29 protein-coding genes are annotated in these 46,196 nt (G+C 68.4%); 20 read left to right on the plus strand and 9 right to left on the minus strand.

What is annotated here, in order from left to right; translation table 11 throughout:
* Window positions 1-146: 146 nt before the first annotated feature.
* From ACFWMR_RS25775 to ACFWMR_RS25815, 9 genes are all read left to right on the plus strand, one after another.
* Window positions 147-1,010 (plus strand): SCO6745 family protein, encoded by an 864-nt coding sequence (locus tag ACFWMR_RS25775; protein ID WP_378380203.1) that lies wholly within the window; start codon window positions 147-149, stop codon window positions 1,008-1,010.
* A 442-nt stretch (window positions 1,011-1,452) separates the two neighbouring features.
* Window positions 1,453-1,719: a hypothetical protein gene (locus tag ACFWMR_RS25780; protein WP_005166545.1), complete on the plus strand. Its 267-nt coding sequence runs from the start codon at window positions 1,453-1,455 to the stop codon at window positions 1,717-1,719.
* Between the two features lie 9 nt (window positions 1,720-1,728).
* Window positions 1,729-2,205, plus strand: a complete 477-nt coding sequence (locus ACFWMR_RS25785; RefSeq protein WP_093938983.1) for a hypothetical protein — start codon at window positions 1,729-1,731, stop codon at window positions 2,203-2,205.
* Window positions 2,206-2,208: 3 nt separating this feature from the next.
* Window positions 2,209-5,166 carry an ATP-binding protein gene (locus ACFWMR_RS25790; RefSeq protein WP_378380204.1) on the plus strand — a complete coding sequence of 986 codons (2,958 nt, stop codon included), beginning with the start codon at window positions 2,209-2,211 and terminating at the stop codon, window positions 5,164-5,166.
* Window positions 5,163-7,328: a magnesium transporter gene (locus ACFWMR_RS25795; RefSeq protein ID WP_378380205.1), complete on the plus strand. Its 2,166-nt coding sequence runs from the start codon at window positions 5,163-5,165 to the stop codon at window positions 7,326-7,328. Before ACFWMR_RS25790 ends, ACFWMR_RS25795 begins: the two co-directional genes overlap by 4 nt.
* Window positions 7,329-7,331: 3 nt before the next feature.
* Window positions 7,332-7,928 (plus strand): hypothetical protein, encoded by a 597-nt coding sequence (locus ACFWMR_RS25800; protein ID WP_378380206.1) that lies wholly within the window; start codon window positions 7,332-7,334, stop codon window positions 7,926-7,928.
* Window positions 7,929-7,932: 4 nt separating this feature from the next.
* Window positions 7,933-8,931 (plus strand): C40 family peptidase, encoded by a 999-nt coding sequence (locus tag ACFWMR_RS25805; protein WP_378380207.1) that lies wholly within the window; start codon window positions 7,933-7,935, stop codon window positions 8,929-8,931.
* A 102-nt stretch (window positions 8,932-9,033) separates the two neighbouring features.
* Window positions 9,034-10,356, plus strand: a complete 1,323-nt coding sequence (locus ACFWMR_RS25810; RefSeq protein ID WP_449224336.1) for a hypothetical protein — start codon at window positions 9,034-9,036, stop codon at window positions 10,354-10,356.
* A gap of 34 nt (window positions 10,357-10,390) precedes the next feature.
* Window positions 10,391-10,588, plus strand: coding sequence for a hypothetical protein (locus ACFWMR_RS25815; RefSeq protein ID WP_093939505.1), 198 nt, complete (start codon window positions 10,391-10,393; stop codon window positions 10,586-10,588).
* A 306-nt stretch (window positions 10,589-10,894) separates the two neighbouring features.
* On the opposite strand, the gene ACFWMR_RS25820 is transcribed toward ACFWMR_RS25815, so the two are convergent.
* Window positions 10,895-11,860 (minus strand): ATP-binding protein, encoded by a 966-nt coding sequence (locus ACFWMR_RS25820; protein ID WP_378380209.1) that lies wholly within the window; start codon window positions 11,858-11,860, stop codon window positions 10,895-10,897.
* Between the two features lie 134 nt (window positions 11,861-11,994).
* Here ACFWMR_RS25820 and ACFWMR_RS25825 point away from each other — a divergent pair, with 134 nt between their 5' ends.
* Window positions 11,995-13,404, plus strand: coding sequence for an RNB domain-containing ribonuclease (locus tag ACFWMR_RS25825; RefSeq protein WP_378380224.1), 1,410 nt, complete (start codon window positions 11,995-11,997; stop codon window positions 13,402-13,404).
* Window positions 13,401-14,162 carry a helical backbone metal receptor gene (locus tag ACFWMR_RS25830; protein WP_378380210.1) on the plus strand — a complete coding sequence of 254 codons (762 nt, stop codon included), beginning with the start codon at window positions 13,401-13,403 and terminating at the stop codon, window positions 14,160-14,162. Before ACFWMR_RS25825 ends, ACFWMR_RS25830 begins: the two co-directional genes overlap by 4 nt.
* 53 nt (window positions 14,163-14,215) lie before the next feature.
* Here ACFWMR_RS25830 and ACFWMR_RS25835 read toward each other — a convergent pair whose 3' ends face one another.
* The gene (locus tag ACFWMR_RS25835; protein WP_378380212.1) at window positions 14,216-15,646 is read right to left on the minus strand and encodes an aldehyde dehydrogenase family protein; all 1,431 of its coding nucleotides are present in this window, start codon (window positions 15,644-15,646) and stop codon (window positions 14,216-14,218) included.
* Entirely contained in the window at window positions 15,643-16,974 is a 1,332-nt protein-coding gene (gene gabT / locus ACFWMR_RS25840) for a 4-aminobutyrate--2-oxoglutarate transaminase (protein ID WP_378274716.1), read from the minus strand. Before gabT ends, ACFWMR_RS25835 begins: the two co-directional genes overlap by 4 nt.
* Before the next feature lie 109 nt (window positions 16,975-17,083).
* Here gabT and ACFWMR_RS25845 point away from each other — a divergent pair, with 109 nt between their 5' ends.
* Window positions 17,084-18,571 (plus strand): PucR family transcriptional regulator, encoded by a 1,488-nt coding sequence (locus ACFWMR_RS25845; protein WP_378380213.1) that lies wholly within the window; start codon window positions 17,084-17,086, stop codon window positions 18,569-18,571.
* Here the strand turns inward: ACFWMR_RS25845 and ACFWMR_RS25850 are convergent.
* Complete coding sequence (locus ACFWMR_RS25850; RefSeq protein WP_378380214.1) at window positions 18,555-19,289, minus strand: cache domain-containing protein; 735 nt, start codon at window positions 19,287-19,289, stop codon at window positions 18,555-18,557. The two genes, ACFWMR_RS25845 and ACFWMR_RS25850, sit on opposite strands and share 17 nt — an antisense overlap.
* A 32-nt stretch (window positions 19,290-19,321) precedes the next feature.
* Window positions 19,322-20,065 (minus strand): FadR/GntR family transcriptional regulator, encoded by a 744-nt coding sequence (locus tag ACFWMR_RS25855; RefSeq protein ID WP_093934518.1) that lies wholly within the window; start codon window positions 20,063-20,065, stop codon window positions 19,322-19,324.
* A 158-nt stretch (window positions 20,066-20,223) separates the two neighbouring features.
* Between ACFWMR_RS25855 and ACFWMR_RS25860 the strand changes: the two genes are divergently transcribed.
* From ACFWMR_RS25860 to ACFWMR_RS25880, 5 genes are all read left to right on the plus strand, one after another.
* Window positions 20,224-21,645 (plus strand): gamma-aminobutyraldehyde dehydrogenase, encoded by a 1,422-nt coding sequence (locus ACFWMR_RS25860; protein WP_378380215.1) that lies wholly within the window; start codon window positions 20,224-20,226, stop codon window positions 21,643-21,645.
* Window positions 21,646-21,665: 20 nt separating this feature from the next.
* Entirely contained in the window at window positions 21,666-22,760 is a 1,095-nt protein-coding gene (locus tag ACFWMR_RS25865) for an ABC transporter ATP-binding protein (RefSeq protein ID WP_378380225.1), read from the plus strand.
* Between the two features lie 29 nt (window positions 22,761-22,789).
* Window positions 22,790-23,995 (plus strand): ABC transporter substrate-binding protein, encoded by a 1,206-nt coding sequence (locus tag ACFWMR_RS25870; protein WP_093934515.1) that lies wholly within the window; start codon window positions 22,790-22,792, stop codon window positions 23,993-23,995.
* 76 nt (window positions 23,996-24,071) lie between these two features.
* On the plus strand, window positions 24,072-24,956 hold the full coding sequence (locus ACFWMR_RS25875; RefSeq protein WP_378380216.1) for an ABC transporter permease: 885 nt from the start codon (window positions 24,072-24,074) through the stop codon (window positions 24,954-24,956).
* Between the two features lie 9 nt (window positions 24,957-24,965).
* A complete protein-coding gene (locus tag ACFWMR_RS25880; protein WP_093934513.1) occupies window positions 24,966-25,772 on the plus strand; it encodes an ABC transporter permease in 807 nt (268 codons plus the stop codon).
* Between the two features lie 46 nt (window positions 25,773-25,818).
* On the opposite strand, the gene ACFWMR_RS25885 is transcribed toward ACFWMR_RS25880, so the two are convergent.
* Window positions 25,819-28,815: a PQQ-dependent sugar dehydrogenase gene (locus ACFWMR_RS25885; protein WP_378380217.1), complete on the minus strand. Its 2,997-nt coding sequence runs from the start codon at window positions 28,813-28,815 to the stop codon at window positions 25,819-25,821.
* 437 nt (window positions 28,816-29,252) lie between these two features.
* Between ACFWMR_RS25885 and ACFWMR_RS25890 the strand changes: the two genes are divergently transcribed.
* Window positions 29,253-38,798 (plus strand): polymorphic toxin-type HINT domain-containing protein, encoded by a 9,546-nt coding sequence (locus ACFWMR_RS25890; RefSeq protein ID WP_378380218.1) that lies wholly within the window; start codon window positions 29,253-29,255, stop codon window positions 38,796-38,798.
* Window positions 38,799-38,809: 11 nt separating this feature from the next.
* Window positions 38,810-39,310 (plus strand): HEAT repeat domain-containing protein, encoded by a 501-nt coding sequence (locus ACFWMR_RS25895; protein WP_378380219.1) that lies wholly within the window; start codon window positions 38,810-38,812, stop codon window positions 39,308-39,310.
* A 48-nt stretch (window positions 39,311-39,358) separates the two neighbouring features.
* Here ACFWMR_RS25895 and pip read toward each other — a convergent pair whose 3' ends face one another.
* From pip to panB, 3 genes are all read right to left on the minus strand, one after another.
* Complete coding sequence (gene pip / locus ACFWMR_RS25900; protein WP_378380220.1) at window positions 39,359-40,312, minus strand: prolyl aminopeptidase; 954 nt, start codon at window positions 40,310-40,312, stop codon at window positions 39,359-39,361.
* Between the two features lie 89 nt (window positions 40,313-40,401).
* A complete protein-coding gene (locus ACFWMR_RS25905) occupies window positions 40,402-41,376 on the minus strand; it encodes a hypothetical protein (protein ID WP_378380221.1) in 975 nt (324 codons plus the stop codon).
* Between the two features lie 338 nt (window positions 41,377-41,714).
* A complete protein-coding gene (gene panB / locus ACFWMR_RS25910) occupies window positions 41,715-42,590 on the minus strand; it encodes a 3-methyl-2-oxobutanoate hydroxymethyltransferase (protein WP_378380222.1) in 876 nt (291 codons plus the stop codon).
* 244 nt (window positions 42,591-42,834) lie between these two features.
* On the opposite strand from panB, the gene lysX reads away from it, so the two are divergent.
* Window positions 42,835-46,152, plus strand: a complete 3,318-nt coding sequence (gene lysX / locus ACFWMR_RS25915; RefSeq protein WP_378380223.1) for a bifunctional lysylphosphatidylglycerol synthetase/lysine--tRNA ligase LysX — start codon at window positions 42,835-42,837, stop codon at window positions 46,150-46,152.
* The last annotated feature ends 44 nt before the right edge of the window (window positions 46,153-46,196 follow it).

Here is a 46,196-nt window from a genome sequence, read left to right on the forward strand (position 1 = left end):
GAATCGCCGCTCACGACCACCCCGACCCATGCCCACCTGCGCCTGGTCCCGGAAAGCGACACCAAAGGTCCCTTGCTCCCGCCGCGCCGGGACCGCGGCCCTTCCGGACGCTGCGCACCTTCGCTACTTGCGGGTAGGGTGCCCCCATGGGCGAAGCGAGTCGGGTCACGGGACGGTTCCGCGGGACGTTCGATGTACTGCATTCCCTTACCTACTTCGCACCCGAGACGGAAGCCGCGCTCACCGGCGCGGGCCTCCGTCCGGGGCGCATGACCTACTTCGCGGGCCGCGCGGCACCCATGGGCGCGGTGAGTCCCGGCGTGGTCGCGGCGACCTTCTACAACTTCAACCCGGACCTGGTCGCCAAGTACATCCCTCGCGCGTGGACGCTGGCCGCGCCCGAAAAGATCGTCGAAGCCCGTTTCGAAGCCGCCGACGCGACGCTGACCAGGCTGCTCGGCAAGGACACGCTCGGCTCCGAGCAGGTCGCCGAGGCGGCCGAGCTCGCCCGCGAGGCGACCGGGGGCTGCCAGGTCGACGGCCGCCCGCTCTACGCCGGGCACGCCGACCTCGCCTGGCCGGCTGAACCGCACCTCGTGCTCTGGCACGCCATCACCCTGTTGCGTGAACACCGGGGTGACGGCCACATCGCCGCGCTGCTCCTCAACGGCCTCGACGGGCTCTCCGCGCTCGTCTCGCACACCGCCACCGGCAAGGGTTTCCTCGCCGCCGCGGCCAAGGCGTCCCGCGGCTGGAGCGACGAGCAGTGGGACGGCGCGGCCGCCAAGCTCCGTGACAAGGGCGTTCTCGACGCCGAAGGCGGCCTGACCGAGGCAGGGAACGATCTCCGCGAGCGGATCGAGGACGCCACGAACGCGGCGTCGACAGGTCCTTGGGAGCACCTGGGCGAGGAGAAGACCAAGCGGCTTCACGAGCTGTGCGGGCCTTTGAGCCGCCAGGCCGTCGAAGCGGGCGCTTTTCCCGCGAATGTGTTCGCTACGGGCCGATAATCACGCTATGTAGCGAAAATGGCGTCGTCGATTTCGCTTTGGGTGACGGAAGTGTGACCTTGGCCCATCGGCACCCATGATTTTTGTTGAATGCGTGCTCACCCAGCGGACTCGCGAGAAGCCACCGAACGAGTCATGTCACACTGGTCGCGGCCGGATTTTCCGCGGTCGACCCGTACTCACAGTGAGCAAGAAGCGTCGCAGTTGGGTGTTTTCGACCGCGCACTGCGAAATACGGGTGTCCGGGGTTAATCCAGACGACCCTTGCAACGATGATGGAGACCGAGGATGGTCGTGGTGCTGTGCCTCGCTCTGTCACCGGTAGACAAATCGATATCTACAGAGCGCGCTTTGACCACTACGCCTCGTGACGCCATGATGTTCGAAGCACCACCGAGCCAGAACCGCGCGAACCCCCTCTCCGCGCACCGGGAGTAATGCGATGATGACCTTGACCACCCTCGACACGCTGGCCGCCGGCGAGCTCGGCACCGGCAACGTCCGCACCTGGCTGATCGACAACATCATCCCCCTGGTGCTGCTGGCCGTCGCACTTCTGCTGTTGTGGCTCGGTGGCGGCAAAGGGGACAACGCCGGTGTCATGCGCCGACTCGCCGGTGTGGTGATCGCGCTGGCGATCATCGGCCTCGCGGTGAGCGGCGCCGGAGTCAACGTGGGCCAGTGGATCGCCGGCCTCTTCACAGGCTGAGGGCTCCCCTTGCGTATCCGGACCGATGACGAGGTTTACCGGGTCGATGCCGTGTGGCTCGGTCCGCCGAAAGCGACTTTTCCCTGGAGAGCCCGCTACGTCGCGTGGCTCGTCGGTATCCCGGTCTTCCTGATCGTGCTCACCGTCGAACGGTGGGCGGGCTGGAGCTTCGGGTTCTTCTCGACCGCCTGGGCCTTCGTCGCCACAATTGTGATCACCAGATTGATCACGGCCAAGATCAGCCACGAGCGTCCGCTGGGCGCCGTGGCCGCGATGGCGGCGAAAGAGCTCAACACACCAAGAGAACGGACCACGGGCACGGGAGGCGCGGCGAGCGCGTCCCGCGTCCGGGTACGGGCGAGCCGCCCGCTACCGAAGCACCGCAGGAGACGGCAGTACCAGCACCACGGCTACGGCGGCGGCGCCGGAGCTCAGGGAACACCACGAGCGCGTCGGAGCCGCCCTGCGGCTCGGGCCGGGAGGTAGTCGTTGTTCGGTCGCGGCGGAAGCCGAGGAAAACGTGATCGAGACCTGCAGCAAGGGGCCTGGAACCCGCCCCAGCAGGTCCGCTCCGCGCAGCCCAAGAAGGCCGGCAAGGGGAGGCGGCTGCCCGGTGAGGCGGCCATACCCACCTATACCCCGTCCATCGCGGCGCGAAGCATCGACGGGCACCTGTTGCGCACCGGTTACGAGGTCTACGCCTGGTACCGGCTCGCGCCGCAGCGCTGGTCGTTCCGGTCGGACTCGCAGCGCCGCGACCTGATCGCGGCCATCGCCGGGCAGTACGCGGAGCTCCAGGGCCGCTGGCTGCACCTGCGCGTGACCAACCGGCCGTACCCGATCCGCATGTGGGCCGAGGCCCACGTGCACAACGCCGTCGGCCGTCCCCAGGACGTCCAGGGCGCGCTGTCCTTCGACGACTACCTCATCGGCGAGCAGCAGCAGCTGATGGGCCGTTCGATGGCCGAAAAAGAGGTCTACCTGGGGGTCCAGGTGCAGACCAGGCGGATGATCGACCGCGCGGTCGAGAGCGCCGCCCCGGTGCTGCGCAAGATCCTCCCGGAGGCCGTCGACGCCGAACTGGCCGCGCTCGACTCCGAGGTCGAGCACCTCGACCAGGTGATCGGCTCGGCCGGGCTCGAAGGGCGCCCGGTGCACGCCGAGGAGATGTCCTGGCTGATGCACCGGTCGTGCTCGCTGGGCCTGCCCGCGCCGCGCAACATGCCCGCGGTCCCCGGCGCGGCTTGGGAGCCCGAGGACCTCGCCAGCTTCACCGACGCGGCGGACTTCCACGCCGAGCCGTACGCGCCGACGGTCACCGTCCGCGGTCGCACCGGGTCGAACGCCGGGGTCTCGCGGCATCTGGCCGTGCTCACCGTCGGTCAGATGCACGGCCTCCAGATCCCCGAGGTCGACGACCCGTGGATCCAGCACGCGGACCGCCTGCCCGCCGCTGTCGAGGTGTCCGCGCGGATCTACGTCCGGCGCCCCGAAGAGGTCGCCGGCGAGCTGCAACGCCAGATGAACAAGGTGCGTTCGCAGGTCAAGCACTACACCGACGAGCACGAGCTGGAGCCGCCGCAGTCGCTGGCCCGCCAGGCGGGCCGGGTGCTGGAGATCGACGACGAGATGACGTCGGGCTTCACCGCGCTGGCCACCCGGGTCCGCTCGTGGTGGCGGCTGGCGGTGTCGGGGCCGACGGAGCGTGACGCGCTGCGCCTGGCCCAGCAGCTCCTCGACCTCTACAAGCCGAAGATCGCCGTCGAGCATCCCGAAGCCCAGTACGCGCTGGCCCGGGAGTTCATCCCCGGCGAGCCCTTGGCCTCGGCGGCGTACATGCGCCGCGGTTCGGTCGTGTGGGCGTCCTCGGCGGTGCCGACGGCGACGGCCGAGGTGGGCGACCGCCGCGGCATCCTGCTCGGCGAGACCGTCACCGCGACCCGGCGCCCGGTGGCGTGGGACCCGTGGATGGCGCAGGAGATCCGCGACGGCTCGGGCCTGACCGCGATGGTCGCCGGGCTCGGTGGCGGCAAGTCGTTCCTCGGCGGCGGCATCGTCTACAAGACGCTCCGCGCGGGCGCGCACTGGACGATCCTCGACCCGTCGGGCCCGCTGTCGCGGCTGTGCGACCTGCCCGAACTGCGGCCGTACGCGCGGCCCATCAACCTGCTCAACGCGCAGCCCGGCATCCTCAACCCGTACCGGGTGGTCGCCGAGCCGCAGATCGAGCACTTCATGGACGAGGACGACCCCGAGCGCTCGTGGCGGCGGGAGAAGGCTCTCGCGGGCGCGACCCGGCGACGTCTCGTGCTCGACGTCCTCACCGGCGTCCTGCCGTACGAGGTCTCGCGGATGGCGCAGACCCGGATCGTGCTGCTGCGCGCGGTCCGCGCGGTCGGCGGCCGGTTCGACGCCGACCCCGGCCAGGTCATCGACGCGCTGCGGCGGGACTCCAGCGAGCACCACGAGCACGCCGTCGTCGTCGCGGACTTCCTCGACGAGATGCGCGAGCGGATGGCGCTGCTCATCCCGGAGACCGACGCGGACCCGTACGCCGAGACCCGCGACGACCGGATGACCGTGCTGACCATGGCGGGGCTGACCCTGCCCAAGGACGGCGTGCCGCGCGAGTACTGGACGGACGCGGAATCCCTCGGCGTGGAGATGCTGAACCTCGCCGCGTGGCTGACGCAGCGATCGGTGTACGAGAAGCCGAAGGAACTGCGCAAGGGCGTCTGGATCGACGAGGCGTTCTTCCTCTCCGAGGTCCCGACCGGTCGCGTGCTGATGAACCGCTTCGCGCGTGACTCGCGAAAGTGGAACGTCCGGGTGCTGCTGTCCTCGCAGATCCCCGCGGACTTCCTGAAGATCCAGGGTTTCGTGGCGCTGCTGGACTCGGTGTTCGTCGGACGGCTCGACGACGACGACGCCCAGGCCGACGCGCTGCGCCTGCTGAAGGTCCCGGTCGGCGTCGGCTACGAACAGGTCGTCGCCGCGCTGGGCAGGCGGCCCGGCTCGCAACGCGACCTCCAGCGCGACGTCGAACCGCGGCAGTTCATCTTCGGCGACGGTGCCGGTGGCGTGGAGCGGATCCGCGTCGACTTCTCCGGCCCGCACCTGGAGCACCTGCGCCGGGTCATGGACACCACGCCGGGTTCGCCCGACGCCAAACCGTCGAAGCCGGGCAACGACCTGGCCGTCCCGGAGGAGAAACAGTACGTCCCGGTGCCGCCGGAGGACGACTTCGAGCTCGAAGAGGATCTCGAGCTCGCGGCCGAACTCGAGGTCGGCCTCACCGACGAACAGATGCTCGGCGCCCCGGACCCGTTGGCGGCCGAAACCGGAGAAGTACAAGGCGCTGTCCAAAACGGACATAACGGGAACGGGAGTCAAGGCGAGCAACACGCGCGCGCCGGCAAGGGTGGCACCGGCAGGGATGCCGCATGAACACGGTGATGACACTGGCGTTCGTGCTCGCGTTCGCCGCCGGCTGGCACGCGCTGCGCCGCCGCCTGAAAGAGGGGCCGCGACCGGGCAAGACCAGACCCAGCCGCCGCGCGACGATGTTCGTCGTCATGCTGATCCTGGGTCTGCAGGCCGTGGCGACCGCTCCGGCGGCGTCCGCCGCCGCCTGTGGTGAGGCGCCGAACCCGGAACGGCCCGGCGCGGGCATGGTCGGCGCGCTCGACCCGCCCGCCACGGCCAAAGGCGAAGGCGGCAGCCCGTACAACGTGTACGGGTACGCCGGGCATGTCTGGGACACGTTCGAAACCGATTGTGGCCCGCTGGCCGGGATCACCTCGCCCAACTCGACGATCGACACCTGGGCGGGCAACCAGCTGTTCAACATCGGCAAGAACCTCGTCGGTGCCACGAACTCGCTGCACTACACCGTCTTGCAGGGCAGCCTGCTCAGCCCGCTGTACAACGCCGTCAAGGCCGGGGCCGAGAAGGTCTACAACAACATCTACGCCCAGCTGTTCGGGCTGGCCGCGCTGATCATGTCGATCATGTTGTTCCGCAACATCTGGCGCGGCGATCTCGCCGCGGTCAGCAAACGGGCGTTGTACGGGCTGGCCGCGGTCTGGCTGGCCGCGTCCTCCCTGGCGCTGCTGCGGTTCCTCGATCCGATCGACAACGCGATCGTGCAGACCACGACCAACATCCAGGCCGGGTTCATCGACGAGGCCAGGACACCTCCGCCGACGACACCGCCGCCGCCCTCGGCGCAGCCGTGCCAGGCGACCCCGGAGGCCGTCGCCGCACGTCAGCCGTGGGACCGCGTCCCGACCGAACTGCACTGCCGGGTCGTCTACGACAACTGGCTGCGCGGAGAGTTCGGCAGCCCGGACTCGCCGCAGGCACTCCAGTACGGTCCGGCCCTCCTGGACGCACGGGCCTTCACCTGGGGCCAGATCCAGCAGGGCGGCGACGCCGACACCGCGCTGGTGGACTCCAAGAAGGCGGCGTTCAAGGACATCTCCACCAAACTCGGCCCGGCGACCGGGTACTTCACCGGTGAGGACGGCAGTCGCGTCGGTGCCGGGTTCCTCTCCCTCGGCCAGGGAATCTTCTACTCGCTGTTCCAGTTGCTTGCCAAGGCCACGGTCTTGCTCGCGCAGGTGCTGATCAGGATCTTCGTCCTGACCGCCCCGCTGATCGGGTTGATCGCGTTGCTTCAGCCGCAGATCATGCAGCGCATCCTCAAGGTGCTCGGCGCGGTCGCCTTCAACCTGATAGTGCTCTCGGTGCTGGCGGGGGTGCACACGCTCCTGCTGGAAGCGATCTTCACGGCGGGCAACTCCTTGTCCCTGCTGACGAAGATGGCGCTGGCGGCCATCATCACCGTGCTGTTGTTCATGGTCGGCCGTCCCGTGCGGCGGCTGTGGCAGATGGTCGAGATGTCCGTCGGCATGGTCGGCGGCGCGATGCCTTCGCCACGCGGCGGGCTCTTCTCCCGTTTCCGCAGGAAGAACAACGAGCCGACCCCGCAGGACGCGTTCTGGCAGAACGTCCGCGACACCGACGACGTCGTCGACGGAGACCTTCGCGGTCCCGTGGGCGCGACGATCGGCGGCGGGCGGTTCCGGCCCGAGGCGACTATCTTCGCCAGCTCCCAGCGGCTCGACAACGGGTCTGGCGCGATCAGGCCCGCGGCGGCCTGGTCCGGAGCGCCATGGCCCGGCGCGGTCGGCGGTGGCGGCGGTCTTCCGGCGCTTCCCGCCGGTGGCGGCGGAGGCGTCCCGGTGTTCGGCCAGTACAACCCGGCCGCCGGCAATCCGGGCGACTCCATGTTCACCTCGGGCGGGCGGAGCCCGATCCAGGTACCGAGCCGCCGGGTCGACACCTCGCCGGTCGCCGACCGGCGCTGGAGCGACGAACCGGAGCCGGTCGTGGTGCCTTCGCGGATGAACTCCACGGGTGGCGGCTACACCACTCCCGACTACTCGGGTGCCGTGCCGGTGCAGGCGGGGCCGTCGACGCCGCGTCCTCGCCGCGTCGACCCCGAAGTCGTCGCGGGCAAGCCGGTCTTCGTGCTGTACCGGCCTTCGCGCGGGCTGGAGGTCCGCGAGGAAGTCCGCGACACAGACCACGCAGTGGGTCGGTGACCCATGCCGATCCGGACCAACCGCGGGCGTACCGCGGTCTACCGCAGACTCTGGGGCTGGCCGCTGCGCTCACCCCGCCATCTCGTCGGCACGCTGGTCGTCCTCGCGGTGGTGCTCACCGCGCTGGGCATCCTGCTGCCCAAGGCCATCGGAAAACCGGGGCAGACGGCGAACGGGCCGGGTGCTTCGGCGACAGCCACCTCGCGTCCCGGCGTCGCCGCGCCGGTCACCGTGACGTCGACGCTGCCGCCGAGGCTGACCACCCAGCCACCGCCGTCTTCCGCGCCACCTGACCAGGACGGTGTCAGGGTCGCCAAGGAGTGGGTGACGGCATGGGCGAACCATCCGGACGGCACGACGACCGAGCAGTGGCTGAACGGACTGCGGCCGTACACCACCGAGGAGTACCTCGCCAGGGAACTGACGACGGTGGATCCCGCGAACATCACCGCGACCAAGGTGACCGGGGAGCCGCAGGTCTCGTCCTCCTTCACCGGATCGATGGACGTCGATGTCCCGACGGACGGGCCCAAGGTCCGGGTCACCGTCATCAAACTGAACTTCGGGTGGCGAGTCACCAAGTTCACGCAAGCGGGCTGACCCGATGAAGATCGGGATCATCGTCGGCGTGCTGATCGCCGCGGTCTTCGCCGCGGTGGTCACCACGAGCACGGTCTCCAAGGTGGTGACCGACCACATGGAGGCACAGGCGGGCAGCGTCGTCAAGACCTCCTGCGACGCGTCGATCGGGCCGACCCTGCCCGGCCAGGCCGACCGCGGTTCTTCGGATATCAACAAACTCGACGAAGAGCAGAAGGGCATCGTCGCGCTGATCATCTCGATCGGCAAACAGCGGACGCTGTCCCCGCGCGCGTGGCAGGTGGCGATCCAGGCCGGGATGACCGAGTCCAAGCTGCGGAACCTGACCTACGGCGACCGCGACTCGCTCGGCATCTTCCAGATGCGGCCGTCGATGGGCTGGGGGTCCGTCGCGGAGGTCACCGACCCGCCGTACCAGGTCAACAAGTTCTACGACGTGCTGCTCGCGGTGCCGGACTGGGAGAACATGCGCCCCGGTGACGCGGCGCAGCGGGTCGAGCGGTCCGGCTTCCCCGACCGGTATCACAACTGGGAGCCGATGGCGGCGCTGCTCGTGCAGAACGAGGGCCAGATCGTCGACGTCGTCGGCTGCGGGTCGAGCGTCGGGAGTGTCGTGCCGCCGAGCCAGGCCGCCGCGCAGGCCATCAAGTTCGCCCTCGGTGAGCAGGGCAAGCCGTACATCTGGGGTGCCACCGGACCGAACAGTTACGACTGCTCGGGGCTGATGCTGCGGGCGTACGAGTCCGCCGGGATCATCCTGCCGCGGGTTTCGCGGGACCAGTACAAGGGCGGCGCGATGCTGCCGGTCCGCCAGGCTCAGCCCGGTGACCTGCTGTTCCTGGCCACCGTGCCGTCGAATCCGGCGACCATCCACCACGTGATGATGTACCTGGGCGAGGGCAAGATCGTCGAGGCGCAGCAGACCGGGGTGCCGGTCCACATCCGCGACTTCTCCTTCGACGAGGCCGAAGTGGTCGCGCAGGCGGTCCGTCCTGGCGTTTAGCATGGTGACAGCGTGGTATCGCGATCGCGAGACCATCGGATTCACCCGAAGTGGCGGCCTGTCCACCGGCAAGCGGCCGCACACTGGCAGAGGATGAAGAGCGTGGCACGGAAATTCGGAAGGCGAGGCAAGCCCGCGGCGGGAGGCGGCCCGGAGGTCGATCCCCGCGATCTTTTCGGTACCGCACAACCCGCGCGGCAAGCGGCCAGGCCGGCGTCGAGCACGCCGCTGGCGGACCAGCTGAACCAGGGCTGGCCGGGAGTCGACCCCGGTTACGTCGTGTTGCCGCGTTCACTGGCCGAGGGGATGTCGCTGCCCTGGCAGCAGCAGATGGCCGCCCTGCTGGCCCAGTTCCACCACGAGAACGCCCGGCTCGCCTGGCCCGTCTACCGCGTCGTCCCGTCGCGCTACGAAAAGCTCGTCGATCTCGACGAGGAGCAGCTGGCGGAGGCCGGCTACCTGGTCGAGATGGACACCGAAGGCGAGATGATCTATCGCGAGCGCAGCGGCCGGAAGGTCGACGACCCGGCGAACACCACGGTGCTCGTCTCCTGCCTCGACCCGATCCCGAAACCCGCGCAGCGCCAAGCGCCTCCACCGCCTTCGCAGGCCGCGCCGCCCGCGCCCGGGCAGCAACCGCAGCCGCAGCAGCAGCCGCCGCGGGCCCCGGCGCCGATGAACATCGGCCCCGCGCCGGTGTGGCGCACGGTCGCCCCCTCGGCGTCTCCTGCTGGGCAGTCTCCTGTCGGGCAGTCGCCCGCCGGACCTTCCGGGCAGCCAACCGCCGCGCAGCCTCCCGCCGGATCGTCCGCGCAGTCTCCCGTCGCGCAGCCGCCTGCCGGACCGTCCGCGCCGCCGTCGGCCGGACCCACTGCGCAGCCGCCCGCCGGACAGCCTCCCGCCGGGCCGTCCGCGTCGCCGTTGCCGGGCAATCACACGGCGCCGCCGGCTTCTCCGCCCGCTGTATCTCAGGCTCCGCCGCCTGCCACGACGCAGGCTCCGCTGCCGCAGCCCAGTCAGTCGAGGCCGCCCACGGCGAACCACACGCCGCCTCCGCCGGTGAGCGCGCCTCCGGCGACGCCCGAGGCGCAGTCCGTCGCGCCGTCTCAAGCCGAGCCCGAGCCACCGGTGAACCCGTCTGTCCCGCCGCCCGCCACGACCCCGCCGTCGTCCGCGATGCCTCCGGTCACCCCGCCGGTGACCGGGCCGCCTTCGGGGCCGTTGCCGCAACCGGTCTCGCCGTCGCGGGGCATCCCCGTCGCGCCGGACCTGCCCACCCCGCCGCGCGGTGTCCCGATGGGCCGGGGCTGGTTCGACGAACTCGCCGAAAGCGTGCCGGAAAGCTCGAAGGTGGACCAGGCCGAAGACGGCGAGTTCGGGCCGACCGGTGATCCCACGGAGATCCCCTACCGCTATCGCAAGTGATGACAGAACGTCCGGGTGATGTCACGCTTGACGTATGTCGAGCGACCCGAACCCGGATCAGGGCTGGTACTACAACACCAAGACGAACCAGGTCGAGCACCTGGAACGCGGCCGGAGCGTCGATCTCCTCGGCCCGTACCCGGACGAGGCGACGGCCCGGCGCGCCCTGGACATCGCCAAGGAACGCACGCGGCAGGCCGACGCCGAAGACGCCAAGTGGAACAACGACTGACCTTCGCCAGGCCGCCGGCCGCAAGTCCGTGAAGGCCTCCTTGAGGGACCCAGGGTCCCTCGAAGTTCCCCTCACACGCCCGGGGCGGCACTGACACCACCGCCGGTCACAACGGCTGTCCGTGAAGGCCTCCTTCCCTACTTTCAAGGTAGGGAAGGAGGCCTTCGCTACGCAGCCGACGCCTCGACGCACGTCACGCGAGCAAAGCTCCCTTCAGCCCTGCCCAAGTACGTGAAGGCCCCCTTCACTGCGCCTAGCGCAATGAAGGGGGCCTTCACGTACTTCGAGAGCACTTCACGCCGGAGGTCAGGCGTCCTGCCGGGCCAGCGCCGGACCGAGCACGAACTCCGGGTCGACCTGAGCCGTGAGATCCTCCCCGGCCCGCCCGCTGCCCCAAGCCCGCGCGTTGCGGAGGTGGAACTCCACACCCTGGCGCTGATACCGCGCCCAGTCACGCCGCTCGCCGTCGACGGTCGCGAGCATCGAGCCGAGCGTCGCGAGGTTGTGCGCTTCGAGTTCGCCGATCGGGCGCGCGCGGCCGCGTTCGGCGGCGCGGACGTGCCGAGAGTTCTCCATCCAGCCCAGCAGTGCTTCGCCGACCTCCTCGCGCAGGAAGTCGATGTCCTCGTCCTCGGTCACCTTGTTGCCCACGACGACCAGCCGCACCCCGAAGTCCCGTGCGTAGTCGGCGTACTGCCGGTACACGCCGACGCTGCGCACGGTCGGCTCGCACACCAGGAACGTCACGTCGAACCGCGTGAAGAGGCCGGACGCGAACGCGTCGGCGCCGGCGGTCATATCCATGACGACGTACTCGCCCGCGTCGTCGATCATGTGGTTCAGCAGCAGCTCCGCCGCGCCGACCTTCGAGTGGTAGCAGGCGACGCCGAGGTCGTCCTCGTCGAACTGACCGGTGACGCCGAGCCGCACGCCGCCGAAGTCGCGGAAGCACGCCTGGAAGATCGGGTTGTCTTCGAACGGCCGGACCAGCCGCGACCCGCGTCCCGGCGGGGTCGTCTTGATCATCGAGGCCACGTCGGCGATCCGCGGGTTGTCGCCGCGCAGGTACTCCTTGATCAGGCCCATGTTGTCGCCCAGCGTCGGCCAAGCGATGGCCTCTTCCTCGCTGGCGCCGAGCGCGACGGCGAGATGCTGGTTGATGTCCGCGTCGATCGCCAGCACCGGTTTCCCGCCACCGGCCAAGTACGCGGTGAACAGCGACGCCAGCGTGGTCTTGCCGCTGCCGCCCTTCCCGACGAACGCGATCTTCACGCCACGGCCCTTCCTGTCGTTTTGAAAAGGGTATCGGTTTTCATTTCGGTCGGTAACGTACACCCGACCGGCCCGCGCCCGAACGGGCGATCAACCTGGCCGAATCGGGATAGGGTTGAGTGGTGCCTCCACTCGTGATCAGGACACACACGGCCGGAGGGGACTTCGGTCGCCTGCGAGCCGAGTTTTCGCTGCCGGAGTCGTTCGGGCCCGACGTGCTCGCCGAGGCGGAGGCGGCGGTCGTTGACCCGCTCGAATCGGCGGGGGGCCGTGAGGACGCCACCGGTCTGCCCTTCGTCACCATCGATCCGCCCGGCGCCAAGGATCTCGACCAGGCTGTGCTGATCGAGCGCGTCGAGGGCGGCGGGTTCCGGGTCCACTACGCCATCGCCGATCTGGCCGCGTTCATCCCGCCGGGTGGCGCCCTCGACAAGGAGGCGCGGCGTCGCGGGCAGACGCTCTACCTGCCCGACGGGAACGTCCCGCTGCACCCGCCGGTGCTGTCCGAGGGCGCGGCGAGCCTGCTGCCGGGGGAGACCCGGCCCGCCGTGCTGTGGACCATCGACGTCGACGCGGGCGGCGAACCGACGGCGACCAACGTCCGCCGCGCACTGGTCCGGTCCACCGAGCAGTTCGACTACGAGACCGTCCAGGCCTCGATCGACGCGGGTGACCCGCATCCGTCGGTCGCCGCGCTGCCGGAGCTGGGCCGCCTGCGCCGCGAACTCGCGATCCGGCGCGGCGCGGTCGAACTCCAGTTGCCGGAACAGGAGATCAGCGGCGACCCCGACGGCGGCTGGGCGCTGATCCAGCGGCCGCGCAACGACGTCGACGCGTGGAACGCCGAGATCTCGCTGCTCACCGGCATGGCCGCGGCCAAGATCATGATCGACGCCAAGATCGGGGTCCTGCGCACGCTTCCCCCGCCCGACGCCGAGGCGGTCGAATGGCTTGGCCGGTCCGCGCAGGCGCTGAACATCGACTGGCCCGAAGGCAAGAGCGTGTCGGAGTTCCTCGCCGCGCTCGACCCGGGGCAACCCGCGTCCATGGCGCTTTTCGCCGACACCACAAGGCTTTTGCGCGGCGCCGGGTACACCGCGTTCGACGGCGAGCTGCCCGCCCTGACCACCCATGCCGGGATCGGCGGCGCGTACGCCCACGTCACCGCGCCGATCCGGCGGCTGGTCGACCGGTTCGCCACCGAGATCTGCCTCGCGGTGAGCGCCGGCCGCGAAGTGCCCGCGTGGGTTCGCGCGGCGCTCGCGGAGGTGCCGGAGCAGATGACCGCGTCCGACACGCTGGCGGCCAAGGTCGAACGCGCCTCCATCGACCAGGTCGAGGTCTGGGTGATGGCCGAGCACATCGGCGGCGAGTTCAGCGCGATCGTGCTGCGCGCGGAGGAGACCAAGGCCGAGATCCTGGTCGAAGATCCGCCGGTGATGTCCAAATGCACCGGCGAGAAACTGCCCGAAGGCGAGCGGATCCGCGTCCGGCTCACCGCGGTGGACGTCGACAAGCGGAAACTGGCGTTCGAGCGGGCATGATCGACGACCTCGGGGAAGTGGTCCCGCTGCGCGCTCCGGCGGCGCGGGTGGTCTCGCTCGTGCCGTCGCTGACCGAGGCCGTCGAGGTCAGCGCGCCGGGGCGGCTCGCGGGCGCCACGGACTACTGCACCCACCCGGTCGATCTGGACGTCCCGAGGGTGGGCGGCTCGAAGTACCCGAACGTGGACAAGGTGCTCGAACTCGCCCCGGATCTGGTGCTGGCCAACTCCGAGGAGAACCGGCCGGAGGACGTGGAACGCCTGCGCGCCAACGGGATTCCGGTCTGGGTGATGGAGGCGTCGGCGACCGTGCCCGGCGCGCTCGCCTCGATCCGACGGATCCTCACGCAGGCTTACGACCTCGCGGAGCCGGATTGGCTGGTCGAGGCCGAAGAGGTGTGGCGGGAAACCCTGCCGGAGCGCTTTCGCGCGGTCGTGCCGGTGTGGCGGAAGCCGTGGATCGTGCTCGGCCGGGACACCTTCGGCGGCGACGTCCTGCATCGCGTCGGGATCGGCAACGCCTACGCGGACGACGAAGAGCGCTACCCGCGTCCGAAGCTCGAAGAACTCCATGCGCGCTTCGCGGACGAAGACGCGAACCTGCTCGTACTGCCCGACGAGCCTTACGAGTTCACCGCGGACGACGGCCCCGAAGCGTTCCCCGGTGCGAAGTACGTTCTGGTCTCAGGGCGTCACCTGACCTGGTACGGCCCTTCGCTCGTCGAGGCCCACTCCCACCTCACGCATTTAGTCCTCTGAATGCGGTAGTTCGACCTACGAACTACCGCATCCAGAGGACGAAATGCGGGTGCTCAGAGAGTCAGGCCGGTCAGGACGGTGACGCGCTCCTCGGTGAAGTCCGCCATCGCCGAAGCCGGGCCCTCGCGGCCGACGCCGGAGTCCTTCACGCCGCCGTAGGGCATCTGGTCGGCCCGGAAGCTCGGCACGTCGCCGACGAGCACGCCGCCGACGCGCAGCTTCGCGGACACGTCGAACGCCGTCGGCAGATCGCGTGTGAACACGCCCGCCTGGAGGCCGAAGCGCGAGTCGTTGATCCGGCGCACTCCGTCCTCCACCGACTCCACCCGTGTGATCGACACGACCGGCCCGAAGACCTCGTCGGCCATCACCGACGCGTCCTCCGGCACGTTCGCGAGCACGGTCGGCTCGACGGTCGCGCCATCGCGCTTGCCGCCGGTCAGCAGTTCGCCACCGGCGTCGACCGCGGCGGTGATCCACGACTCCACCCGGGTGGCGGCGGCCGTGTTGATCAGCGGGCCGACGTCGACGCCGTCCGTGCGCGGGTTGCCGGTCCCGAGCGCGCGCACCTGCTCCAGCACCTTCGCCCGCAGTTCCTCGTAGACGTGGGCGTGCGCGTACACGCGCTGCACCGAGATGCACGACTGCCCGGCTTGGTACATCGCGAAGGTCGCGATCCGCTGCGCCGCGAAGTCCAGATCCGTCCAATCAGGACAGACGAGCACCGCGGCGTTGCCGCCGAGTTCCAGCGCGACGTGCTTGCGCGGCACGCTGTCGCGGATACCCCAGCCCACCGGCACGGAGCCGGTGAACGACACCACCGGCAGTCGCGGATCCGCGACCAGCTTGGCCGATTCCTCGTTGCTCACCGGGAGGATCGACCAGCTTCCGGCGGGAAGGTCGGTCTCGGCGAGGATCTCGCCGAGCAGCAGCGCTGTCAGCGGAGTCGCGGGCGCGGGCTTGAGCACGATCGGCGCGCCGACCGCGATCGCCGGCGCCACCTTGTGCGCCACCAGGTTCAGCGGGAAGTTGAACGGCGTGATGCCCAGCACCGGGCCCTTCGGCACCCGGCGCACCAGCGCGAGCCGTCCGGTGCCGCCCGGGTCGGTGTCGAGCCGCTGCAAGTCGCCGGAGAACCGGCGGGCCTCCTCGGCGGCCCAGCGGAACGTCGACGCCGCCCGCCCGATCTCGCCGCGCGACCACTTCAGCGGCTTGCCGGACTCGGCGGTGATCAGCTGCGCGATCTCTTCGGACCGCTCACCCAGAACTCGGGACACGTGGTCCAACGCGCCCGCCCGGACGTGCGCGGGCAGGGTCGCGTACTCGTCCTGAACGTCGTGCGCGGCCTGGACCGCGGTCTCGATGTCCGAAGTGGACGGAACGTGATGCGAACCCGCCTCACTTCCGTCGAAGGAGTGACGGACGACGACGGTCTCGCCGCTGGTGACCGGTTTTCCGGCTACCCAAAAAGGAAAGGTGCTCACTTGACGGCCTCCGTACGGACAGCGTGCTCCAGGACCGACAGGCCCTCGTCGAGCAGTTCGGCGGACAGGGAAAGCGGCGGCAGCAGGCGGACGACGTTGCCGTAGGTGCCGCAGGTGAGGACGACGACGCCGGCCTGGTGGCAGGCCTGCGCGACCCGTTTGGTCAGGTCGGCGTCGGGTTCGGTGGTGCCCGGCTTCACGAACTCGGCGGCCAGCATCGCGCCGCGGCCGCGGACGTCGCCGATCACGCCGGTCTCCTCGGCCAGCGCGCGCAGCCGCGGCAGCACCGCGTTCTCGATGCGCTTCGCCGACGCCGCGAGGTTCTCCTGGCGCATGGTCTCGATCGAGCCGAGCGCCGCGGCGCACGCGATCGGGTTACCGCCGTAGGTCCCGCCGAGCCCGCCCGGGGGAACGGCGTCGAGCAGTTCCGCGCGGCCGGTGACCGCGGCGAGCGGCAGGCCGCCCGCGATGCCCTTCGCGGTGGCGATCAGATCCGGCACCACCTCTTCGTGCGTGGACGCGAACCACTCGCCGGTGCGGCAGAACCCGGTCTGCACCTCGTCGGCGACGAACACGACACCGTTCTCGGTGCACCAGGCCGAAAGCGCGGGCAGGAAGCCGGGCGCGGGTTCGATGAACCCGCCCTCGCCCTGCACCGGCTCCAGTACGACGGCCGCGACCTGGTCGCCGCCGATCTGCTTCTCGATGCGGTCGATGGCGATCCGCGCCGCTTCGGGACCGGACAGGCCGTCGCGGTACGGGTACGACCCCGGCACCCGGTAGACCTCGGGCGCGAACGGGCCGAAACCGTGCTTGTAGGGGATGGACTTCGCGGTGAGCGCCATCGTCAGGTTGGTGCGGCCGTGATAGGCGTGGTCGAACACGACCACGGCCTGGCGGCCGGTCGCGGCGCGCGCGATCTTCACCGCGTTCTCGACGGCCTCGGCGCCGGAGTTGAACAGCACCGAACGCTTCTCGTGGGTGCCCGGGGTCAGCTTGTCGAGCGCTTCGCACACCTCGACGTAGCCCTCGTACGGCGTGACCATGAAACACGTGTGCGTGAACCGGGCGACCTGTTCGCGGACGCGGTCCACGACGGCGGGGGCGGCGTGGCCGACGTTGGTCACCGCGATGCCGGAACCGAAGTCGATCAGGACGTTGCCGTCGGCGTCGGTGAGCAGGCCGCCTTCGGCCGAGGTGACGTAGACGGGCAGCACCGAGCTCACGCCCGCGGCGACGACGGCCGCGCGTCGTTCCTGCAGGGCGCGCGAGGCGGGGCCGGGGATCTCGGTGCGCAGCCTGCGCTGCGTCTCGGTGGTGACGGTCACGGCCAAACTCCTGCGGACGCGAGGGACGGGGTCGCCCTCCAGGATGAAAGCCGGGCGGCTCGGCGTCAGCTCGACATCCTGTCGATATCGGGGCGTAGAGTTGGACAACATGGCACTGACGCTCGCCGCCCTCGCCGCCGAACCCGCGCTCGGCCTGCGGGTGCGCGCGGCCGAGGCGGGGCTCGACCGGCCGATCGGCTGGGTCCACCCCACCGAACTGACCGATCCGCAGGCCTTCCTCGAAGGCGGCGAACTCCTGCTCACCACCGGTCTCGCTCTCGACGAAACCACCTCGCCCGGATACATCCGGCGGCTCGTCGACGCGGGGGTGGCCGGGCTCGGTTTCGGCGTCGGTCTCAGCCACGAGAGCATCCCGCGGTCCCTTGTGGACACCGCCGAAGAGGTCGGGCTTCCGGTCTTCGAAGTGCCGAGGAAGACACCGTTCATCGCGATCACGCGCGCGGTGTCCCGGGCGGCCGCCGCCGACGAGTACGCCTCGCTCGTGCGCACCGGCAAAGGACAGCAGGAACTGACCAGGACCGCCGTCGGCAAGGGCGGACCCGGCGGCGTCGTCCGCAAACTGGCGAAGCTGGTCGGCGGCTGGGTGCTCCTGCTCGATTCGGCGGGCCGGGTCACCGAAGCGTCACCCGCCTCCGCTCGTGACTTCGTCGACGAGGTGCGAGAAGACCTCGCGCGCCTGCGCGCGGGCACGCTCGTGACGACGGTGGGGGAGCACGAGGTGGTGCTGCAGACACTCGACACCCGGGCGCGTGGCGTGCTCGTGGTCGGGACGGACGGGCCGCTCGACGCCGCGGGGCAGCACATCGTCAACACCGCGGTGTCGTTGCTTTCCCTTGCGCTGGAACAGAATCGCGAACACGTGGCCGCGTTGCGGTACTTGCGCACCGGTTTGCTCGACCTCTTGGTGGGCGGTCAGGACGAGATCGTGCTGAGTGCCCTTTCCACTGTTTGGGGCGATGCGCCGGACGCGCCTTGGCGGGTCCACGCCTTCGCGGGGCCTCCGGCGACGAGGCAGGCGTTTCACGCGCTACTCGAAGCGGAAACCGAGGCGCACGAGGTGTTCTTCGCGCACTCGGGAACCGCTGTGATCGCCATGACGGTCGCGGATCCCCGCGTCTCGGAGCGAGTGGTGCGGCTCGCGGCCCGTGTCGGCGGAATGCACGGCGGCTCCTCCGAGGTCGTCGGCGGCGCCGAATTCGCGTTCGGGGTCCGCCAAGCCGAGCAGGCGGCAGGGGTGGCGAAAGCCAGGGGGGCGGAGTTCGTCCCGTATGACGACCATGCCGGGCGCGGCTTTCTCGGGCTGGTCGATTCCCAGGCGGCGCAAGCGTTTTCGGACAGCCTGCTGGCGCCGTTGCGGCAGCACGACGAAACCGGCCGTGGCGAACTGGTGGCCTCGCTGACCTGCTGGCTCGAACACCACGGTCACTGGGATCTGGCGTCCGCGCGGCTCGGCGTGCACCGGCACACCTTGCGCAACCGCATGCGCAAGGTCGCCGAATTGACCGGTCGCGATCTCGATTCCCCCGGCGTGCGCGCCGAGTTCTGGCTCGCGCTCCAGGTCAGCGCTCGGTCCTGACCAAGGCGATCGGCGAATCCCCGCAGCGGCGCAACCGCGTGCCGCTCTCCGTCGTGACCGGTTCCGCGCCGGAGGACCACCACGACGGCACGTCGACGTCGCGCACCAGCGACCCGGTGGCCTGCCGAGCGTTGTTCGACACGATGACCCGGCCCTGGGCGTTGACCAGCGCCGCGCGGCCGCCGAGCGCACGCAGTTTCGGTTGCAGCAGCCGTTCGACCTCGCGCACGTAGATGTCCGCGCCGACGACGCCCGCGAAAGCCCCTTCACGCCTCACCGGGACAGTGAAGGTCAGGGTGTACTCGTCGGTGCAGAGGTAGTCGACGTACGGGCCGTTGATGTGGCGGCGGCCGGTGTCGCGCGGGACGGTGAACCACGACTGCCGGGTGTAGTCGAGGAAGTTGTCGCTGCCCGGATCGAGACTGATGACCAGTTGCACCGGCTCGGCGTCGCCGGTCTCGGTCCACCACTCGAAGCCGAATTCCTGATCGGCCAGCGCGTTCGGCGCGCTGATGAACCCGGCGCCGACGACAAGGCCACCGAGGACGTCGAAGACCTGCGGCCGTAGCCGGGTCAGGTCTTCGGCTGTGACATCGCCTGACGCGGCCAGAAGCCCCTCGGCGCCGGCCAGTACCGGCTTCAGTCTGCCGAAGACGTCCTCGACCAGGGCGGATACCTGTTCGACGACCTCGGAACCGGCGGACGGTGTGTCGTTCACGATGCTCACCTCGGATGCGCGGATGCCGCAGCTTAAGGGGCCAGAAGGTCTAAATGCACGTCCGCCAGCCGGTCTATCGCGTCGAGGATGTGTTCCTCGGTGAGTTTTCTGGCCAGCTCGCCGTCGCCCTGTGCGATGGCGGCGGTGATCGCGCGGTGTTCGGCGTAGGCGTTTTCCCGGGTGCCGTGCGGTTCGAGCGGCAGCCAGAGCAGTCCGCCCCGCTCACTCTGCAACTGCACCTCTTCCCGGGTCAATCGCGGCGACTGCGCGGCCGCCGCGACTTCGAGGTGGAACTGGCGCTCGGCGCGTGACGCCTCGGTGCCTGTCGCGGTGCGGATGTCCTCGGTCGCCAGTTCGAGCCGCTCGACGTCTTCGGGCGAACTCCGCTCGGCGGCGAGCTTGGCCGCGGCGCCGGCGATGGCGAGGTAGTGATCGCCGACGTCACGAAGCTCTGACAGCGAGACCGTGCGAAGGCGCTCTCGCCACGAAGCGGCCGAAGGGTTGGCAGGTGTCTTCACGAAGCTTCCGCCGCCTCGGCCGCGTCGCGTCTCCACGAGCCCCTGTTGCCTCAAGGCCACGAGCGCTTCGCGAACTGTCACGGTCGAGACGCCGAACTGGGCGGCCAGTTCGGCTTCGCTCGGCAGCTGTTCCGAGTCGGCCAGCAGCCCGAGCGTGATGGCGTCGACCAGCCGCGCGGTGACCGCTTCGGCCCGGCCGATCTGGTCGAGCGGCGCGAACATCGCTGACCGCGCGCTGTGCGACATCCCCTTGCGCATGGTGGCCCTTCGCCCGAACTACTACCCGATGGAACCAATCTTGCCCCATCGTCTTGTCATTTAACATCTGGACTTATATGTTTTAGCTCCCGCGCCGCCCCACAAGGGAGCAAGGGACCTTTGCTATCACCTCACGCCCCCAGGCCCCTGGAGGTCTCGTGCAGCAGTTGAAGCACTTCATCGGCGGGGAGTACGTCGGATCCGCGTCGGGCGCGGTCGCCGACATCGTCGATCCCGCCACCGGCCGCCCGTACTGCACCGCCGCCGTCGCCGGACCGGAGGACGTCGACCGCGCGCTCAAGGTCGCGGCCGCCGCCTTCGAACACTGGCGTGAGACCACGCCCGCGCAGCGCCAGCTCGCGCTGCTGAAGATCGCCGACGCCGTCGAAGCGCGCGCGGACGGCCTCGTGCTCGTCGAATCGGCGAACACCGGCAAGCCGATCGCGCTCACCGCGGCCGAAGAACTGCCGATGATCGTCGACCAGTTGCGGTTCTTCGCGGGGGCCGCGCGTGTCCTCGAAGGACGGTCGTCGGGCGAATACATGGAAGGGCATACCTCTTTCGTGCGCCGAGAACCGATCGGCGTGTGCGCGCAGGTTACGCCGTGGAACTATCCGCTGCTCATGGCGGTCTGGAAGATCGCCCCCGCGCTCGCCGCGGGCAACACCGTGGTGCTCAAACCGGCCGACACGACCCCCGCGTCGACCCTGCTCCTCGCCGAGATCTGCGCCGGATTCCTGCCGCCCGGCGTGCTCAACGTGATCTGCGGCGACCGCGACACCGGGCGGGCGCTCGTCGAGCACGAGATTCCCGCGATGGTGTCCATCACCGGCTCCGTGCGCGCAGGGATCGAAGTCGCCGCTTCGGCCGCGAAGGACGTGAAGCGCGTACACCTCGAGCTCGGCGGTAAAGCGCCCGTAGTGGTCTTCGCCGACGCGGACATCGAAGCGGCCGCTGAAGGCATCGCCGCCGCCGGGTACTTCAACGCGGGTCAGGACTGCACCGCGGCGACGCGTGTCCTGGTCGCCGACGAAGTCCACGACACGTTCGTCGCCGCCCTCACCCGGCAGGCGCAGGCGACGACCACCGGCAAGCCCGACGACACCTCGGTCACCTACGGGCCGCTCAACAACGCGGCCCAGCTCGACCGGGTCGCCGGTTTCGTCGACCGGCTGCCCGCGCACGCGATCGTCCACTGTGGAGGAACGCGGCACGGGGACGAGGGGTACTTCTACGAACCGACGGTGATCTCCGGTGTCCGCCAGGACGACGAAATCAGCCAGACGGAGATCTTCGGCCCGATCATCACCGTGCAGCGCTTCGCCTCCGAAGCCGAGGCGCTCGCCGCGGCCAACGGCGTCGAGTACGCGCTCGCGTCGTCGGTGTGGACCACCGACCACCAGCGGGCGATGCGGCTGGCCGGGAAGCTCGACTTCGGCTGCGTGTGGATCAACACGCACATCCCGCTGGTCGCCGAAATGCCGCACGGCGGCTTCAAGAAGTCCGGCTACGGCAAGGACCTCTCGCTCTACGGCCTCGAGGACTACACCCGCGTCAAGCACGTGATGAGCGCGCTGTGACGACCACCGAAAGGCACGCCATGCCGCATCAAGCGCCTGCCCCCGCCGAGGGGGAGCAAGGGACCTTTGCTATCACTTCCGCAGGTGGAGGCGGGGATCCGGCCATCCGGCTGCGCGGGCTGCGCAAGGAGTTCGGCCAGGTCCACGCGGTCGACGGCGTCGACCTCGACATCCCGCCCGGCGAGTTCTTCTCCATGCTCGGCCCGTCCGGTTCCGGCAAGACGACCGTGCTTCGCATGATCGCCGGGTTCGAACTGCCGACGGCGGGCACGATCGAACTGCACGGCCGCGACGTCAGCCGTCTCGCGCCCTTCGATCGCGACGTCAACACGGTCTTCCAGGACTACGCGCTCTTCCCGCACATGACCGTGCGGCAGAACGTCGAGTACGGCCTCCGGGTGAAACGCGTCCCCCGCGCGGAGCGCCGTCAGCGCGCGAAGGAAGCCCTCGACACGGTCCGGCTCGGCGAGTTCGGCGAGCGCAAACCCGACCAGCTCTCCGGCGGCCAGCGTCAGCGGGTCGCCCTCGCCAGGGCCCTGGTCAACCGGCCGAAGGTGCTCCTGCTCGACGAACCCCTCGGCGCGCTCGACCTGAAACTGCGCCACACCATGCAGACCGAGCTCAAGCAGATCCAGCGCGACGTCGGCATCACCTTCATCTTCGTCACCCACGACCAGGACGAGGCGTTGACGATGAGCGACCGCATCGCGGTGTTCAACGCCGGCCGCATCGAACAGGTCGGTTCCCCGGTCGAGGTCTACGAGCGACCGGCGTCGGCGTTCGTCGCCGGTTTCGTCGGCACCTCGAACCTGCTCAGCGGCGGCGGCGCCGAGAACATCATCGGCAAACCCGGTGTGTTCAGCATCCGCCCCGAAAAGATCCGCGTCGACGCCGATCTCTCGAAACCCGCGGAGGTCGGCGAGACCAGCGCGACCGGCACCGTCACCAACACCGTCTACGCCGGCGCGACCGTGCGCTACGAGGTCACGCTCGACGCCGGCGGCCAGCTCTCCGTGGTCCGGCAGAACACCGCCGAACCCGCGGACTTCGAAGGCGGCCGTGTCCGCCTGAGCTGGCGGCACGAACACAGCTTCCGCGTCCCCGAAGCCGGTTAGCCCTCCCCGTACCGAAAGGTCGTTGTTCAATGAAGAACAGGAAACTCGCGCTCGCCGCGCTGCTCGGCGCCGGCCTGCTCGTGGCCGCCTGCGGAACCTCCGGATCGAGCTCGAACACCGCCGCGCCCGGCGGGCAGGGCTTCACCCCGCCGAAACTCGACGCGCTCGCGCAGCTCGGCCAGCCGGAAGGCCAGGTCAACGTGCTGGCCTGGCCCGGTTACGCGGAGAACGGCTCGAACGATCCGGCCGTCGACTGGGTCACCGGGTTCGAGAAGGAGACCGGCTGCAAGGTCAACGTCAAGGCGTTCGGCACCTCCGACGAGGCCGTGAGCCTGATGAAGACCGGACAGTACGACGTCATCTCCGCCTCCGGTGACGCTTCGCTGCGGCTCATCGCGTCCGGCGACGTCGAACCGGTGAACACCGCCCTCGTGCCGAACTACGCGGACGTCTTCGACTTCCTCAAGAACCGCCCGTGGAACAGCGTGAACAACGTGTCCTACGGCGTGCCGCACGGCTGGGGCGCGAATCTGCTGACCTGGCGCACCGACAAGGTGAACCCGGCGCCGACGTCGTGGTCGGTCATGTTCGACGCGAACAGCCCGCACAAGGGCAAGATCTCCGCCTACGACTCGCCGATCTACATCGCCGACGCCGCGCTGTACCTGCAGACGCACAAGCCGGAACTCGGCATCAAGAATCCGTACGCCCTGGACGACAAGCAGTTCCAGGCCGCCGTCGACCTGCTCAAGCAGCAGCGGCCGATGGTCGGGGAGTACTGGTCGGACTACCTGAAGGAAAGCCAGGCGCTCAAGAGCGGTGACGCCGTCCTCGGCACCGCCTGGCAGGTGACGGTGAACCTGACCAAGAGCGAGGGCGCGCCGGTGGAGTCGGTGCTGCCGTCCGAAGGCGCGACGGGCTGGTCGGACACCTGGATGGTCGGGGCGAAGTCACCGCACAAGACGTGCTCCTACAAGTGGCTGAACCACATCGTCAGCCCGAAGGCCAACGCCCAGGTGGCCGAGTACTTCGGCGAATCGCCCTCGAACCCCAAGGCATGCGCCGAAACCAAGGACAAGAAGCACTGCGACACCTACCACGCCGGTGACGCCGCGTACGCCTCGAAGATCCAGTACTGGACGACGCCGATCACGCAGTGCCTCGACGGCCGCACCGACGTCAAGTGCAAGGACTACGGCGAGTGGACCCGCGCCTGGACCGAGATCAAGGGCTGACCTCCCCGAACTCCGGGAGCGGCCGGTGGGCCCCCCACGCCGGCCGCTCCCGGTCCCATCCCCAGGTGGAGTGAAGATGACGACCACACTCGATTCGCCGAGGCGGAAAGCCTCCGCCTTCCTGTACCGCAAACCCAGGCTGCGGCTGAGCATCCTGCTGTCCGCGCCGATGCTGTGGCTCGGCCTGGCCTACCTCGGCGCGCTGGCCGCGTTGTTCGTGACCGCGTTCTGGACGACCGACGTCTTCACCGGCCAGGTCGTGACCGAATGGTCGATGGACAACTTCGTCACGCTGTTCAGTGACGCGGTGTACCGCACGATCACCCTCCGGACGGTCGGGATCGCCGCGCTGGTCACGGTGGTCACCGCGGTCATCGCCTTCCCGATGGCCTTCTACATGGCCAAATTCGCCTCACCGAGGGCACGGCGGCTCCTGGTGATCGCCGTCATGACGCCGTTGTGGGCGAGCTACCTGGTGAAGGCCTACGCGTGGCGGACCATGTTGTCCGGCAACGGTGTCCTGCACTGGCTGCTCAACCCGTTCGGCCTCGACACCCCCGGCTACGGCGTGCTCGCGACGGTGATCACCCTGTCGTATCTGTGGCTGCCGTACATGATCCTGCCGATCTACGCGGGCCTGGAGCGGCTGCCGAACTCCTTGGTGGACGCGTCGGGTGACCTCGGTGCCCGCCCGTTCCGGACGTTCCGCTCGGTGGTGCTGCCGGTGACGTTCCCGGCCGTCGTCGCGGGCTCGATCTTCACGTTTTCGTTGTCGCTGGGCGACTACATCGCGGTGAAGATCGTCGGGGGCACGTCGCAGATGCTCGGCAACGTGGTCTACGACAACATCGGCGCCGCCAACAACCTGCCGTTCGCGGCGACCGTCGCGACCGTGCCCGTGGTGATCATGCTCGCCTACCTCGCCGCCGTGCGCCGCACGGGTGCGCTGGACAACCTGTAGGAGCGCGCGATGCGGCTTTCCCGCACGACCAAGTACATCCTGCTCGCCGCGCTCGTGCTCGGCCTCGCGGTCATCTACTTCCCACTGCTGGTGGTCCTGCTCAATTCGTTCAACGCGGACACCACCTTCGGCTGGCCGCCGTCGAGCTTCACCCTCGAATGGTGGGGCCGGGCCGCGGAGAACGAGGGCGCGCTGAACGCGCTGGGCACGAGTGTCCAAGCAGGACTCGCGGCGACGGCGATCGCGTTGGTACTCGGCACGATGGCGGCGTTCGCGTTGCAGAAGTACCGCTTCTTCGGCCGCAACCAGGTGTCGCTGCTGATCATCCTGCCGATCGCGCTGCCCGGCATCGTCACCGGTATCGCGCTGAACAACGCCTTCCGCACGATCCTCGGCATCGACCTCGGCCTGTTCACCGCGATCGTCGCGCACGCGACTTTCTGCATCGTGGTGGTGTTCAACAACGTCGTCGCGCGGTTGCGGCGAATGGGCGGCAACCTCGAAGAGGCGTCGATGGACCTCGGCGCAGACGGGCTCACGACGTTTCGGCTGGTGACCTTCCCGATGCTGCGCTCGGCACTGCTGGCCGGCGGCTTGCTGGCCTTCGCGCTGTCGTTCGACGAAATCATCGTCACGACGTTCACCCTCGGGACCGGGCTGGAGACCCTGCCGATCTGGATCCTGAACAACCTGTTCCGGCCGAACCAGGCACCGATCGTCAACGTGGTGGCGGCGGTCCTGATCCTGGCTTCGACGGTGCCGGTCTATCTGGCGCAACGCCTTTCCGGCGACACGACTTCGGGCGGACGGCTGTAGCAGCGAAAACGCCGGTGCGACCCGCGCGGGCCGCACCGGCGTTCACTCAGTACCGACGGTCTTCGATCGCTCCTGTCGTTCCGTTGTAGGTGATGTAGCCGTACTGGAAGTCACTGCGCTTACCGGTCGGCGTGTTGTACTCGCCGCTGATGGGGAAGCCGAGATACGACGTCTCCCACCCGAGGTCCCGCCAGCGCAGCCGGATCGCTCCCTTGACCTCCCAGGCCTCGTTGGTGCCCCAGCGCCAGTAGATCGAGTGATCGAAGCCGCCCTGTCGGAAGTGGTTGTACTTCCCGGTGCCACCCGGCGTCCCCGTCTCGTCGGTGATCGGGTAGCCGAGGCCGTCTTGCCAGCCGAGCGCCTTGTAGCGGTCGCGAATCGACCCGTGGATCTCGAAGGCGTCCGTCGACGGCGACCAGTAGATCGAGCCGTTCGCGCTGAAGTGGTTGTACCGGCCGACCCCGTCCGGTGTCGCCGTCTCGTCGGTGGTCGGGTAGCCGAAGAACGTCTCCCAGCCCAGCGAACCCCACTTCTGCCAGATCCGGCCCATGATGTAGTGCGCGCCGCTCGCCGCGGACCAGTAGATCGAAGCGTTGTTTCTGAAGAAGTGGTTGACGCGGCCGATCCCGTCGGGCGTGCTGAGTTCGTCCGTGGTCGGGAAGCCGAGTGGTCCGGCCTCGGCGTTGGCCTCCAGCCATTTGGCCCGGATGCCACCGTAGATGGCCATGGCCCCGATACTGGAAGTCCAGTAGATCGAGCCGACGCCGGTGGTCGGGCCGCCCGTGAAGTCGTTGTAGCGACCGTTTTCCGCCCGGGCCACCAGCTCGTCCGTGGACGGAGAGCCGAGGAAGGAGTGGGCGCCGAGCGTGACGAACTTGGTCAGGATCTCCCCGGAGACGGCCTTCACGCCGTACAACTGCGTCCAGTAGAGACGGCCTGTCGTGTACAGCTGCCAGTGACCGTCGCCTTCGATGAACTCGATGCCCACCGGAGTGCCCACCAGCGCACGGAGCGGCGCCTCGTCGGCGTACCGCTTCTGGATCGGGGTCTGATAGTCGGCCCGCAGGACGAGACCGCCGCCGGGCATGACGATCTGCCGGGTCCGCTCCGTGCTCTGGTTGTCCGCCCACTTGACGAAGTTCGCCGTGTCGAGCGAGACGGTCGGCGCCGTCATGAGAACCGGGGCCCCGACCGTCACCAGGCGGCCGGCTTCTTCGCGGCTGGATTCCTGGTTGGGGCCGATCCTGAACTGGGCCGGATGGTTCCCGGCGACGACGAGGCGCGCCAGCCGCGGGTTCGCGACGTACTGCTTGCTGGTGCTGACGTTGCGGGTGTTCGTCGCGGTGGCGGTGATCAGGACACGGGTGTCGGTCTCGCTCGGGAAACCCAGGGAGAACGCGGGCCCGCTGCCGGTCCTGAGCTGGTTGATCTCACAAACGGCGTTGCGGGGGCAGTGCATCCGCTCCGCGCGCCAGTTCACGGTGAGCGGTCCGTCGGCCGGATCGTTCGCGTCGGCACCGACCGGGACCGTCTCGGCGGCGGAGAAGACCGTCGACGTCGGCGGAAGGAGATCGATCGTGGGGCTCGCCTCGGCGGGGACGACCGTCTGGCTGGCGTTCGACACCGCGCCGTGCGGGTCGCTCACCGCGAGGCTCACCGTCACGGGGTCTCCCGCCGAGTACGGGTGACTCACGGTCTTCCCGGTTCCGGTGGTGCCGTCACCGAAGGTCCACTGGTAGTCGAGACCTTCGCGATCAGGGTCGTCCGACGTGGTCGCGTCGAACGAAACCGTGCGGGTGGCCGGATCGGTGGTAGCGGTGAACGCCGCGCGGGGTGCCTTGTTGGCGGTTTTGTAGCTCAGCCTGCGCAGCTTCGCGGTGGCCGTGTCGGCCATGACGATGTCACCGTTCGGAGCGGCCAGGACCGATACGGGTTCACCGATCGCGGAGGCCACGGTCGTGAGGGATTGGGTGACGGTGCCCCCCTCGTCGAACCCCAGCGTGGAAAGGGTCTGCGCACCCTTGTTGGCCACGAAATGAATTCCGCGATAAGCCGCGGGATAGGAGATACCGGTGTAGGGAACGCCACCCACGAGGGTATCCGCGGTGCCGTGCACCGTTTCGCCCGCCGGCTTGACGTTCGCGACCTTGGCGCATTCCGGCGTGTCGCGATAGCCCGGCGTCTGGGTCGTCCCCTCCCAGCAGGGCCATTTCAGATTCTGCCCGGGGAAGGCGAGGTCGACCTCGTGGCGGGCGGCCCAGCCGATGTCCGTGACGATCACGCCACCGCGGGGATCGAGCGCGATCCGCGGGTCACGCAGCCCGCTCACGTAGTTGCGGCTTTTCCAGGACTCGGTGGCCGCCGAGTCGTAGAACGGGTTCTCCGGCACCCCGCGGCCGTCGAGGCCGACCCGGAGGATCTTGCCCGTCGGATGGGCCGGGTCCAAGGCCCGCAACGCGAACTTGTCGACGTTGTCCTTCGTGGCGTCGGTGTGGGAGCGGACGGCCGCGTTGTCACCGACGGCGACCCACAGCGAAGTGCCCGACGGGTCCACGGCCACGTCCTGGATGCCCTTGCTGTCGGCGTTGACCGGGATCTCCAGGACCGTGGACTCCGCCGACAACGAGGTGGGGACGTCGCCGCCGTCCGCCTTCCACCTGCTGAGACGGAACACCGCGGTGGAACCGGTCGGCACCGCGCGGGTGGTATAGACCGCGCGGCTGGTGGCGAAGTCCGGCGCGACCGCGATGGCGGTGAGACCGAGCGAACCCGCGCTGTGCACCGGAAGCGAGGCGATCTGGATCGGCTGGCCGCCCGGCGGGGTCACCCGGACGGAGCCGAGCCGTCCCGTGGTCAGCACGCTCCCGTCCGGGAGATAGGCGGCGTCGGTGAGGTCACCGGCTTGCTGGCCGGTGGGGGTGTCGAACAGGGCGAACCCCGCGGGCAGCACCGGCGCGGCGTGTGCCGTGGGCGCTGTCGTGACCACGGTGCCGAGCAGCACCGTGGCGGCCGCGGAGACGACCAGGGATCTTCGAGTCCGCATTGGACCTTCCTTCTCCGAATACGGAGAGTGCCTTGCGCGGAAAGTACTCACGAATGCACAAAACTGCGAGTGCGCGACAGAGTTGCCCATTCTGTAACGCGACGCGACGTTCCGCCCCCAGCGCCCTCGTTTCTGTTTGTGAGCAAGGCGGACGCTAGCGGCTGGCCCACGTGTCGTCATTCGGCCGAAAGCGTGATTTGTTCCGTGCCTGGCGGCGCATTGTGACGAGTCCCACTCTTCTTCGTGCTAATTGAGGTGTCGAACAGAAGTTCGATGCACGTTTGACTGGGTGGCTGTGCCCAATCGGTCACGGCCATTCGGCCCAACTTCGCGAAAGGGACTTGCCCGGACTCTTCGCGGCCCACCAATATCAACTCACCGACCTGCTCTGAAGGAGCCGAGGGCTGTCCTGGGTGGACATCCCAAGGGGGGAAGTCATGAAGCGGATCCGTCGTGGACCTGTCCTGCGCGCAAGACTCCGGGCGATGCTCGCGTTGCTGCTGATCGTCGCCTTGGTCGCGACGCTGGGGCCGGCGGGATCGCAGCGGTTCGCCTCGCCGGACGACGCGGAAATCGCGGCCGACGCGCCCGAGCAGCAGTCGGGATCGGCGGAGAACGTTCCGGACCGGCCGACCCTCGACAGCGCCGCCGCGCCCGCGGTCAACCGCGCGACGGCCGCTTCGCTCCAGTCGAAGTACCCGCCGCTGACCTTCCCCGAACCCGCGACGGACAAGCGCAACAGTGCCAAGTCCGTTCCGCCGCCCACCACGCAGGTGCGTGGATTCGACGACAAGGCGAGCCGGGAACTGCCGGGGCAGCGCACCTCGCACAGCAGCGTCTACGACAACCCCGACGGCACCCAGACGACGGTGTACGGCCAGGACCCGCTGAACTATCCGCTGCCCGAAGGCGGCTACGGCGTCGTGGACCCGCGCGCGGTGCCGGACCAGGCAGGCGGGTGGCGCAAGGCGGGTGACGCGCTCCAGGTCCACATGGGGCAGACGGCGGGCTCGATGCGGGTGACCCCGGGCGCCGGGCAGGAAGCCGCCTTCACCCTGCTGGGTGCGCGGGCTTCGGCCGGCCGCGCGGAGGGCGCCACCGTCGGCTACTCCGACGTCCTGCCGAACGCGGACCTGCAAGTCGAATTCTCCGCGGGCGCGGCCAAGGAATGGTTCGTCCTCAAGCGCCCCGACGCTCCGCACGCCTGGGAGTTCGCCCTCGATCTGAAGGGTCTCGAAGCGAGGATCGTCGACGGCGCGGTGGTCTTCGTCGACCAGGCGGGCGCGATCGTCCTGCGCGTCCCGGCGGGCTACATGCTCGACTCGAGCCGCCAGGAAAGCGGCGAGCCCGCGACGTCCTACGGCGTGACCTACCGGCTGGTGCCCCGCGACGGCCGCCAGATCCTGCGCGTGGAACTGGACTCCGCGTGGCTGCGCGACCCGGCGCGGGTCTACCCCGTGCGGGTCGACCCCACCGTGGTCAAGGAGTCGGTCAGCACCGGCAACCTGGTGGTGGAGAACGGGCAGCGGCAAACCAACGCGACAGAGCTGCGCGTCGGGCGTAGTGGCGGCAAGACGGCTTCGAGTTATCTCCGGTTCGGCGGGATCGGCGGTGACCTGAAGGACAACCGGATCTTCGGCGCCCAGTTGCAGCTGACCAACTTCTGGTCCGGTTCCTGCACCCCCCGCCCGTTGTACGTGCACCAGGTCACCGGGGACTGGGGTTCGTCCGGGACGCCGCCGATCGGCGCCGCGCTCGGGAGCGGCACGTTCTCGCACGGCTACATGGCGCCACTGGCGACCAGGTCCAACTGCCCGACCGCGCACGAGCTCGTCGATCTGGGCACCGGCGGCAGGGAGCTCGTCCAGCAGTGGGCGTCCGGCGCGGCCAACCACGGCCTCGCCCTGCAGGCCCCGACCGATCCGGCCGCGTGGAAGCGGTTCACCGGGTTCGGCACGGCCAACCCGCCGCGGCTGTACGTGACCCACTCGCCGTACAACGCCGAGTACCGCGTCGACCGCGCGACCCCCGAGCCCCCGGTGACCCGGGCCGCCTCGGGCAGGGTCAAGATCACCGTGACCAACCGGGGCGCGCAGGCGTGGACTCCCGCCGATTTCGCGCTGGGCTACCGCGTCTTCGACCGGAACGGGAACGCGCGCGGATCCGCGGTGGCCGCCCAGCTGCCCGGCACGGTGGCGCGCGGGGCGTCCGTGACACTCGACGCCGAGATCCAGAAGATCGACGTGGGCAGCTATCTGCTCGACTTCAGCATGATCCGCAAACCCGAGGACTACTTCACCGACCACCAGGTCGCACCGGCGCGGATCGGGCTCGACGTCTACGACGTGCCGCCGTTCATCAAGCACCAGTACCCGCCCAACGGCGCGTCCGTGCAGACGCTGACACCGCAGCTGTGGGCCAACGGCATCGACGTCGACCCACCGCCCGGCAGCACCTTGAAGTACCGGTTCGAGGTGTGCCGCAAGGGTGACGACGACAATCCCGTCGACTGCTTCAGTTCCGATTACCAGTCGAATCCCACGTGGACGGTCCCGGACAAGAAACTGTTCTGGAACAAGATCTATCTCTGGCGGTCGTTCGCCTACGACGGTGCCAACGAGAGCGAGCCGCTCCCGTTCAGTGCCATCCTCAGCGCGGTTCCGCAGCCGGCGATCACCTCGCATATGGCGATGACGCCGCACAGCGGATCCGACCGCGACTTCGACCCGATGGTGGGCAACTACTATTCGAGCGCTGTCGACGTCCAGCTCCCGACAGCGGGCCCCGAACTGAGCGTGACCCGCACGTACAACTCGCTGGACCCGCGGCGTGACCACTGGTTCGGCACGGGCTGGGCGACGAAGTTCGACATGAAGGTGGCCCGCGACTACGCGGGGAACACCCTCGTCACCTATCCCGACGGGCAGCAACTGCGCTTCGGCCTCAACCCCGACGGCAGTTACGCGCCTCCACAAGGACGTTTCGCGGACTTCGCATCCACATCGGACGGTGGATGGCGGCTCACCGACAAGACCGCGACCACCTACCGCTTCGACTCGTCGGGCAGGCTGACCGGGTACACCGACGGGGTCGGGCGCGGCGCGATCGTGCAGTGGGACGGGAACAACCTGTCCCGGGTCCTCGACATCGCCAGTGAACGGCAACTGGTCTTCATGGTCCAGGACGGAAAGGTCGCCAGTGTCTTCGCGACCGAGAACAACGGCCAGGTGCGGAACTGGAAGTACTTCTACGAAGGAAACCGGCTGCGGCGGGTCGAAGACCCCAGGGGCAACTCCACCCAGTACGAGTACACGGACCAGTCCAGGTTCCGCACGGTCGTGAACGACGCGTCCCCTGACGCGTACTGGCGGCTCGGTGACCTGACCGGGGACGTCGCGGTCAGCCAGGTGGCCTTCAATCGGGGCAAGGACAACGGGAAGTACCGGAACGTCGTCCTGGGCGCCCCCGGCGCGCTGCCCGGTTCGGCCGACACCGCGGCGACCTTCAACGGCTCGAATTCGGTGCTGCAGCTTCAGGACGGCGTGGTCAAGAAGAGCAGGGACCTCGCGGTCGAACTGTGGTTCAAGACCACCGGATCCGGTGTGCTGCTGGGCTATCAGCAGGACGAGATCACCGGCGCGCTCCAGAACGCCTACACCCCGGCGCTCTACGTCGGCACGGACGGCAAACTGTACGGCCAGTTCTCCGACGGCACGACCAATCCGATCCGCACCGCCGCCTCGGTCAACGACGGCAAATGGCACCATGTGGTGCTTTCCGGGGCTCTGGCGACCCAGACGCTCCACCTGGACGGCGTCCAGGCGGGGACGAAGCAGGGCGTGATCGACCACGGCAACCAGACCAAGGTGTACGCCGGGGCCGGGTTCATCGCGGGCAACTGGCCGGCGAAGCCCGCCAACGATCACGGGTACTTCACCGGTGCCATCGACGAGATCGCCGTCTACGGCAAGCCGCTCAGCGACACGGTGGTCCGGGAGCATTTCCAAGCCGCGCAGCCGTCCGAAGGGCTGAGCAAGATCGTCATGCCCAGCGGCAGGGTCGCGTCGGAGATCGAGTACGACACGGTCAACGAGCGGGTGAAGAACTACACCGATCGCAACGGCGGGGTCTGGCGGCTCGGCGCCCCGGTGATCACCGGTGAGGAGAACAACCTGATCCGGACCGTGAAGTTCACGGATCCGGGGAACCGCGACCACACCTACGACTACGACCCCGTCCGGGGCCGGATCCTGCGCATGGTCACTCCGCTGGGGCTCGGCGTGCGTCCGGAAGACAATCCCGGCGGGTCGGCGGAGGAGCCCCGCTACGGCATCCGCAGCTACGACTACGACGACGAGGGCAATCAGAGCACCATCGTCTCCGAGAACCTCAACGAGGTCGTGCTCGGTTTCGACAAGCGCGGGAACGTGGCCAGCAAGCGGACCTGCCAGATGGCGACGAAATGCCAGACCGAGTACTTCGGCTATTTCCTCGACCCGGCCAATCCACTGGACCCGCGGAACGACAAGGTCGTGTGGAGCCGGGACGGCAGGTCGGCGAACGCCGACGACAACCGGTTCCTGACGACGTACACCTACACCGCCAAGGGCGACCTGCTCACCCAGCTGATGCCCGACGGCGGCTCCGTCACGCACACCTACACCGACGGCACCGAGCCGTCACTCGACGAGCCGCTCCGTCCGGTCCCGGCCGACCTGCCGGCGTTGACGCGCGGCTCGCTCGGCGACAACACGGTCTACCGGTACTACCGGACCGGCGATCTCGGTGAGATCCAGGAACAGAACGGGATGCGCACCCGCTTCGGTTACGACGCGGGCGGGCGCAAGACATCGGCCACGGTCTACACGAAGGCCCATCCCGACGGCATCAAGACCACCTACGAGTACGACGAGTTCTCCAGGGTGGTCGCGGAGACCGGGCCGGGGACGACGAACCCCGTCACCGGGGTGAAGCACACCGCCCGCACCGTGACGTCGTACGACAAGGACGGGAACATCGAGCGGGAAGAGGTCTCGGACCTCACCGGCGGCGACCGGCCGCGGGTCACGACGCGGGGATACGACGATCACGGCAGGCTCGTCCACGTCGTGAACCCCGAGGGCAAGGAAACCCGATACGGCTTCGACGTCTTCGGCAACCGGATGTTCGTGATCGACGCGAGCGGTGTGAAGAGGTCGTACACGTACACGGCTCGGAACGAGGTCGCGGAGGTCCGGCTGCACGGCTGGCACGGCGGCGTGGTCGACCCGGCCGACGGCGACGGCAGGCCCGGCGAGGGGGAGGGCGACACCGATCCGGGGAACTCCAAGCCGACGGTGCTCGAATCGTTCAAGTACGACGAGTCGGGCAGGCAGATCCTGCACGTCGACGCGATGGGCAGGAAGACGCGGAACAACTACTACGCCAACGACCTCATCGCACAGGTGGTGGCCGAGGGGTACAGCGATCCGGTCACCGGGAACGTCCGCGACGTCCTGCTGGAGAACAACAGTTACGACGGTGCCGGAAACCTGACCAAGCAGACCACCGCGGGCAACAGGACCACGACCTACGAGTACGACGCCGTCAGCAGGCTCACCGTGACGAACGAGGACTCGGGCGGGCTCGAACGTCGTACGCACTTCACCTACGACCGCGCCGGCAACGTCGTCCGCTCGGAGAAGTCCGGGAACCCCTCGAACACCGGGGCCGGACAGGCGAACGTCACCGAAGCCACGGATTTCCTCTACGACTCCGCGGGGAAGCGCACCGAACAGACCGTCCACAATGGTCAAGAAAAACTGATCACGCGGTGGAAGTACGACGAGCGCGGGATGCCCGTCAGCGTGACCGATCCCCGGGGCAACACCGACCGGGAGCCGTTGGCCGCCTTCACCACGACGATGGAGTACGACGAGCTGGCCAGGCCCATCCGGGCCACGGGGCCGAAGGTCCGTACCGAGTCCGGCGGTGGCGCGGCCGCCGACGCACAGGCGACCATGGTCACCGGCTACGACACCTTCGGTTCGGTCACGCACACGAAGGACCCGCTCGGCCGGGTCACCACGGCGGAGTACGACCGGCTCGGCCGGCTGGTCAAGTCGAGCCTGCCGTCGTACACGCCGCCCGGGGGCACCGCGCCGATCACCCCGAGCAAGGAGCTCCGGTACGACGCCGTGGGGCGCGTGATCAAGCAGATCGACGCGCGGAGCCACACCACCGAGCTGCGCTATGACCAGCTGGGAAGGCTGCTGGAGCGGCAGGATCCGCAGGTCGACGGCACCGCCGGCGGGGTGTGGAAGTACTCGTACACGATGACCGGTCTCCCGCTGTCGGCGACTTCGCCGACCGGGGCCCGGGTCGAAGCGACGTACGACGAACTGGGCCGCAAGGCCACGTCGACCGCGGTGGAGCGGTTTCCGAAACCGGCCACGACCAAGGTCAACTACACCACCAAGTACCGCTACGACGACGCCGGCAACGTCGTCCTGGTCGAGAACCCGGCCGGCGAGAAGGCCACGAGCACCTACGACAAACTGAACCAGTTGATCACCACGCTCGACCCGGCGGGAGTGAAGACCCAAGCCGGCTACGACCGGCAGGGTCGGCAGGTCCGGGCGACGGACGGCGCGGGTGCCACGAAGCGGTTCAACTACGACCTGGCCGGTCGCCGGGTATCCGAGTTCGACGTCGACGCCGACTGGAATCCCACCAAACCCGCGTTGCGGGAACGCAAGTTCACCTACGACCTCGCCGGCAACGTGAAGACGGCCGAGGACTGGGAAAAGCGTGTCACGACTTTCTCCTACGACGCGGCGAACCGGCTGTCGAACCAGGTCGAACCCGTCGCCGACGGCAAGTCGATCACGACGTCCTTCGGGTACGACGCGGCCGGGAACCGCACCAGGTTCACCGACGGCCGGGCGAACAAGACGGTCTTCACCTACAACAGCCTGAATCTGCCGGAGTCGGTGATCGAGCCGTCCACCACCGCGCACCCCGCGGCGGCGGACCGGACCTGGACCCAGTCCTATGACGCGGCGGGGAACGCGACGCGGCTGACCGCGCCCGGCAACGTGACCCGGGACCGGACATTCGACGCTCTCAACCGCATGCTCACCGAGTCCGGTTCGGGCGCGGAAGCGCAGACGAAGACCAAGGAGCGTGCCTACGACGCCGACGGCCGGCTGATGGTGGCCGGTCAGAACGGATTCACCTACAACGACCGTGGCGGTCTGTTGACCGCGACGGGAACCTCCGGCAACTCGTCGTTCGAGTACGACGCCGCCGGGCGTCTCAGCACTCGCAAGGACGCTGCCGGGACCACCGGCTACGGCTACCTCAACGGGCGGCTGGATTCCGTCACCGACGGCGCGACCGGTGGCCGGCTCACGTACGGCTACAACGAGGCGGGGAAGGTCAAGACCGTCGATTACGGCGGGGGCCGGGTCCGGACCTACGACTACGACAACCTCGCGCGGCCGAAGTCCGATGTCCTCAAGGAAGCCGACGGCACGGTCCTTTCCTCGATCGCCTACACCTACGACCCCAACGACCGGGTCAAGACGAAGAGCACCACGGGGCTGGCCGGTTCGGGGCAGAACAGCTACTCCTACGACTACCAGGGGCGGATGCTCTCGTGGACCGACCCCGCGGGGAAGGCGACCGAGTACGGCTGGGACGACTCCGGGAACCGGGTCAAGGCGGGCGCCAAGAACGCCACGTACGACGAACGGAACCGCGTCCTCGCGGACGGCGACTACACCTACGCGTACTCGCCGCGCGGCTCGCTGGCTTCGCGCACCTCGTCGGGTCTGGAGGAGAAGTACTCCTTCGACGGCTTCGACAGGTTGGTGAAGTTCGGTTCGACCGAGTACACCTACGACGATCTCGACCGCCTCGCGACCCGTGGCGGCCAACAGTTCTCCTACGCGGGCATGGAAAGGGACGCGGTCAGCGACGGTAGTTCACGCTTCGGTCGCGGTCCCGACGGTTCCTTGCTGTCGCTTTCGCAGGGCTCGGACTCCCGGCTCACGCTTTCCGACCGGCACGGCGACGTCGTCGGTGCCCTGGCGCCCGCGTCGGGTGGTGTCGTCGACTCGACGGCGTACGACCCGTACGGCAAGCGGATCGCGTCGACCGGTGCCGCGCGATCTGTCGGCTTCCAGGGCGACTGGACGGATCCCGACAACGGCAACGTCAACATGGGCGCGCGGTGGTACCAGCCGGGATCCGGCACCTTCGCCTCCCGCGACAGCATCGAGCTGCCGTTCTCGCCGTCCATCAGCGCGAACCGGTACTCGTACGTCCTCGGCTCGCCGCTGAACTTCTTCGACCCGGACGGTCACGGCTGGTTCAGCGACCTGTGGGACAAGGCGGGCGGCATCGTGCACACCGCCTTGGACGTGGCGGGCATGATCCCCGGCATCGGTGAGATCGCCGACCTCGCCAACGCCGCGATCTACGCGGTGGAGGGAGACTGGGAGAACGCCGCGTGGTCCGCCGCGGGCGCCATCCCGTTCGGTGGCAACGCCGCGACGGCCGCGAAGTGGGCACGCAAGGCAGGCGACTTCATCGGCGGCGGCCGTCGGGCCGGCCGGTACGCCGACGACGCCATCGATCTCGGTCGCCGCTATGGCGACGACGTCGCCGGCGCGGCCCGCCGAACCGCCGGTGACGCGGCCGCGTCCGCCGCTCGCAAGGCTTCCGCCGTCGCGGCCGCACGTAAGGCCGCCGCAGCGGCCGCCGCGGCCGCGGCACGACGAGCCGCGGCGATCCTGGCGAAGAAGAAGGCCGTCGCGGCGGCTGCCCGTGGTGCCGCGGAGAAGGCGGCGAAGCGGAATCCGATCCCGACTTTGAAGGCGGCGTTGAAACCGGTCTTCAAGGGGACGGACATGGTGTCTTCGTCGCCCCTGGTGCCGGCTCGGATCGTGCAGTCGTTCAAGGCCAATGTGCAGGATTCCGGCCAGGTGTTCGACTTCTTCAAGAAGCAGGTGGTCGGGGACGGGAACGTCGTCCTGAACGTCGCGGAGACCGTGACGGCGGTGTCGGAGATCGCTCAGTCGGGCGTCTCTCCGGAGGACCTGCTTTCCGGCGTGGGTGGTCTGGCCGGGCGGAACAAGGGACGGGGCAAGCACCACGACGAGTCGTCGAGCAGCCCTGCCGGGAAGTGCGCGACCAGCAACAGCTTCGATCCGAACACGCTGGTGGTGATGGGCGACGGATCCCGTAAGCCGATCAAGGACGTCAAGGTCGGGGACAAGGTCCTGGCGAAGGATCCGACGACGGGGCGCACCGCTGTCCGGGTGGTGACGGATGCCCGTTCGCACGCGAGCCAGCGGACCCTGGTGGAAGTCGGTGTCGCGAGTGGTGCCGATCGCGGGTCCATGGTGGCGACGGACGAGCATCCGTTCTGGGTCGAGTCGGAGAAGCGGTGGTCGCACGCTATCGATCTGAAGGCCGGGCATCGGCTCGAGACCGGGGATCACCGGGACGCCACTGTTACGGGGACGCGGTCTTGGTCGGAGGAGCGGCGGGTCTACAACCTGACCGTCGACACGGACCACACTTACTTCGTCGTCGCAGGCCAGACACCGGTCCTCACGCACAATTGCGACGAGACATACTATCGGACGATGAGTAAAGAGCACTTCGATCAGTTCGAGGCCACCGGCCGAGTTCCTGCGACTGCCGAGACATTCATCTCGACCAGGAAGTCATTCTCGTCCGCCTACGACGGAGTGATGGTTCAGTTCACCACGAGCAAAGGAACCTTGGATGCCCTGGCGAAAATCGGGGTTCGAGACTTTTCGGATCAAGCTTCGAGCGCCTTCCCCGGGATGCCGTTGGTCTCCAAGGGGTGGGCCAAGAAATCTGCTTTCTTCAAGGGAGAAGGAGATGATTTCAATATCGGCCTCGGGCGGGGCGCCGCGCTCGACGTATTCAATGATCGCATTCTCGGTTGGGCGCGAGTCGCGAAATGAAGCCTGAGGAAATGGAACTGATCTTTTCGCTCATGCGTATGCCGGGAGTCGGCAGGGCCGCGGAACCCGACGAGGTGCTCCGGCATTTCGGGGATTCGGACGGCAAGGCGCTCGGAGTGCGGTTGCTGAGGCAGTCGTTCGAGTCGCGTGAACGAAGGGAAGTCGAAGCAGCTGTTGTCGTCTGTTTCTCGTTCGGTATCTCGGATGACCACATCGAGCCGCTGCTGAGGCTATTCTACGAGGACTGGCATGTGAAACACGAAGACGTGGTCACTCTGCTGGGGCGACTGAAGACAAATTTGGCTGTCGACGCGCTTTACCTTGCGACCGAATGGGTACCGGATTACCTCGACTATGATGAGTCTCGCGCGCTTGCGACCAAAGCGATTTGGGGACTCGGGGAAATCGCGGGGCCGGAGGCTGAACAGGCTCTGACCCGCGCACTCGACTCGGATTGTGAGATAGTCAGGGAAGGTGCTCAGGCGCAGCTCGAACGCCGTCGTCGGAAGTAGCAGTGGGTGACCTGCTGCCCATCGTGCTCGATCGGGCAGCGGGTCATGTCAGCGAAAGGAATCCGTCGCCTCCCGAAGTGCCGCCAGCATCCCCGGATCCGTCACCGCATGCCCTGCCGCTTCAACGATTTCCAGCTTCGAGTCCGGCCAAGCCCGGTGCAGTTCGTAGGCCGTCACCGGCGGGCACACCGCGTCGTACCGTCCCTGCACGATCACACCGGGAATCCCGGACAGCTTCCCGGCTTCCCGGATCAACTGTCCTTCCTCAAGCCACGCACCATGGCAGAAGTAATGCAGCGCGAGCCGCGCAAAGGTGACAGCGAAGCCAGGCGACGCGTACTGATTGTGGAACGCCGGATCCGGGCGCAGGCTCACGATCGCGCCTTCCCAGGTGCTCCAGGCGATCGCGGCACGCTCCCGGATCGCCTTGTCGGGGTGATAGACGAGTTCGCGGTAGGCCGACATCGGGTTGCCTCGGCGATCTTCGGGTATCGGCGCGAGAAAGTCTTCCCACTCACGGGGGAAGAGGTTCGCGGCGCCGCCGCCGTAGATCCAATCGAGTTCGCTGCGCCGGACAGTGAAGACGCCGCGCAGGATGATCTCGGTGACGCGGCTCGGATGGGTCTCGGCGTAGGCGAGGGCGAGGGTCGCGCCCCATGATCCACCGAAGACCTGCCACTCCTCGAGATTCAGCCTTTCGCGTAGTTTTTCCATGTCCGAAACGAGGTGCCAGAGGGTGTTGGCCGAGAGGTCGACGTCCGGTTCGCCGATGTGCGGAGTACTGCGGCCGCTACCGCGCTGGTCGAACAAGATGATCCGGTAGGTCTCGGGATCGAAATGCCGCCTGGCCATGGGGGAAATGCCGCTACCAGGGCCTCCGTGCAGGACGACCACGGGTTTGCCGTCCGGGTTCCCGGCCTCTTGGCAGTAGATCCGGTGCCCGTCACCTACGTCGAGCGTGCCCTCGGCGCGTACATGGATCGGCGGGTAGAGGTCGTCCATACGACCACTGTGCCCGAATCGGCGCGTGCGCGAAGGGTGGGGGCCCGCCCCCGCCGCCGGGCTGAGCGGGCCCCCGGTCTTCGATCGCGTCAGCAGCCCGCCGTGGCGGCCACGTTCGCGAATCCCTTTCCGGCACCGGTCACCTTGTTGCTCGCGCAGACCTTGTTCCCCGTAGCGGCCTTCACTAGATAGAAGCCGTACGCGTAGCTGGACCGCACGTCCGCGGTGTTGCCGGAGAAGGTGTTGTCGCGGCCCCAGCCGTCGAGCTGGACATGGACCTCGAAGCCGCCGTAGGTCGCGTCGTGCACGAAGACCTTGCTGCCCCGGTTGTCCGCGACCACGTAGTTGTTGCCCTTCAGGTCCACCCAGCTGTCGGCGAAGTGCTCGCCGCTCTGGCCGGCACCGTCGAAGACGTTGCCGCGCAGTTCGCCGCCGGTGGTGCCTTCCTTGATGTCGATCGACTCGGCTCGCACGTTCGGGCCGATCTTGTTGTTCAGCGCCTTGTTGCGGTCGCTGCGGTCGGGTGTGCCGCCGGGCCAGTTGCCCTTCGCGGAACCGAAGTAGATGCCCTCGCCGTAGCCCGCGTACTCGCGGCCGGTGTCGGTCACCTCGGAGTTCTTCACGACGTTGTCGGTGCTCGTGTACTGGAAGTGGATGCCTTCGTGGCCGACGCCGGCGACCTTGATGCCGTCGACGACGGTGTTCTTGACGCCCGTCGCCATCAGGCCCTTCTGGCCACCGGTGAGGGTGAAGCCGGTCAGGTTCCAGTAGCTGCCGGTGAGTTCGAGGGTGCGCCCGGCCGAAGCCTTGATGATCGCGCTTCGCGGCCCCTTCAGTGTGATCCGGCTGCCAGACGTGCCGCTCTTCGCCGCCTTGAAGTTGCCCGCGAAGGTCGTGTTGGCCGCTAGCTCGATGACGGTGCCCGGAGTGACCGAAGCAAGCGCCGTCGAGAGCTGCTCCGAAGTCCCTACGCGGACCGTCGCGGCCTGTGCGGGGTACGCGGCCAGCGTCGACAGCAGGGTGACACCGGCCGTGATGGCCAGAACCCGCTCACGAACACGCATCCGTGGTCCTCCTCGTCGAGGGATCGAAGCTCGGTCGTGGCGGCGACGGGCTAGACGTTAAGCCTCTTTACGAACGCGAGTCAAGGACATGATTGAAGTTCATATACGTGAACAACTAAAGGAGGGTCGCGCCTGGTGGCCCGGCGCCTAGGCGGTGGGTGTGTGGAAATAGGGACGTTGAGTGTCCCTATTTCCACACACCCCGTACCCCGCGCACTGGCCGTGTGGATGAGCGAATCCACACGCCCCCGGAGAGAGCAAGGGACCTTTGCTATCGCCCTCCTCGGCGGGAGCGATAGCAAAGGTCCCTTGCTCTCTTTTTGCAGGTCAGGGGCGGGTTAGTCGTGGAACGAGTGCTCCGAAGCCGGGAACTCGCCTCGCCGGACATCCTCCGCGAACGCCGACGCGGCCCCGGCCAGCACGCCGGCGAGATCGGCGTACTTCTTCACGAAGCGGGGGGTCTTGCCTCGCCGGAGCCCAGCCATGTCCTGCCAGACGAGCACCTGCGCGTCGCAGTCCGGCCCGGCGCCGATGCCGACGGTCGGGATCTTCAGTTCGTGCGTGATCCGCTTCGCCGCTTCGGCGGGCACCATCTCCATGACGACCGCGAAGGCGCCGGCTTCCTCCAGGGCGAGCGCGTCGGCGAGCAGCCCGTCGGCCGCTTCGCCGCGTCCCTGGACCCGATAGCCGCCCAGATTGTGTTCGCTTTGCGGCGTGAATCCGATATGTCCCATCACGGGAACGCCGGCCGACGTCAGCGCCTCGACATGGGGAGCGAACTTCCGCCCGCCTTCGAGTTTCACCGCGTGCGCGCGGCCTTCCTTCATGAACCGCACCGACGTCTCCAGCGCCTGCTGCGGCGAAAGCTGGTACGAGCCGAACGGTAGATCGGCCACCACCAGCGCCCGTTTCACCGACCGGGTCACCGCGCGCACCAGCGGAAGCAGTTCGTCCACGGTCACCGGGAGCGACGTGTCGTAGCCGAAGACGTTGTTCGCCGCGGAATCCCCGACGAGCAGCACGGGTATGCCCACCTCGTCGAACAGTGCGGCGGTGTACATGTCGTAGGCGGTGAGCATCGGCCAGGTTTCGCCGCGCTCCTTCATGTCACGAAGATGATGTACGCGGACCTTCTTGCCGGACGTACTCTGCGGCGCCGCGCCGGTACCGTATGGAGCGACGAGTTCGCCGGGATCCTTTTCGGTGGCAGACATCTTTGTCGACCGTCCTTCCCTCGAGGCCTCGAAGAGGTCCCCGGGTCGTGGAGCTGTACATCTCAAAGCGTGACACGCGGGGATACCGCCCCCAAGGTCCTGCGACCAGCTTCACACTGGGCCGTCACGCCTGTGGTGGATGAAATTCAGACCAGAGGATGATGTTCGTTGACAACCACACGGGGTTGTGTGACGTCAAGTAAGAGCAGCTGTCGATCACCTGTGAGTACCGCGAAAGGCCAGAATGGTAAACCCAGCGAGCCGTGTCTCGCCGTGGAAGGCGAGGGCGGGCGGAATCGTCGCCACTCTCGTGCAGCTCGCGGCCGTGTTCTCGGTGATCCTTCTCCTCGCCGGCGGCGTCAAGGGGCCGGTGCTCAGGGTCGGCGACTTCGCCTTCTCCGCGCTGAGCATCCCGACGAACGCGAGCCTCGTCATCGTCCTGCTGCTCGTCGTTCTCGGCGCCGCGCTCCGCCGTCGCAAACGTGCGGCTCTCTACACTCTGCTGCTGTTCCAGATCGGCGGCCTCGCGGTGACGCTGGCCTTCCAGGCCGCCCTGCTTTGGTGGCCTGAGCTGCTGAAACTGGGTCCATGGCAGGTCCGGCACATTCCGCACCAGGTGTGGGTGCTGGCCGTCGCCGACCTGATCTCGATCGGCATGTTCGCGTTCCTCTGGATGCTGCGTCCCGCGTTCCCCGCCCGCCTCGCGCCGGGCGCCTGGCGCGACGGTTTCACCATGCTGTTCGGCGGCCTGGCCGCGGTCATCCTCGTCGGCTGGGGCCTGAGTGAGGCCTTCCCGGGACGTCTCGTGGACACCTGGGCGAGATTCGCGTGGGTCGTCAACCACACGACCGGTGAGAACATCCAGCTGCGCAAGGTCGGCATCGGCGAAGGACCCGCCTGGCTCGACCTCGTCCTCGACCTCAGTGCGACAGCCGTGGCGACGGCCGCGTTGTACATTCTTTTCCGCGGTGTGCGCAGCCGTCGCTTGAGGACAGACGAGGAAGAACTGCGCGTACGTCGCCTTCTTGCCGAACACGGCGAAGACGACTCTCTCGGCTATTTCGCCACCCGGCGTGAAAAGAGTGTCGTCTTCTCGCCCAACGGCCGCGCCGCCGTCGCCTACCGCGTGCTCGCGGGCACCAGCGTCGCGAGCGCGGATCCCCTCGGCGATCCCGACGCCTGGCCGGACGCGATCCGCGCCTGGCTGAACGAGGCGCGCACCTACGGCTGGACTCCCGGTGTGCTCGGCGCGAGCGAACGCGGCGCGAAGGTCTACGCCGACGCGGGCCTGCGCGCGCTGGAGATCGGTGACGAAGCGGTCCTCGACGTCCGCGACTTCAGCCTCGCCGGACCGGAGCGTCGCTCGGTCCGCCAAGCGGTCAAACGGATCGAACGAGCCGGATACACCACAAAAGTCCGGCGCCACAGCGAAATTCCGGCCGACGAGATGGCCAGGCTGCTGCTGCACGCGCAGCAGTGGCGCGGCGCCGAGACCGAACGCGGGTTCTCGATGGCGCTCGGCAGGCTCGGTGATCCGAGCGACGGCCGCAGCGTGATGGTGGAGGCGTACGACGCCAAGGGCGAGCTTCGCGGCATGCTCTCGTTCGTTCCGTGGGGCCGTCGAGGTCTGTCGCTCGACCTGATGCGGCGCGACCGCGACGCCGAAAACGGGCTCAACGAGTACATGGTCGCCGAGGTGGTGGCGGCGAGTTCACACCTTGGCGCACAACGGATTTCGTTGAACTTCGCGATGTTCCGTGCGGTCTTCTCCGAGGGGGAGCGGATCGGCGCGGGCCCGGTGCTGCGTGCGTGGCGTGGCGTGCTCAGCATGGCGTCACGGTTCTTCCAGCTGGAATCGCTTTACCGGTCCAACGCCAAGTACGGACCCGACTGGGAACCGCGATTCCTTTGCTATTCCTCGGCTCGACGGCTGCCGCGGGTCGGTATCGTCGCCGGCGCGCTCGAAGGATTCGTCCCGACGGGACGGTCGGGGCGGGCACTGAAACTGGAGACGGTCACGGACGAATTCGTGGCCGAAGTCCACCGGATCGACGCGAACGCGGCCACCCCGGCGCCGAAACAGGTGCGGCGACCCGACCAGGTCCGCGTGCGGATGGCGAAGCTCGACAGCTTGCGGGAAGCCGGGATCGACCCCTATCCGGTCGGTTTCGCCCGGGAGGACCTTCTCGGCGACGTCGTCTCGAAGTTCGGCAGCCTGAACCCGGACACGCACACCGATCACCGGGTCCGCGTCGCGGGCAGGGTGCTCGCGATGCGCAACCTCGGCGGGCTCTGTTTCGCGCGAGTCAAGGATTTCAGCGGCGAGATCCAGCTGATGCTCGACGCCTCCGTGCTCGACCTCGGTGGATGGCGGCGGGGCGTCGACCTCGGCGACCACGTCGGCGTGAGCGGGCGGGTAGTGACATCGCGACGCGGTGAGCTGTCCGTGCTCGTCGACGAATGGACCGTTACGGCGAAGAGCCTGCATCCGTTGCCGGACAAGCGAAAGGGCCTCACGGACCCGGAAACGCGGGTGCGGCAGCGTTATCTCGACCTCGCGGTGAACCCGGACTCGACGGCGATGCTGCGGATGCGCTCGACAGTGGTGCGCGCGGTGCGGGAAAGGCTGCACCAGGGCGACTATCTCGAAGTCGAGACGCCGATGCTGCAGACCGTGCACGGCGGCGCGAACGCCCGCCCGTTCATCACCCATATCAACGCCTACGACATGCGGATGTACTTGCGGATCGCCCCCGAGCTGTACCTGAAACGCCTGTGTGTGGCCGGGGTCGAGCGCGTTTTCGAGCTGAACCGGAACTTCCGCAACGAAGGCGTCGACGCGACGCACAACCCGGAATTCACCATGCTGGAGGCATATCAGGCGTATGCCGACTACAACACCATGCGGAACTTGACGCGCGAACTCGTGCAGCACGCCGCGGAAGCCGCTTACGGCGCGCAGGTCGTTCGCCGTCCGGGGCCGGACGGGAACGTCGTCGAGTACGACATCTCCGGTGACTGGCCGGTGATCCCGGTGCACGAAGCCGTTTCCGCGGCACTCGGGGAGAAGATCGACTCGGGGACGTACGTCGAGGAACTCCGACGGCTGTGCCGTGCCGCCGGAGTGCCGGTGAACGAGGAGGCCGGGCACGGTGATCTCGTGCTGAAGGCGCACGAGCACCTGGTCGAAGGCGCTACCGTGCTGCCGACCTTCTACACCGACTATCCGACCGACGTCTCGCCGCTGACGCGACAACATCGCGTGGACCCACGGCTGGCCGAGCGCTGGGACCTGATCGCGTTCGGTTCCGAGGTCGGCACGGCCTACACCGAACTGACCGACCCGCTCGAACAGCGGCGGCGGCTGGAGGCCCAGTCGTTGCGCGCGGCGAGTGGGGATGTCGAGGCGATGGAACTGGACGAGGACTTCCTGCTCGCACTCGAACACGGCATGCCGCCGACCGGCGGGCTCGGCATCGGCATCGACAGGCTGCTGATGATGCTGACCGGAGCGTCGATCCGGCAGACGGTGCTTTTCCCGTTCGTGCGGCCGCAGGGGTAGCGGGGGAGCAGGGGACCTTTGCTATCGCTCGTTAGCCTCACTAA

This window comes from Amycolatopsis thailandensis (assembly GCF_042723255.1).
GTDB classification, from domain to species: Bacteria; Actinomycetota; Actinomycetes; order Mycobacteriales; family Pseudonocardiaceae; genus Amycolatopsis; species Amycolatopsis thailandensis.

What these genes read in the sequence shown, in the direction of transcription:
- ACFWMR_RS25800 (WP_378380206.1), top strand. Translation starts at nt 7,332, where the DNA reads ATGCCGATCCGGACCAACCGCGGGCGTACCGCGGTCTACCGCAGACTC.
- ACFWMR_RS25855 (WP_093934518.1), bottom strand. Translation starts at nt 20,065, where the DNA reads ATGCGCAAGGGGATGTCGCACAGCGCGCGGTCAGCGATGTTCGCGCCG.
- ACFWMR_RS25870 (WP_093934515.1), top strand. Translation starts at nt 22,790, where the DNA reads ATGAAGAACAGGAAACTCGCGCTCGCCGCGCTGCTCGGCGCCGGCCTG.
- panB (WP_378380222.1), bottom strand. Translation starts at nt 42,590, where the DNA reads ATGTCTGCCACCGAAAAGGATCCCGGCGAACTCGTCGCTCCATACGGT.
- ACFWMR_RS25890 (WP_378380218.1), top strand. Translation starts at nt 29,253, where the DNA reads ATGAAGCGGATCCGTCGTGGACCTGTCCTGCGCGCAAGACTCCGGGCG.
- ACFWMR_RS25880 (WP_093934513.1), top strand. Translation starts at nt 24,966, where the DNA reads ATGCGGCTTTCCCGCACGACCAAGTACATCCTGCTCGCCGCGCTCGTG.
- ACFWMR_RS25895 (WP_378380219.1), top strand. Translation starts at nt 38,810, where the DNA reads ATGGAACTGATCTTTTCGCTCATGCGTATGCCGGGAGTCGGCAGGGCC.
- ACFWMR_RS25815 (WP_093939505.1), top strand. Translation starts at nt 10,391, where the DNA reads ATGTCGAGCGACCCGAACCCGGATCAGGGCTGGTACTACAACACCAAG.
- ACFWMR_RS25780 (WP_005166545.1), top strand. Translation starts at nt 1,453, where the DNA reads ATGATGACCTTGACCACCCTCGACACGCTGGCCGCCGGCGAGCTCGGC.
- ACFWMR_RS25795 (WP_378380205.1), top strand. Translation starts at nt 5,163, where the DNA reads ATGAACACGGTGATGACACTGGCGTTCGTGCTCGCGTTCGCCGCCGGC.
- ACFWMR_RS25845 (WP_378380213.1), top strand. Translation starts at nt 17,084, where the DNA reads ATGGCACTGACGCTCGCCGCCCTCGCCGCCGAACCCGCGCTCGGCCTG.
- ACFWMR_RS25865 (WP_378380225.1), top strand. Translation starts at nt 21,666, where the DNA reads ATGCCGCATCAAGCGCCTGCCCCCGCCGAGGGGGAGCAAGGGACCTTT.
- pip (WP_378380220.1), bottom strand. Translation starts at nt 40,312, where the DNA reads ATGGACGACCTCTACCCGCCGATCCATGTACGCGCCGAGGGCACGCTC.
- lysX (WP_378380223.1), top strand. Translation starts at nt 42,835, where the DNA reads ATGGTAAACCCAGCGAGCCGTGTCTCGCCGTGGAAGGCGAGGGCGGGC.
- ACFWMR_RS25830 (WP_378380210.1), top strand. Translation starts at nt 13,401, where the DNA reads ATGATCGACGACCTCGGGGAAGTGGTCCCGCTGCGCGCTCCGGCGGCG.
- ACFWMR_RS25805 (WP_378380207.1), top strand. Translation starts at nt 7,933, where the DNA reads ATGAAGATCGGGATCATCGTCGGCGTGCTGATCGCCGCGGTCTTCGCC.
- ACFWMR_RS25885 (WP_378380217.1), bottom strand. Translation starts at nt 28,815, where the DNA reads ATGCGGACTCGAAGATCCCTGGTCGTCTCCGCGGCCGCCACGGTGCTG.
- ACFWMR_RS25905 (WP_378380221.1), bottom strand. Translation starts at nt 41,376, where the DNA reads ATGCGTGTTCGTGAGCGGGTTCTGGCCATCACGGCCGGTGTCACCCTG.
- ACFWMR_RS25775 (WP_378380203.1), top strand. Translation starts at nt 147, where the DNA reads ATGGGCGAAGCGAGTCGGGTCACGGGACGGTTCCGCGGGACGTTCGAT.
- ACFWMR_RS25875 (WP_378380216.1), top strand. Translation starts at nt 24,072, where the DNA reads ATGACGACCACACTCGATTCGCCGAGGCGGAAAGCCTCCGCCTTCCTG.